Origin of the sequence: Martinezella lusitana (assembly GCF_016901135.1) — a bacterium.
GTDB lineage: Bacteria > Pseudomonadota > Alphaproteobacteria > Rhizobiales > Rhizobiaceae > Rhizobium > Rhizobium lusitanum_D.
The window spans coordinates 57,672-115,342 of the sequence record NZ_JAFEVL010000030.1 but is presented as its reverse complement, the minus strand read 5'-3'; the positions used below and the strand labels follow the sequence as shown (position 1 = coordinate 115,342).

Annotated in this window: 48 protein-coding genes (2 of these 48 cut by a window edge); 39 read left to right on the top strand and 9 right to left on the bottom strand. The window is 60.3% G+C overall.

The window, feature by feature from the left end:
• The 6 genes from JTP94_RS11725 to JTP94_RS11700 all read left to right on the top strand — a co-directional run.
• A protein-coding gene (locus JTP94_RS11725) for an ABC transporter substrate-binding protein (RefSeq protein WP_204850663.1) crosses the window boundary here: on the top strand, positions 1-1,231 show its 3' portion. It extends 317 nt beyond the left edge of the window; 1,231 of the gene's 1,548 nt are visible here — the last part of the coding sequence; its start codon lies beyond the left edge, outside the window; it ends in the stop codon at positions 1,229-1,231.
• Positions 1,232-1,235: 4 nt separating this feature from the next.
• Entirely contained in the window at positions 1,236-2,186 is a 951-nt protein-coding gene (locus JTP94_RS11720) for an ABC transporter permease (RefSeq protein WP_204850662.1), read from the top strand.
• 4 nt (positions 2,187-2,190) lie between these two features.
• Positions 2,191-2,997, top strand: coding sequence for an ABC transporter permease (locus JTP94_RS11715; RefSeq protein WP_246754838.1), 807 nt, complete (start codon positions 2,191-2,193; stop codon positions 2,995-2,997).
• Positions 2,997-4,673 (top strand): ABC transporter ATP-binding protein, encoded by a 1,677-nt coding sequence (nikE, locus tag JTP94_RS11710; RefSeq protein ID WP_204850660.1) that lies wholly within the window; start codon positions 2,997-2,999, stop codon positions 4,671-4,673. The genes JTP94_RS11715 and nikE overlap by 1 nt, the downstream gene beginning before the upstream one ends.
• A gap of 161 nt (positions 4,674-4,834) precedes the next feature.
• The gene (locus JTP94_RS11705; RefSeq protein WP_204850659.1) at positions 4,835-5,740 is read left to right on the top strand and encodes a Xaa-Pro peptidase family protein; all 906 of its coding nucleotides are present in this window, start codon (positions 4,835-4,837) and stop codon (positions 5,738-5,740) included.
• Between the two features lie 78 nt (positions 5,741-5,818).
• A complete protein-coding gene (locus JTP94_RS11700; protein ID WP_204850658.1) occupies positions 5,819-5,992 on the top strand; it encodes a hypothetical protein in 174 nt (57 codons plus the stop codon).
• A 51-nt stretch (positions 5,993-6,043) separates the two neighbouring features.
• On the opposite strand, the gene JTP94_RS11695 is transcribed toward JTP94_RS11700, so the two are convergent.
• Entirely contained in the window at positions 6,044-6,820 is a 777-nt protein-coding gene (locus JTP94_RS11695) for a LamB/YcsF family protein (protein WP_204850657.1), read from the bottom strand.
• 220 nt (positions 6,821-7,040) lie between these two features.
• On the opposite strand from JTP94_RS11695, the gene pxpB reads away from it, so the two are divergent.
• Genes pxpB through JTP94_RS11660 form a run of 7 tightly spaced genes read left to right on the top strand, consistent with a single transcriptional unit; the run spans position 7,041 to position 13,395 of the window.
• Positions 7,041-7,766: a 5-oxoprolinase subunit PxpB gene (pxpB, locus tag JTP94_RS11690; RefSeq protein ID WP_204850656.1), complete on the top strand. Its 726-nt coding sequence runs from the start codon at positions 7,041-7,043 to the stop codon at positions 7,764-7,766.
• Positions 7,763-8,734, top strand: a complete 972-nt coding sequence (locus JTP94_RS11685) for a biotin-dependent carboxyltransferase family protein (protein WP_204850655.1) — start codon at positions 7,763-7,765, stop codon at positions 8,732-8,734. Before pxpB ends, JTP94_RS11685 begins: the two co-directional genes overlap by 4 nt.
• Positions 8,731-9,375: a GntR family transcriptional regulator gene (locus JTP94_RS11680; protein ID WP_204850654.1), complete on the top strand. Its 645-nt coding sequence runs from the start codon at positions 8,731-8,733 to the stop codon at positions 9,373-9,375. Before JTP94_RS11685 ends, JTP94_RS11680 begins: the two co-directional genes overlap by 4 nt.
• Complete coding sequence (locus JTP94_RS11675) at positions 9,372-10,319, top strand: NAD(P)-dependent oxidoreductase (protein ID WP_204850653.1); 948 nt, start codon at positions 9,372-9,374, stop codon at positions 10,317-10,319. Before JTP94_RS11680 ends, JTP94_RS11675 begins: the two co-directional genes overlap by 4 nt.
• Positions 10,316-11,557 carry a Zn-dependent hydrolase gene (locus tag JTP94_RS11670; protein WP_204850652.1) on the top strand — a complete coding sequence of 414 codons (1,242 nt, stop codon included), beginning with the start codon at positions 10,316-10,318 and terminating at the stop codon, positions 11,555-11,557. The genes JTP94_RS11675 and JTP94_RS11670 overlap by 4 nt, the downstream gene beginning before the upstream one ends.
• Positions 11,558-11,565: 8 nt before the next feature.
• Positions 11,566-12,204: a GntR family transcriptional regulator gene (locus tag JTP94_RS11665; RefSeq protein ID WP_204850651.1), complete on the top strand. Its 639-nt coding sequence runs from the start codon at positions 11,566-11,568 to the stop codon at positions 12,202-12,204.
• 24 nt (positions 12,205-12,228) lie between these two features.
• The gene (locus JTP94_RS11660; RefSeq protein WP_204850650.1) at positions 12,229-13,395 is read left to right on the top strand and encodes a Xaa-Pro peptidase family protein; all 1,167 of its coding nucleotides are present in this window, start codon (positions 12,229-12,231) and stop codon (positions 13,393-13,395) included.
• 35 nt (positions 13,396-13,430) lie between these two features.
• Here JTP94_RS11660 and JTP94_RS11655 read toward each other — a convergent pair whose 3' ends face one another.
• On the bottom strand, positions 13,431-14,609 hold the full coding sequence (locus JTP94_RS11655) for a Xaa-Pro peptidase family protein (protein ID WP_204850649.1): 1,179 nt from the start codon (positions 14,607-14,609) through the stop codon (positions 13,431-13,433).
• Positions 14,610-14,977: 368 nt separating this feature from the next.
• Between JTP94_RS11655 and JTP94_RS11650 the strand changes: the two genes are divergently transcribed.
• From JTP94_RS11650 to JTP94_RS11635, 4 genes are all read left to right on the top strand, one after another.
• The gene (locus JTP94_RS11650; protein ID WP_204850648.1) at positions 14,978-15,601 is read left to right on the top strand and encodes a DUF1989 domain-containing protein; all 624 of its coding nucleotides are present in this window, start codon (positions 14,978-14,980) and stop codon (positions 15,599-15,601) included.
• Positions 15,601-16,410, top strand: a complete 810-nt coding sequence (locus JTP94_RS11645) for an amino acid ABC transporter ATP-binding protein (protein WP_210384088.1) — start codon at positions 15,601-15,603, stop codon at positions 16,408-16,410. Before JTP94_RS11650 ends, JTP94_RS11645 begins: the two co-directional genes overlap by 1 nt.
• Positions 16,407-17,066, top strand: a complete 660-nt coding sequence (locus tag JTP94_RS11640; protein ID WP_034509655.1) for an amino acid ABC transporter permease — start codon at positions 16,407-16,409, stop codon at positions 17,064-17,066. Before JTP94_RS11645 ends, JTP94_RS11640 begins: the two co-directional genes overlap by 4 nt.
• A gap of 95 nt (positions 17,067-17,161) precedes the next feature.
• Complete coding sequence (locus tag JTP94_RS11635; protein ID WP_204850647.1) at positions 17,162-17,953, top strand: transporter substrate-binding domain-containing protein; 792 nt, start codon at positions 17,162-17,164, stop codon at positions 17,951-17,953.
• Between the two features lie 44 nt (positions 17,954-17,997).
• Here the strand turns inward: JTP94_RS11635 and JTP94_RS11630 are convergent, their stop codons facing one another.
• The 3 genes from JTP94_RS11630 to JTP94_RS11620 all read right to left on the bottom strand — a co-directional run bounded on the left by JTP94_RS11630 (position 17,998) and on the right by JTP94_RS11620 (position 20,373).
• Positions 17,998-18,774, bottom strand: coding sequence for a molybdopterin-dependent oxidoreductase (locus JTP94_RS11630; RefSeq protein WP_204850646.1), 777 nt, complete (start codon positions 18,772-18,774; stop codon positions 17,998-18,000).
• Positions 18,771-19,631 carry a cytochrome b/b6 domain-containing protein gene (locus tag JTP94_RS11625; RefSeq protein ID WP_204850645.1) on the bottom strand — a complete coding sequence of 287 codons (861 nt, stop codon included), beginning with the start codon at positions 19,629-19,631 and terminating at the stop codon, positions 18,771-18,773. Before JTP94_RS11625 ends, JTP94_RS11630 begins: the two co-directional genes overlap by 4 nt.
• Before the next feature lie 130 nt (positions 19,632-19,761).
• The gene (locus JTP94_RS11620) at positions 19,762-20,373 is read right to left on the bottom strand and encodes a hypothetical protein (RefSeq protein WP_409456604.1); all 612 of its coding nucleotides are present in this window, start codon (positions 20,371-20,373) and stop codon (positions 19,762-19,764) included.
• Positions 20,374-20,639: 266 nt separating this feature from the next.
• Here JTP94_RS11620 and JTP94_RS11615 point away from each other — a divergent pair, with 266 nt between their 5' ends.
• From JTP94_RS11615 to JTP94_RS11600, 4 genes are all read left to right on the top strand, one after another.
• Entirely contained in the window at positions 20,640-21,197 is a 558-nt protein-coding gene (locus JTP94_RS11615) for a sigma-70 family RNA polymerase sigma factor (protein WP_204850643.1), read from the top strand.
• Positions 21,184-21,825, top strand: a complete 642-nt coding sequence (locus JTP94_RS11610) for an NrsF family protein (protein WP_204850642.1) — start codon at positions 21,184-21,186, stop codon at positions 21,823-21,825. The genes JTP94_RS11615 and JTP94_RS11610 overlap by 14 nt, the downstream gene beginning before the upstream one ends.
• A gap of 369 nt (positions 21,826-22,194) precedes the next feature.
• Positions 22,195-22,491 carry a YkgJ family cysteine cluster protein gene (locus tag JTP94_RS11605; protein ID WP_204850641.1) on the top strand — a complete coding sequence of 99 codons (297 nt, stop codon included), beginning with the start codon at positions 22,195-22,197 and terminating at the stop codon, positions 22,489-22,491.
• A 102-nt stretch (positions 22,492-22,593) separates the two neighbouring features.
• Positions 22,594-23,007, top strand: coding sequence for a DoxX family protein (locus JTP94_RS11600; RefSeq protein WP_204850640.1), 414 nt, complete (start codon positions 22,594-22,596; stop codon positions 23,005-23,007).
• A 247-nt stretch (positions 23,008-23,254) separates the two neighbouring features.
• On the opposite strand, the gene JTP94_RS11595 is transcribed toward JTP94_RS11600, so the two are convergent.
• Positions 23,255-23,905: a phosphoribosylanthranilate isomerase gene (locus JTP94_RS11595; protein ID WP_204850639.1), complete on the bottom strand. Its 651-nt coding sequence runs from the start codon at positions 23,903-23,905 to the stop codon at positions 23,255-23,257.
• A gap of 191 nt (positions 23,906-24,096) precedes the next feature.
• Between JTP94_RS11595 and JTP94_RS11590 the strand changes: the two genes are divergently transcribed.
• From JTP94_RS11590 to JTP94_RS11550, 10 genes are all read left to right on the top strand, one after another.
• Positions 24,097-24,879: a GntR family transcriptional regulator gene (locus JTP94_RS11590; protein ID WP_204850638.1), complete on the top strand. Its 783-nt coding sequence runs from the start codon at positions 24,097-24,099 to the stop codon at positions 24,877-24,879.
• A 34-nt stretch (positions 24,880-24,913) separates the two neighbouring features.
• A complete protein-coding gene (locus tag JTP94_RS11585) occupies positions 24,914-25,984 on the top strand; it encodes a BMP family protein (RefSeq protein WP_246754836.1) in 1,071 nt (356 codons plus the stop codon).
• A gap of 38 nt (positions 25,985-26,022) precedes the next feature.
• Entirely contained in the window at positions 26,023-27,633 is a 1,611-nt protein-coding gene (locus JTP94_RS11580) for an ABC transporter ATP-binding protein (RefSeq protein ID WP_204850636.1), read from the top strand.
• A complete protein-coding gene (locus JTP94_RS11575; protein ID WP_204850635.1) occupies positions 27,630-28,754 on the top strand; it encodes an ABC transporter permease in 1,125 nt (374 codons plus the stop codon). Before JTP94_RS11580 ends, JTP94_RS11575 begins: the two co-directional genes overlap by 4 nt.
• Positions 28,751-29,752, top strand: a complete 1,002-nt coding sequence (locus JTP94_RS11570; protein ID WP_204850634.1) for an ABC transporter permease — start codon at positions 28,751-28,753, stop codon at positions 29,750-29,752. The genes JTP94_RS11575 and JTP94_RS11570 overlap by 4 nt, the downstream gene beginning before the upstream one ends.
• A gap of 44 nt (positions 29,753-29,796) precedes the next feature.
• Complete coding sequence (locus JTP94_RS11565; protein WP_204850633.1) at positions 29,797-30,861, top strand: ADP-ribosylglycohydrolase family protein; 1,065 nt, start codon at positions 29,797-29,799, stop codon at positions 30,859-30,861.
• Positions 30,854-31,822 (top strand): carbohydrate kinase family protein, encoded by a 969-nt coding sequence (locus tag JTP94_RS11560; RefSeq protein WP_204850632.1) that lies wholly within the window; start codon positions 30,854-30,856, stop codon positions 31,820-31,822. Before JTP94_RS11565 ends, JTP94_RS11560 begins: the two co-directional genes overlap by 8 nt.
• 569 nt (positions 31,823-32,391) lie before the next feature.
• Entirely contained in the window at positions 32,392-33,324 is a 933-nt protein-coding gene (locus JTP94_RS11555; RefSeq protein WP_204850631.1) for an alpha/beta hydrolase, read from the top strand.
• Positions 33,321-33,449: a hypothetical protein gene (locus JTP94_RS35775; RefSeq protein WP_271023609.1), complete on the top strand. Its 129-nt coding sequence runs from the start codon at positions 33,321-33,323 to the stop codon at positions 33,447-33,449. Before JTP94_RS11555 ends, JTP94_RS35775 begins: the two co-directional genes overlap by 4 nt.
• Positions 33,450-33,474: 25 nt before the next feature.
• Positions 33,475-34,404: a sigma-70 family RNA polymerase sigma factor gene (locus JTP94_RS11550; protein ID WP_204850630.1), complete on the top strand. Its 930-nt coding sequence runs from the start codon at positions 33,475-33,477 to the stop codon at positions 34,402-34,404.
• Between the two features lie 188 nt (positions 34,405-34,592).
• Here the strand turns inward: JTP94_RS11550 and JTP94_RS11545 are convergent, their stop codons facing one another.
• Complete coding sequence (locus JTP94_RS11545) at positions 34,593-35,504, bottom strand: LysR family transcriptional regulator (RefSeq protein ID WP_204850629.1); 912 nt, start codon at positions 35,502-35,504, stop codon at positions 34,593-34,595.
• 140 nt (positions 35,505-35,644) lie between these two features.
• Between JTP94_RS11545 and JTP94_RS11540 the strand changes: the two genes are divergently transcribed.
• The 3 genes from JTP94_RS11540 to JTP94_RS11530 all read left to right on the top strand — a co-directional run bounded on the left by JTP94_RS11540 (position 35,645) and on the right by JTP94_RS11530 (position 37,789).
• A complete protein-coding gene (locus tag JTP94_RS11540) occupies positions 35,645-36,247 on the top strand; it encodes an NADPH-dependent FMN reductase (protein WP_204850628.1) in 603 nt (200 codons plus the stop codon).
• 88 nt (positions 36,248-36,335) lie between these two features.
• Positions 36,336-37,208, top strand: coding sequence for an NmrA/HSCARG family protein (locus tag JTP94_RS11535; RefSeq protein ID WP_204850627.1), 873 nt, complete (start codon positions 36,336-36,338; stop codon positions 37,206-37,208).
• Positions 37,209-37,258: 50 nt separating this feature from the next.
• Positions 37,259-37,789: a hypothetical protein gene (locus JTP94_RS11530; RefSeq protein WP_204850626.1), complete on the top strand. Its 531-nt coding sequence runs from the start codon at positions 37,259-37,261 to the stop codon at positions 37,787-37,789.
• 204 nt (positions 37,790-37,993) lie between these two features.
• Here the strand turns inward: JTP94_RS11530 and JTP94_RS11525 are convergent, their stop codons facing one another.
• Positions 37,994-38,836 carry a S1/P1 nuclease gene (locus JTP94_RS11525; protein ID WP_204850625.1) on the bottom strand — a complete coding sequence of 281 codons (843 nt, stop codon included), beginning with the start codon at positions 38,834-38,836 and terminating at the stop codon, positions 37,994-37,996.
• A gap of 237 nt (positions 38,837-39,073) precedes the next feature.
• On the bottom strand, positions 39,074-40,042 hold the full coding sequence (locus tag JTP94_RS11520) for a heparin lyase I family protein (protein ID WP_246754834.1): 969 nt from the start codon (positions 40,040-40,042) through the stop codon (positions 39,074-39,076).
• 923 nt (positions 40,043-40,965) lie between these two features.
• On the opposite strand from JTP94_RS11520, the gene JTP94_RS11515 reads away from it, so the two are divergent.
• From JTP94_RS11515 to JTP94_RS11495, 5 genes are all read left to right on the top strand, one after another.
• Complete coding sequence (locus JTP94_RS11515; protein ID WP_204850623.1) at positions 40,966-41,649, top strand: invasion associated locus B family protein; 684 nt, start codon at positions 40,966-40,968, stop codon at positions 41,647-41,649.
• Positions 41,650-41,669: 20 nt separating this feature from the next.
• On the top strand, positions 41,670-43,427 hold the full coding sequence (locus tag JTP94_RS11510; protein ID WP_204850622.1) for a ShlB/FhaC/HecB family hemolysin secretion/activation protein: 1,758 nt from the start codon (positions 41,670-41,672) through the stop codon (positions 43,425-43,427).
• Positions 43,428-43,530: 103 nt separating this feature from the next.
• The gene (locus JTP94_RS11505) at positions 43,531-43,914 is read left to right on the top strand and encodes a hypothetical protein (RefSeq protein ID WP_409456603.1); all 384 of its coding nucleotides are present in this window, start codon (positions 43,531-43,533) and stop codon (positions 43,912-43,914) included.
• An 87-nt stretch (positions 43,915-44,001) separates the two neighbouring features.
• Complete coding sequence (locus JTP94_RS11500; RefSeq protein WP_409456605.1) at positions 44,002-44,529, top strand: hypothetical protein; 528 nt, start codon at positions 44,002-44,004, stop codon at positions 44,527-44,529.
• A gap of 182 nt (positions 44,530-44,711) precedes the next feature.
• Positions 44,712-57,671: the 5' portion of a hemagglutinin repeat-containing protein gene (locus JTP94_RS11495; protein ID WP_204850620.1), read on the top strand. Its footprint extends 2,802 nt past the window's final position; 12,960 of the gene's 15,762 nt are visible here — the first part of the coding sequence; it begins with the start codon at positions 44,712-44,714; its stop codon lies off the right edge, out of view.

The following is a 57,671-nucleotide window of genomic DNA, read 5'->3' as shown; positions in this document are numbered from 1 at the left end:
CACCTTCCATGACGGATCTCCTTGTACGGCCGAAGATGTCGTGGCCACCTTCAAGACGATCCTTGACCCGAATATACCGGCCGCCGCCCGCTCGGTGCTCAACATGATCGACCAGATCGAAGCTGTCGATCCGACGACAGTACGGTTTACGCTGAAGAGCCCGTTCGCCGATCTGCCGATCTCAACGGCGCATGCGAATGCCCGCATTCTCTCGAAAGCGACACTGTCAGGTCCTCGCGAAAAGCTGGAAACGACCGCCAATGGTACAGGGCCATTCAAGCTTGCGACCTATGACAGCGAGCGCATGGTGCGCCTCGTCAAGAACGAGAATTATTTCATCAAGGGAAAACCCTATCTCGATGCAATCGAGATGCAGCTTTTCCCGGATCTTGCGGCCGAAAGCGCCAATCTCCTTTCCGGCAGTACCGACGTAATGCTGACCGTCCAGCAGGCGGATTTCGAACGTATTTCCCAGTCGGCCGGCATCAAGGCGCAACGCATTCCCTCCGGTCGCTTTGTCAACATCACCATGCGCCAGGACCAGAAGCCGTTCAACGACGTGCGCGTGCGTAAGGCGCTCGCTATGGCTATCGATCGGCCGACGCTTGTCGACATCGTACTTGAGGGCTTGGGACGCCCAGCTTACGACAATCTGCTCTCGCCCGAATATCAGTACGCAATCAAGACCCCGGAGATCGCCTACGATCCTGCGGCTGCAAAGAAGATGCTGGTGGAGGCAGGTTATCCGGACGGCATCAAGATCAAACTCATCGCTTCCAATCGTCCGGCGATACGCACTCAGGTGGCGATTGCGGTCAAACAGATGGCGCTGCCTGCGGGCTTCGATATCGAAGTCGAGGTCATGCCCCATGACACCTATCTCGCCAATGTCTGGATGAAGGGCAACTTCTACATGGGTTATTGGGGCATGCAGGCGACGGAGGATGCTGCCTTCAACCTGTTGCTGACGTCCAATGCATCCTACGAAGATACTGCGTGGAAGAACGTCAAATTCGACAAGCTTGTTGCCGACGCGCGCGAAACGCTCGACCCGGCCAAGCGTGGTGAACTCTACGCCCAGGCGCAGGAACTGATGTTGGCGGAGACCCCCTATATCGTTCCGATCTTCGAGGACATCCTGACCGCAAACGGCAAGGGCGTGGGAGATTGGACGATCGCGCCCCTCTCACGCTACTTCTACGCTGAGAATGTATGGCTCGATAAGGCTTGATGTCATGAGCTGGGGCTATCTGATCCGGCGCTTGATCGCCGTTGCCTTGGTGCTGGTAATCGTCACTTTCGCGGTTTTCGCAATCACCACGATTTTGCCGGGCAACGCGGCGATTATGATTCTGGGCGAATATGCCACTCCGGACGCCATTGCCGCTCTGGAGCGGCAGTTGCGGCTCGATCAACCCTGGTACATGCAATATCTGGGCTGGGTCACAGGCGTCCTTCATGGCGATTTCGGCACATCTCTCAGGCTGTCTGTGCCGGTGACACAGCTTGTCGGCGGGGCATTGCTGAATTCCGCGCTGCTGGCGGTGACCGCGCTTGTCGCGGTCACCATCACAGCAATTCCCTTGGGTGCATTGGCAGCAATCAAGCGTGGCACGATCATCGATCTTGCACTCAGCCTGTTCAGCTATCTGGGCACAGCGCTGCCCGAATTCGTGACTGGGACTTTGTTGCTCGTTTTCCTGGCTGCGCCGCGCACAGGCCCTTTTCCGGCAGGGGGCTTCGTTGCCCCCTGGGAGGACCTTGCGGGTTTTGCCGCCCACGTGGTTCTTCCGGCGGCCACACTCGGCCTTGTCCTCTTGGCGCATGTTGCGCGGCAGGTGCGTTCGGAAATGTCCGAGGTATTGTCGTCCGACTATATCCGCGCGGCGCGGCTAAAAGGATTGCGTGAGCGGCGCGTTATCCGGCGCCATGCTTTGCCAAACTCGCTCGCGCCTGCAATCGCCGTCATTTCGCTCGACATTGGCTACCTGCTCGGCGGCATCGTTGTGGTTGAGGAGATCTTCGCCTGGCCCGGCCTTGGCCGGCTATTGATCTACGCGCTAGAGAACCGCGACCTGCCGGTGATCCAGGCTGTCACCCTGTTGTTAGCAACGGTGTATGCCCTATCCAACCTGCTCGCCGACATCGTCATAGCCTTGCTCGATCCGAGGGTGCGCTATGCGTAGCTTCATGTCTTCCCCCACTGCCGCTGTCGGGACACTGTTGCTTCTCTTCACCTGCCTCGTCGCGTTGCTAGGCCCTTGGCTGGCGCCCTACGATCCGCAGGTCTTCGATCCTGTCGCTCGCCTGCAAGGACCCTCAATGGCGCATTGGCTCGGAACGGATCAGTTCGGACGTGATCTCTTGTCACGCGTCCTCAATGGCGCGCCCGCGACGGTTGCTTTCGGTGTCGGCGCAACGGTTCTCGGGGTTGGCATAGGTGCGGTCATCGGTGTTGTGGCAGGCGTCTTCGGCGGCTGGATCGACAGCACGATCATGCGCATTCTGGATGGTTTGCTTGCTGTCCCGGACCTTCTGTTCACCCTGCTGATCGTCACGACGCTGGGCGGCGGTATGGGGCATGCAATGCTGGCGGTGGCGGTGGCATTCGCGCCAGGTATGGCTCGTATTTCACGCAGCGCCGTCCTCTCCGTTCGCACCCGTGATTATGTTCGCGCCGCCGTCGCGCGGGGAGAGCCTGCCATTTACATCGTATGCTGCGAAGTCCTGCCGAACGCATTGAGTCCCATCGTGGTGGAAGCCACGATCCGCGTTTCCTTCGCGATCATGATCGGCGCGACGCTCGGCTTTCTCGGCCTTGGCGCGCAGCCACCGAGCGCGGAATGGGGCCTAATGGTCGCTGAGGCACGTCAGTTCATGTTCCGCAATCCCTGGTGCGTCGCTGTTCCCGGCCTCTCAATCGCCCTTGTTGCGCTCGGCTTTAACCTGTTCGGCGACGCCCTTCGAGATAGCCTCGACCCCAGGAGGAGCCATTGATGACGGCACCGGCCCCCATCGCAGAGGAGATAGCTTCCGGCAAGCCGAAGCCGGCACTCGCAATCCTCGACTATTCGCTTTCCTACAAGACGTCCGAAGGCTTGGTGAATGCACTCAAGAACGTAGACTTGAAGATCGAGAAAGGTGAAACTGTTGGTCTTGTCGGCGAATCTGGTTCCGGCAAATCGTCCATGGCTTGGTCGGTCATGCGCTACCTGCCGTCGAACGCCGTTGAGACGGGTGGTGCCATCCGGCTGGCCGGAGAGGAACTCCTGGATTATACGTCGTGGCAGATGGCTGATATCCGTGGCAGCCGGATGTCGATGGTGTTTCAGGATCCCTCGACATCGCTCAATCCGACCATTCGTCTCGGCGAGCAGGTCGCCGAAGTGCTGATGCGTCATCAGGGTCTGACGAAAGCGCAAGCCTGGCGGGAGGCCGAGGCGGCACTGGCTCGCACCGGTATTACGCGGCCGAAGGAGATGCTGCGCCGCTATCCCCACGAAGCGTCCGGCGGTGAAAAACAACGTGTGGTCATTGCGACCGCCTTTGCCTGTGAGCCCGAACTCATCATCTTCGATGAACCCACCACCGCGCTCGATATCCTGACGGCGCGACAGATTCTCGATCTCTTCAATCAACTTCGTGAAGAGACGCAGGTGTCTGCACTTTATATTTCCCACGATCTGGGTTTGGTGTCGCGTGTTGTGGACCGCGTTTGCGTCCTCCATAAGGGCGTCATTGTTGAAAGCGGACCCGTTGACCAGGTCTTTCGGCGCCCCGCAGCCGGTTATACCCGTCAGCTTATTGGTGCAGTTCCGAATCCGGATCGCTGGATAGGCGTTGACGCCCCGGCAAATCCGCAGGATCTGATCCGGCTTGAGAAGGTCGGCGTTCGTTACGCCAAACCCTCGTTTCTGCAGAGCCTCCTCAAGCGTGAGGAGGCGAAAGAGGCGACGCTCTGGGGCGCGAAGGACATCGATCTTACCATAGGCAGCGGTGAGTTGTTGGGGGTGGTCGGGGAAAGCGGTTCCGGCAAGTCGACGATTGCCAAAGTCCTGGCTGGCCTGCAGGATTTCGAAGGTAAGCTGCATTTCGGCGGACAGGCCCTCACAAGGAGGCGGGAAATCGACCGGCACTATCGACGCCGCGTGCAGATCGTCTTCCAGCATCCCGACGCTTCACTCAACCCACGTCAGACGATCGGCCGCATCCTTGCCCGGCCGCTGAAACTCTACGGCATTGTTCCGCGCGAGAAGATTGCCGCGCGGATCGGTGAACTGTTGGAGATGGTGCGCCTTCCGGCGGATTACGCGAGGCGCTATCCGCATCAGCTGTCCGGCGGTGAAAAACAGCGCGTTGCAATTGCGCGCGCATTTGCGGCCGAACCCGCATTGGTCATCTGCGACGAGGTGACAGCCGCACTCGATGTCTCGGTTCAGGCGACGGTGGCTGAATTGCTGGTGAAGTTGCAGAAGGACACCGGTGCGGCCTGTCTCTTCATCACGCACGATCTCAATCTGATCCGACAAATTGCCCATCGTATCGCCGTGATGCAACATGGAGTGTTGGTCGATCTCTTCGACCGTGGCGAAGCCAGATCCGAGGCGCGCCATCCCTACACGAAAGCCCTCATGGATGCCGTTCCTGTGCACGAGATGGCCGATGCGCGCTGACGTGGAGCGTATGTCGCACGCCGAGCACTGCGGATTTATCCATTTCGGGTCGTTGTCGGTAACGTTCTAAATGGCCCTTTCACCATGATCGATATGTGCGAGTTACAATGACGATGTATGTGCCTCAAGAGTTTTCTGCCCGCACACCGGGCGGCAGAGACGTGGTTCTCAAATTCGAAGCAAGCGAGTTTGCCCGCCGCCTTGCAGCCACGCGCAAGCGCATGCGCGAGCGCGGCCTGGATGCACTTGTCGTCTTCGCGCAGGAAAGCCATTATTGGCTGACGAGTTACGATACGGCTGGATATGTCTTCTTTCAGGCGGGCGTGATCCTAGCCGATGACAGTCCCACGATTCTACTCACGCGAACGCCGGATCTACGCCAGGCGACCGTCGCCTCGCTATACGACGACATTCGCATCTGGTTGAATGCCGAGGATGCCAATCCCGCGGAGGATCTGCGGTCAATCCTGGCGGAAAAGGGGTTGAAGGGTAAAAGGGTCGGCGTCGAATATGCCACCTATGGCCTGACAGGCGCCAATGCCCACTTGGTCGATGGCGCCCTTGCGGGCTTCTGCTCGGTCGAGGATGGGTCCGATATCGTTCGTCAGGGGCGCTTGGTAAAGTCTGCCGCCGAACTCGAACATGTACGTGCTGCAGGCAGACTGGCCGATGCAGCCGTCAAGGCCGCGATCGAAGCAACGCGATCCGGCATCCCCGATACCGTGCTGAGCGCCGCCGCGCTCACGGCGATGCTCTCTGGCGGGGGTGATATTCCCTCCGGTGGCCCGCTGGTCAATTCAGGACCGCGTGCGCTCTATGGACGAGGGATCGGCGGGCCACGGCTGATCGAGGCGCAAGACCAGATTCTCGTCGAGCTCGCAGGCTCGCACTGCCGCTATCACGTCTGTATCGAGCACACGTTGGTGACGGGAAGGCCCGATCCCCGTCAGCTCGATATGATGAAGGTCGCCGTCGATGCGCTTGAGCAGGTCAAGGATGCCGCGCGGGCGGGAGTTGCGCTCGGAGCGCTGGATGATATCCACCGCAAAGTACTTGATGATGCCTGATTTGCCGGCGCTCGTTACGCCGCTTGCGGCTATGCGCTGGGCTGTACCTTCAAGCCGACCTGGATGGATGTACCGCCGATGATCTATTCCGGTAACCCGCTCGTCATGACACCGGGAATGGTGTTCTTCGTGCACATCATGATCCCGGATGCGAGCACCGGCCTGGTCGCCGGCGTGGGGCAGACTTTCGCCATCGCCGATGGCGCCCCGGAAGTCTTCAGCGATTTGCCGGTGGAACTCTACTGTCGATAAGGGGTTGATGGCGGAGGTGATGAAAGCCTCGGCGGCTCGCGATGATAACCCTTATGGAACGAGCGGGCGGGCAAAGGGAGAAACTTCAACCCCTTCCGCGGCAAGGGCGTTGCGCAGCGATCGCGCCATTGCCACTGCGCCAGGAGTATCGCCGTGGACGCAGATTGTCGCCGCTTCGACCGGCAGCTTGCGGCCACCGATGGTCGGGATCTCTCCATCACGAACCATGGACAAAACCTGGTCTAGGCTTTTCTGCAGATCATGAATGACGGCGCCTTCGCGCTGCCGGGATGTCAGCATGCCGTTGTCGTCATAGGTCCGGTCGGCATAGACTTCGCATGCGATCTTCAGGCCAGCTCTTTCGGCAGCTTTCATGGTCTCAGAATAAGGAAGGGTGACGAAGACGAGAGAGGGATCAACAGCCTTGAGGGCGCGGGCGCAGACATCCGCCAGGACAGGATCTTCGGCCGCCATGTTGCCGAGCGAACCATGTGTCTTCATGTGGCTGATCGGCCAGCCGAGTGCGCTCGCCATGCCCTGGATCGCCGCGATCTGGTAGATCAGCTGCGCCTCGATATCCTCGGGACGTTCGCCGGAGATGCGGCGACGGCCGAAACCGTAAAGATCCATGAAGGAGGGATGTGCGCCGATCGAAACACCCGAAGCCTTGGCGGCGAGAATTGTGTCGCGCATGACCACCGGATCGCCGGCATGGAAGCCGCAGGCAATATTGGCGGTCGTAATCAGTTCGAGCATCGCCTTGTCGTCGCCGATCGTATAGGCGCCGAAGCCTTCTCCCATGTCGCAGTTCAAATCAATCGTTGCCATGCAGGTTGCTCCCAGTCGACTATTCCGGCCCGATACGGCAGCGTATTTCGTTGCCGTTCTGTTGCATTGCACGAACTTTGTTCATATCATCCGCCTGTAGTTGACATACAGTTGGTATACTGAAATAGCAAGTCCGATGAATTTGGAAAACGCACCGATTTTGACGAGCAGTGCTCTGTTTCCGGTTTGCCAGATTGACGGAAGGAGGGGTGTCGGCGCAATGGCCGAAATGTTCCCACGCATTCATGCTTGCGGCGACAGCATGCTGTCTGTCGAGCTCGCCGATCATATCGACGAGGCAGTCAACAGGCGCGTCATCGCGCTCTTCGATGATCTGAGCCGGAATCCCGTCGCCGGCATCGAAGAAATGGGTCCGACCTATCGTTCGCTCAGCGTCATATACGATCCGGCGATCATCCGTGGGGAAAACCTTATCGATGTGCTGCAAAAGCGACTGCAGGCTTTGTCCGTGACAGATGTATCCTCGCGCTGCTTCAGCGTGCCCGTCGTCTACGGTGGCGCCGTCGGGATCGACCTCGACGAGCTTGCTCGCATGAAGGATATGACGACGGTCGAACTCGTCAATCTGCACGCCAGCGCCGAATATCGTGTTTACATGATCGGCTTTGCACCCGGTTTTGCCTATCTCGGCGGCCTTCCAGACGCCTTGCATACGCCGCGGCTGGCCGCGCCGCGCCAGCGGATCGAGGCAGGTGCCATCGGTATAGGCGGCAAACAGGCCAGCATCAATTCAGTGCCGGGGCCGAGCGGTTGGCGCTTTATCGGCCGCACGCCAGTCAGGCTTTTTGATCCTCATCGAACACCGCCTTTTCTTCTCAAGGCCGGAGATCGCATCCACTTTCGTCCCATTGGTGAGGCCGAGGCGGTGCACCTCGATGCAATGGTCGCCGCTGGCCAGACTGTTCTGGAGCCGGAGGAGAGATGAAGCATTTGCGGATTCTTCAAGCCGGGCCGATGTTGACGGTTCAGGATCTCGGCCGCAAGGGATTGCTGCATGCTGGCGTCTCCGGCTCCGGTCCGATGGATGCGCCATCCTTTCGCATCGCCAATGCATTGGTGGGTAACACGCAGGACATGGCAGCTCTTGAGTTTGCGAGTGCCGGAGGCACGTTCGAGGTCGCCGAGCCGGTTCGTTTTGCCGTTACCGGCGGCGACGTGGATATCCGGATCGATGGCTCTGCGATGCACCCATGGGAGAGCCACAATCTCTTTCCCGGGTCTATCCTCCATATCGGCGGCCTGCGATCGGCCGTATGGGGATACCTCGCCTTTTCCGGCGGCATCGATACGCCCTTGATCTTGGGTTCTCGCGCCACGCATTTACGCACCGGCCTCGGTGGCCATGAGGGACGCTGCCTGCGGGCTGGCGATCTTTTGCCGATCGGCTCCTTGGATGCCATGCCGCTTCTTGCTCTTACAAAGCCGTGGCGCAGGTCCAATCGCCCCATCAATGTAGTGGCGGGACCGCAGGGTGATTATTTCGACGCGCTCACCTGGCGCAGATTCCTCGGTAGCTCATTCGTCGTGTCCTCCAGTCGCGATCGCATGGCGCAGATGCTGGATGGGCCGGCGATTGCTGCATGCCGAGGTCACGATATCGTCTCGGACGGCACTACGCTCGGATCGATCCAGGTCCCAAGCTCCGGCAGGCTGATCGTTCTGATGGCCGAACGCCAGACGACCGGCGGCTATCCGAAAATAGCGACTGTCGCCTCCGTCGACGTGCCGCGGCTGGCGCAGACGCCAAGCGGATTGGCGATCCGCTTTCGCTTGATTTCCCAAGCCGCGGCAGAGGCGCTGCTTGTCGCAGAGCGACAGGCTCTGCAGGACGTGATTGTGAGTCTTTCCGAAAAGACCACGCCAATGAGCGTCGCACAAGAGGTAGCGCTATGACACAACCGCTTGCCAAACAGGCCTACACCAAGATCATCGAAATGATCCTGTCGGGCGCGCTTATGCCGGGGGATGCCTTGCAGGAAGCCAAGCTGGGCGGGGCACTAGACATGTCGCGTACGCCCGTTCGCGAAGCGATAAAGCGCATCGAGGCCGAAGGACTGGCGATGCAGGATGGACGCTTCCTCAAGGTGCGACAGCTTTCGGGTGAGGAGGTAGAGGAAATCTTCTTCCTGCGCCAGGTGCTCGAAGCCCATTCCGCTCGCGTAGCCACAGGACTTGCCGCCGGTCAACTGGACGAGATGGCCTCGCGCGTCCGCCGTCTGCAGCTGGAGGGGCCGGGAGACGGGGATGAACAGCGTGGTGTCGACGACGATTTTCATCGCATGCTGGCTGCGGCAACGGGCAGCAGGATGATCATCGCAACCATCGACGATCTCCGCCGCCGCACCTGCATGTTCGACCACACGCAGGTTCCGGATCGCTTTCTCAAGGGGTGCGCCGAACACCTCGAGATTATCGCCGCGCTGCGGGCCGGCGACGGCGAAACGGCTGGCCGGCTGATGGCCATGCATGTCGCGAATGCGCGCGACGCCATTCTGGCGCGCTTGAAACCGTCCGACGAAGGGTCCGATCGATGAAATGTCTGATTGTCCAACCGGTTCATGCCGACGGCATTGTGTTGCTCAGGGAGGCAGGCATCGAGCCGGTATTTTGCTCGTCTGCGGACATGGCAACGGTCGCCCGAATGATCCCCGGTTGTGAAGCGGTGATCACCAGGGATGCCGGCCTTTCCGCTGCCGCGATCAATGCTGCCGATGCGTTGCGCGTTGTCGTCGTGCACGGTGCCGGTCACGATGCGGTCGATAAGGAAGCGGCAAGCGAACGCGGCGTGCTTGTCTGCAATACGCCGGGTGCCAATGCGCGTTCCGTGTCGGAGCTTGCTCTCGGCCTTGCACTGGCGGTCGCGCGGCGTATCCCGGCTGCAGACCGTAGCGAACGAGCAGGCATGAGGGGTTTTCGCGAGATGGAGACCTTCACGGAATTGTCCGGCAAGACGACTCTCATTGTCGGTTGGGGCGCAACCGGCGCAGGGCTCGGCCACATGCTGAGGGCCGCGTTCGATGCACGCGTTCTGGTATATTCGCCTCGCACAGCCGACGTGGGGGGCTTCGAACGGGTGGAAAAACTCGAAGATGGCCTGGCACAGGCGGATCTGGTCTCGCTGCACACCCCATTGCGGCCGGAGACGCGCGGACTGATCGATGCAAGAGCGCTCTCGCACATCAAGCCTGGCGCCATTCTCGTCAATACCGCAAGAGCGGGCCTCGTGGATGAAACGGCGCTTGCCGAGGCCATCGCCTCCCGGCGGGTCGCCGGGGCTGGACTTGATGTCTATTCCCACGAAGCGACATCAGGCCTCCTTGGCCAGTCGAACCGGGTGATCTTTACGCCGCATCTCGGTGGTGCAACGCTTGAGGCCCTGCGTCGCGTGGCCATTGGCTCGGCTCGCAATGTGCTGATGGCCCTTTCCGGTGAACGCCCGGCGACGGCGCTCAACGATCCGGTGCGGACTGACGCATGAGCCGCATTATTGAAGATACCATCGATCGGCTGCTCGATCGCATCAACGCCATTTCGGAGCCGGGGCCGGGCTTTACGCGTCCATCCTACAGTGCGCTGGAAACCGCTGCCCATCGCGTCATCGCTGAGGAGGCGGAAGCCCTCGGCCTGAAGGTGAAGCGGGACGCTGCGGGCAATCTCTTCGCCCGGCTGCCGGGCAGGGACCGCACGGCCACTCCTCTCTATATTGGCTCGCATCTCGACACCGTGCCGATGGGCGGCGCCTATGACGGGCCGGCCGGCGTTGCCGGCGCCATGGCTCTTGCCGCCGCCTTCGTAGATAGCGGCATGGCGCCGCCCGTCGATCTGGTGGTGACCGTGACGCGCGCCGAAGAGAGCGTATGGTTCCCGGTTTCCTATATCGGCTCTCGCGCTGCACTTGGGCGGCTTTCGGCCGAAGACATGAAGGCGGTCCGGTTCGATACCGGCCGGGCGTTGGCCGATCATATGCGCGAAGAGGGTGGCGATCCGGAGGCTGTCGTCTCCGGGCCGGGGCTCGCACCCGCACGCTTCGTGGAGCTGCATATCGAGCAAGGACCCGTTCTCCATGAGGCAGGCGAGGCCTTCGCCATCGTCGACGGGGTGCGTGGCGGGTTGCGCTATCGCGTCGCCCGCATCAACGGTGTCTGGGCTCATTCCGGTGGTGCGCCGCGTGCCGCGCGTTCCGATGCCGTTTTTGCCTTCGCGGATCTGGTGGTCGCGATGGATCAAAGATGGGGTGCGATATTGGAGGAAAAGCACGACCTTGCCGTGACGGTCGGCCGCGTCGATGCGGCCAGTTCCGAACATGCCTTTGCCAAGGTGCCTGGCCGGCTCGATTTCTGTCTCGATCTGCGCAGCGATGACCCAGCCGTTCTTGAACGGATGGATCGGCTGGTGAAGGCTGAAATTGCGTTGATCGAGCAAGCGCGCGGCGTTTCCTTCGAGCTTGGCGTTCAATCACGCAGCCAGCCAACGAGGCTTTCGGTGCAACTCGGCGACGAGATATACGAAGGTGCCCGCCGGCTTGGCTTTTCGCCACGCAGGATGCTGTCTGGCGGCGGCCATGATGCAGCCGCCTTCGCCCAGGCGGGCTGGGAGTCGGTCATGGTGTTTCTGCGCAACTGGGATGGCAGTCACAATCCCAAGGAAGGCATGGAACCTGCCGATCTTGCCGCTGCAGTTCGGGTGCTGCATGCGGCTTGGATGAAGAACGGGTAGGAGAGTCTATGAGCGAGAAGGAAACATTGGCCCAGCAGGCCTATCGCGATGTCAAGCAACGTATCCTCGCAGGCGCTTTCCCTGCAGGCGATGTCCTGACTGAAAGAGCCCTTGCCCAGGAATCCGGCATTTCGCGCACGCCGCTGCGTGCAGCCATATCCCGGCTCGAAAAGGAAGGTGTCGTTTCGCGGCTCACCAATGGAGCATTGATGGTGCGGCCCGTCACGGTGGAGCAGCTTCTCGAAATCGTTCAGATACGGCGCTTGCTCGAAGGCGCAGCAGCAGCCAGGGCTGCCGGGCGATCCATGACGCCGGCACTGGAGCAGTCCCGCGAGACGATGCGCGCCTATGCGCGGGGAGGCGACGTGGCATTCGATCAGTTCTGGCTCGATGACGACGTCTTTCATCTGGCCGTCGCGGAAGCTGCCGGTCTCAGCCTGCTTCCGGCCATGATCACGGAAATGCGCGGCATCGCCCGGCGTTGTACGATCACCCGTACCCATGACCGCTTCGACCAGCAGGCGCGTGAGCACCTCGCCGTTATCGACGCCATCGAAGCGCAGGATGGCGAGCGTGCCTGCGCCGCCATGCAAACCCATTTCGACAGCGTCCGTAGCCGATTTTTGGGCTGGCTCGATCGACACTGATGATGGAGATTGTGATCGCATCAAATGCATGAATTCGCAGAACTGCGCGGCCGCGAAGCTGCTTTCGCCGAAACGGAATTCGCCGAAAGGCAGTCGCGGGCCCGTGCCGCCATACGGGCGGCCGGTCATGAGGCACTCGTCGTTACCGGACCGGAAAACATCTACTGGCTGACCGGTCGGCAGACGGCTGGCTATTTCGCATTCCAGGCGCTGGTCTTGCCTGTCGAGGGCAACCCCTGCCTCCTCGTGCGGGAACTGGAACTGGTCGGATCGGTCGTCAACACATGGCTGCTGGATATCCGCACCTACCAGGACGGCGAAGATCCGGCCGCGGCATTGGCAGGACTTCTGAAGACACTGGGCATCTCCCATCCAGCCATTGAACTGGGGGGCTGGTTCGTGTCGCCGCTCATGGCCAACCGGATTGCCCGAGAAATTGGTCACGGCGACTTGATAGACGGCTCTGCGCTTCTGCCTCCGCTCAGAATAGTGAAGTCGAAAGTGGAACTGGACGCGATCAGGACTGCGGCGGGCTATGCTCAAGCGGGCCTTACTGCTGGGATTGCCGCTTGCGACGCCGGCGTGGACGAGAACGCGGTTGCGGCCGCCATGCTGGCTGCCGCAACTGAAGCCGGATCGGAAGCCATGGCGATGGAGCCTTTGGTTTCTTCAGGGCCGCGCAGCGGTCTGCCGCATATGACATGGCGCCGACGAAAGCTGATGGCGGGCGATCCTGTCTTTCTTGAGCTGGCGGGAAGCCACGCCCGTTATCACGCCGGCTTGATGCGCACGGTCTGGATCGGTCATCCGCCCGATGAGGCACGTCGGATGATGGACTGCGCGCTTGCCGCCCTCGAGGCTGCCCTGGCGGCGATCCGATCCGGCGTGCCCTGCAGCGTACCGCACGAGGCGGCACAGAGGGTGATCGACGCGAAAGGCTATCATGCTGCTTTTCGCAAGCGCATCGGATATTCGATGGGGGTCGCCTTCGCGCCCGACTGGGGCGAAGGTGGAATTCTCAGTCTCTTCAGCGGCGTATCGCAATTGATCGAGCCGGGCATGGTCTTCCATCTGCCTGCCACTTTGCGAAGCTTTGGTGTCTGGACCGTCGGAGCTTCCGAAACCGTGATCGTTACCGAAACCGGGGTCGAGCCGCTCTCAACGTTGCCGCGGGACCTTGTCGTTCGATAGCGGGGCGGGGTCCAGCTAAGCTTCAGGCGTAAATGCTACCACCAGAAGCTTGGCGATTTGGTGAGGAGTTCGTTGCTGTCTTCGCCGATGATGATGATGTCCTCGAAGAAGGCCGCGCCGACACCCTCAAGCGAGAGAAAGGCTTCCACGCCGAACACCATATTCTTCTCGACGAGGTCCTGCGGTAACGACATGCTGGTGGAGATGCGCGGCAGTTCGAATCCGAGCCCGATACTATGGCCGAAGAAGGGGAAGTTCTTCATGATCGGCGAGACGGCGCCGCCGAAAGCTGCCGTCATGCGATCGCCCTCCGCTGCCACGTCGAGAAGCCTCGCACCCGGCCGCATCATGTCGGACAGTGCGTGCACGATGCCAGCGACGGCCTCGATCAGCCGGCACTGGTCGTCATTGGGTCTGCCACGAACGCCCGTGCGGCCGGGATCGAGATAATACCCCTGATAGAAGGCTGCGTGGAGTGTACCGGTGACGATGTCGCCCGGTTGCGGCGTATCGGCACTGTAACCGGTCAGCGGAAAGCGCTGATCGAAACCGAGCGTATCGCCGTGATTGCAGCCGATCATTTGGAGGCGACCGCCCAGGCGCACCACCTCGCGGGCCGCCTCGGCGGCGGCGTCTCGTTCGGATAGTCCGCTTGTCAGTCCTTCCATGAGCCGGTTTAGCCCGATAGTCGCAGTCTCGCCGGCGATCCGGAAACAGTCGAGTTCGCGGGGACTCTTGATGCGTCTGACGCTGCGGACGAGATCATCTGCCTCGATCCATTCCACCTGCGAGGCCCCATCGACGAGCTGGCTGTAATATTTGACCGGGATGAAATTCGTCCCGACCAGCGCAACACGGCCCGTGATGCCCCGCTCGACCATTGCCTTGGCAATGCTGGCAAAGGGATGGTTTGAGGAGCGCACGTCGGTGATGGAGACGAGATTGCTGCGCACTTCCGGTTCGTCGATGTGCAGCTGCGGCGCTTTGCCTTGTTGCAGAATGACGCCGGAAAAAGAGCGTGCCGACCAGATCAGCGAATCCATGCCGCCGCTGATTGCATAGTGATTGGACAGATAGAGGATGTCGCCGCAATTGTCCGTCGTCCCGCCGCCACGCCCGAAAATCACGGCCGTCTCGAAGCCACGCGCCTTCATCTCTGCGAAAACACGCGTCCAGCGCGCCTCGTATTCATCAAGCGGAAAATATCTGGCCACGGCATGGTTCCTTTGGCGGGGAAGCGTCTTTTGACACTGATCGGTTTGAAGGCACGAAGCTCTTTAAATTTCGGTACACCAACTGTATTCAGCGGTCAACGGATGCCGTTAAGGCTCGTGTGGGTGCCGTGGTCCATCGGATGTGCTCGGCCATCCCTCTTGGCCTTTAATGACTATCTTTTGCGCAATGAGGCTGATTTTTTACGCATAACGCTAATCATTTTTGCAGTAAATCGTTGAAAAATAACCTTGAATTCCATTGGTATACCGAATAGGTTGAATTTGAAAATCAGTGGTCGGGCGAACCAACCACAAGAAGCCTCCAGCTCTGATGAGGCCTGTGCCCGTCGAAATGCGAGTTTTGCATCATGACCGAATGTTCTGAAATCGTCCCGGCCAGTCATGGGGGCGCCTTTACGATGCACACCGGCCAATTCGCCGTGATCACCAATATTCATGGTAACCAGGTCGTCGACACCTGGGCCATATCGGCCGATGATCCGAGCGATGTCATGTCGATGGACCATACCCGGTCGGTCAACAGTAACATCTTCTTCAAGCAGGGCATGTCGGCCGTAGGCACCAGCCGCCTCAAGATGCTGACGCTGGTCGAAGACAGTGCGGCGCTGGCGCATGACACGCTTCTCTGCCCCTGCAATCCCGCTCTCTATCATGAACTCGGTTGCGACGGGGGACATCGCAGTTGCTCGGGCAATTTTCACGAGGCGCTTGCCGAGAAAGGCATCGTCCCGTCGTTCACCCCGGCATCGCTCAATCTTTTCATGAATGTGCCCGTCCGGGGCGATGGCGCCGTCGAGCGCCTGCCTCCTGCATCGCGGCCAGGTGACCGGATCGTGCTGCGCGCCGATATGGATCTCGTTCTGGTGCTCTCCGCATGCCCGCAGGACGTCACCATCATCAACGGGATCGCTCGCACGCCGAAGGATGTTGCGGTTGATATCCTCTGCCAATTGCCGGCGGGGGGCGAATGATGCCGGAGCCGATTCTGACCCTGCGCGATATCCGAAAGAGTTTCGGGGACAATGAGGTGTTGAAGGGAATTTCGTTGACCGTCACGGCGGGCGAGGTCGTCTCGATCATCGGCGCAAGTGGTTCGGGCAAGAGTACCTTCCTGCGCTCCATCAATGCGTTGGAAATGCCGCAATCCGGCTTCATGGATTTCGACGAGCTTTCGTTCGACTTCCGCCGCGAGTCCCGTCAGTTCCCGACGCCGGCACAATTGCAGGCGCTGCGGCGACGGGTGGGCATGGTGTTTCAGAGCTACAATCTCTGGCCACACATGACGGTTCTGGAAAATGTCATCCATGCGCCGGTCAAACTCCTGAAGATGCCGCGCTCGCAGGCGATCGAGGAGGCCGAAGCGCTGCTGTCGCGCATCGGGCTTTATGAAAAGCGGCACAGCTATCCCTCCCGACTATCCGGCGGCCAGCAGCAACGCGTCGCCATCGTCCGTGCTCTGGCGATGAAGCCCCGACTGATGCTGTTTGACGAGGTGACATCGGCGCTTGACCCGGAACTGGTTCACGAGGTGTTGGTATTGATGGCCTCGCTCGCGGCGGAGGGCATGACCATGCTTCTCGTCACACACGAGATTGCCTTTGCCCGAGACGTTTCTTCCCGCGTTCTCTTCTTCGACAAAGGCGTCGTTGCCGAATCCGGGGCGCCCGACATCCTGCGCAATCCGCAAAGCGAGCGGTTGCGACAGTTCCTGCATCGGATTCTGCATGATCAATTTGGCTCCCTTGGCATGGATGCATCCAACAGGGAGGTGCTTTCATGAACGAAGCTTTTTTTGAAGAAATCAAGCTTTATGGGCCGGGTTTTGTCGAGGCCGCCTGGACTGTGCTCTGGCTGACGGTAGCAACCATCATCTTCAGTTGGATCTGTGGTCTCGCGGCAGCCCTGGCGCATGGATCGAAATGGCGCGCCGCGCGCATGGCATCGGCTTTCTATGTCTGGTTCGTTCGCGGAACGCCGACCCTCATCCAGGTTTTCATCATCTATTTCGGATTGCCGGCCTTTGGCATCAAGCTTTCTCCCTTTGTCGCCGGCGTCCTGTCACTCGGGATCAACAGTGGCGCTTATGTCGCGGAGATCATTCGTGGCGGCCTTTCGGCCATTCCGCGCGGGCAGACGGAGTCGGCGCTCGCGCTCGGCTTCAGCCCGGCAGAGACCATGCGCAGCATCGTCCTGCCGCAGGTTTTTCGCATCATCCTGCCAGCCATCACCAACGAGTCGATTTCGACGTTGAAGAATACCTCACTGCTCTCGACGATCACGGTGGTGGAACTGACCCTTTATGCGCAGACGCTGATTGCCGCGACGTTCCGCCCGTTCGAATTCTACATCACAGTTGCGATCATCTATCTCGTCCTGACTACCATTCTCACTCAGCTTTCAAGCTGGCTGGAGCGGCACTATGCAGCCCAGAGCTAAATAGCAACGGTCCGTGGCCATGCGCACCCGGAAGATTTATGCGCCGTGAGGCGAAGACGATACCTCAACTAGATCAATAAAAGGGAACAATGAGCATGAAATTCAAATTGTTTGCATTCGCTGCCACGATGCTTGCTGCTGCCGTCTTCGGTAAGATGCCGGCTTCGGCCACCGGTCTTGAGCTGCTGGAACCCGGCAAGCTGCAGGTCGCGACCGAAGGCACATTTGCACCTTTTAGCATGCGTGCTCCCGACGGCTCGCTGGACGGCTTAGAAATCCGCGTGATGAAGGAAGTGGCCAAGCGTCTGGGTCTCACCTACACACCTGTTCTTATCAAATGGGATTCGCTACTCGTCGGCTTGCAGGCCGATCAGTATGACGTCATCAGTGCATCTATGGACATCACACCGGAGCGTCAGAAGAAGGTAACCTTCGCCAACGGCTGGCTGGAATCGGGTGGTCGCATCATCGTTCCCAAGGGCTCACCGATCAAGAGTGCTGCCGATCTGAAAGGTAAGACAGTCGGAGCGCTCGTCTCTTCCACTTTTGCCAAGATCGCCGAAGAAAAGGGAGCCTCCGTCAAGGGCTATAAGGCTGAAGCCGATGCCATGCAGGATCTCGTCAACGGAAATATCGATGCGACGATTACAGATTCGATCGCTGGAGCCTATGCGATCAAGAACGCACATATGGCCCTCGAGATGACGGATGACTACGTCAGCCATATCCAGAAGGGTTTCGCTATTAAGAAGGGCAAGCCAGAGCTCGTGAAGGCTATCAACAAGGCTCTTGCGGATATGGTGGCCGACGGCACTTATGCAAAGCTGACCACGGATTTGGTTGGCTTCGATCCGGCGCCGAAAGACCCCATCAAATCGGTCGAGTAGGCAGGAGGCCGATGCACTAGTGGGCAGGCTTTGGCATGTTGGCGTCAGATGCCGGCATACCATTCATAACCACGATCCTCCCAGAATCCGCCATTACCGCCCCAGAGGTCGTTGAACCGGTCGCGTATCTCGATGCGCATGACGTATTTGGCATGCTTATAGCCAAGATGGCGCTCGACGCGCAGGCGTAAAGGCGCGCCGTGTTCGACTGCCAGATCCTTGCCGTTCAGCGAATAGGCAAGGATCGATTGCGGGTGGAAGGCATCGATCAGGTCGATACTCTCATAATAGCGGCCGCTGCCGTCGAGCGTCTGCTCGAGTTCGTCGGCACAGTAGAAGACGGCGTAACGCGCACCTGGTTTCAAGCCGGCACTCTGCAGGATCAGCCCAAGCGGCACGCCCTGCCACTTGCCGATGGCGCTCCAGCCTTCGACGCAGTCGTGGCGCGTGATCTGCGTACGGGAGGGCAGCTTCTTCAGGTCCGCCAGTGATAATTCCATCGGCTTGTTGACCAGGCCGTCGATCTTGAGCCGCCAGTCGACAAAGTTCGTCTGTGCCATTTGGACGTATTCGGCACTGCCGGGTTGGGTCGAGCCGTTGGGGTGGAAGCTTGGCGATATATCGGCCTCCGTATACTCCGGCGCAAGCGCCTGCGGCGAGACGATCAATCGCTGGGTGCCCATGGTCAGACGCTCGGCCATGGCCAGAACCTGCTGGACGTTCTGGTTCTGCACGACGTCATCGCAGCCCGTTAGACCAATGGCACCAAGGCCGGCTGCGGAGCCTATGAGAAAGCGGCGACGGGTAAAGATCGAATTCATCGCTTTGTCTCCTCGTTGGTGATGGCATAGCGGCCGGTCACCATCGAACGCATGTTGTTCCAGAGGCCGGAGAGGATGACCATCGCCACATGGACAATGACGAACAGCACCAGGCTCCAGGCGGTGATGAAATGGATGCCGCGGGCCGATTGGCGGCCGCCGAAGATGTCGAGGAGGAAAGGATAACCGGCATCCATCGCTGGCGACATTGTCAGTCCAGAGCCAATCATCAGCGGCAACAGGATAAAAATGACAATGAGATAGGTCAGCTTCTGCAATGCGTTGTAGCGCCGCGCCTTTTCACCTTTCGGAAAGCGCAAGCGAGCATGGTCCTTGATCTCGTGCCAGATGTTGCGCGGCGCAATATCTTTGGCCGTCGGTACCAGATCGCGGCGGAAATGGCCGCCGATCAGGCCGTAGAGTACATAGAGAAGACCGTTTATGACGAAGAGCCAAGCAAAGAAAAAGTGCCAGCGACGGCCGGTTGCCAGATCCTGAAAGCTCGGAATTGTCGCCCAAGCAGGAAAGGCGCGCGGTGTCATCTCGCCGTCAACCATGGAGGCGCCAAGAATGCCGGTCGTCGTAATCGACAGGCTGCCTATGCGCAGTCGGCCGACAACATGGTCGCCGTCTTGGTCGCTTGCAATCTCGAACCAGGACGGGTCTTCGACCGCGCCGTAGTTACCCCAATGCAGTTGCGGATCGGCGTTGAAGATCTGCATGCCGCTCATCAGCAACAAGGTCAGACAGAGGACGTTGATCCAGTGGGTGATCCGGGTCAGGATCGAATGCCGGCGGATGAAGATTTTTGCCGGGCGCGGCGGCGGCGCGGTGTCGATCTGCTCTATACTGGCCATGTTCGTTAACCCCGATGATGCCGACTAGAGGCGGCTCGTTCGATTAGGATCGATCGGCGCGATTGTCTCTCACGCAGTTTACCCGACCGCTGTTTGCGGTCGGGCAGTATAATAGCCTTTGTGAAGCAGATCACATCGGCGGAACGACGCCGTTGATGCCCACCACAACGCGGTCGGATTCGACCATGTTATCGCCCGTCGTCGTGCCGTTGATGATGACGCCGGCGCCCGGTTTGATATCGTCCTTGGTGGCTTTGCCAAAGGTTACGACCGGCGTGCCCGGCGGGATCGAAATCTTCTTCTCTCCACCCTTGTAGGTGAGTGTCAGGGTTGGACCGTTGACCGACGTCACGGCGCTGGCAACCGTCGCATTGGTCATCGAGCTCTTCGGCTTCAGATCCCAGCCATAGTCGCCTTCGCCGGTGCCTTTCATGGCGGCCGGGAAGATCAGCACTTCAAGTGCGCCATTGACGCCGCTCTCTGTCGGCATCGAGGCGATGCCGACGAAATCGCCAGGCTTGATGTCTGTGACGGCAGCATTGACGATGCCGTTTACGGCCCAGCCGGACTTTAACATGATCGTGACGTCCTTGCCTTCGCGCGACTTGACCATCAGCGTATCGCCGCTGAGGCTTTCCACAACGCCGCGAACACGGGCCTTGTCGGTAGCGTGTGCGGACACTGTGGTCAGTGTGCCAAAGGCAAGCGCCACGCCGATGATCTTCATTTTCGATAGCGACATTCTGCTCTCCATATCTTCCATCATTTGGTATGTGATCCCCGCCCGGCCATCAGGGCACAGTGCGTGGGAGCGATCGCTTTGGAGAAGCCGACCAGCTTGCAATGGCGTCCGACTGACGAAAGCAGCTTGATCTTCAATTCCGTTCCCTCATTCGGGGCTCGTTCGATTGTGTTGCAGCGATCACGCTGATGTGATCACGATAGAGTCGATAAAAAATCGACCGAGCGTGTAACAAGTCGCCTCAGGCAGCGAATGACGGGTCGTGAATGACTAAATCCGTATCGGAACAGGTCCTGAAGGGTTTGATGCTTCTGTCGCTTGACGGCGATGAAGCTGCATATAGGCGTTTGCTCTCTATTCTTCGGGATCTACTTCTAACGTTTTTCCAGAGGAGGCTTGGGCCCAACGCCCGAGGGGACGCCGAAGATCTGGTGCAGGAGGTGCTTTTGGCGGTTCATAGCCGGCGGATTACCTACGATCGTGAAAGGCCGTTTACCGCGTGGTTCTTCAGAATCGCGAAATACAAGCTGATCGACCACTTCAGGGCAAACGGCAGGAAGAACGACGTCGAAGTTGCATTGCAGGACGAGGCTGCAGCCGAGTTTCGAGAGGAAGCGCTGTTTGCTCATCTCGATGTCGATCGGCTCCTCGATCAGTTGCCAGTCAAGCAGCGAGAGCTCCTAAGGCAGGTAAAGATCGCCGGAAAGACGGCTGCTGAAGCAGCAACCGATACGGGGCAGTCGGAAGTAATGGTTCGTGTCAGCATTCACCGAGGGATGCGCGCGATCGGACGCAAGCTGGGTTTTGCCAATGACGAAGATTGATGATCTCATAGAGACTCTGGTCAGTGACCTTACCCCCGTACGCCGTCACGCGCTGCGGATGCGGCTTGCCTCCGCTGTAGCTGTCGGTGTAATCGGCGCGACTGTTGCCCTACTCGCATCGCTCGCCTTTCGTCCGCATCTGCACCATGTGACGGTGGCTGCCTTTTGGGTCAAGTTTCTATATTCGGCGGGGTTGATGGGCGCGACGATCATTGCACTTGATCGCATTGCTCGCCCTGACGGCTTGATCGGCGATATGATCCGGGTTTCGGTGGCAGCGTTTACCGTCATTGCGCTATTGGCGGTCGCCCAGCTCGCCCTGTCGCCAGCGTCATCTTATCCGGGTTTGATTTTCGGATATTCGGCGCTTTTTTGCCCGTTTCTGATCTTTGCATTCGGTCTTCCCGCATTCTTTGCCAACATGTGGTTTTTGCGTCGCGCTGCCCCCCTCAATCCGGGGCTTGCCGGTTTTGTCGCTGGCGCGTGCGCTGGCGCGATCGGTGGGTGGGTGTACTCGTTGGCATGTGTCGAAAACGGCATCCCTTTTATCGCAATCTGGTACACCCTTGGCATTCTGCTGAGCGGGCTATTGGGAATCGTTGCCGGCAAACTCAGTCTGCGCTGGTAAGAGCTTAATCAAAGTAGCAATCGAAAGTGGAGATGCTGCTGGCCTGTATATCAATCCGATTTACATGTTGATCTCCATTGCTTTGGCAATCGGAGCGGTTTCCCTTGCGATCCTGAGGGTTAGGCACGCGCCGGGGTCGTGATCTTGGTTGAGCGTGAATCAGCGTCGAGGATTGGTTCAGACTCAATCTCGGTGAAGTTGAAGCGAGTGTTGTTCGCCAGACGTATGACATCCGAGCCTATCAATCTGGAAAAATTGCAGGGCCCACGGTTCGAATTGGTTCAAGGCGAAGAAGTCTCGTAAACACGATCTGATGCCGATTGCGATATAAAAGCTGGCATTGCCGGATCGTTGCGGTAAAACACGCCAATGACCTTCGCTATTGACTTTGACTGTCAAGCCTGCGGCGCTTGCTGCTCGTTTTCGCCCACTTGGCCAAGATTTTCCACAGAGACGGAAGCTGAGCTCGACGCTTTACCGACGCGTTTTGTCTCGGAGGATCAAGGAGGAATGCTGTGTCACGGCGCGCGTTGTTCTGCTTTGGCCGGCCGCGTTGGTTCGAGCACATCATGCTTGGTTTATGATCTTCGGCCAGATGTTTGTCGCGCTTGCGTTCCGGGAGATGGAGCGTGCCTGGAGGCCCGCTCGTCTTTTGGGCTCGACTAGCGGAGGCGATCGCTCCGGCAAAATAAATCTTCCCAGCCCTGTCGGAATCCCCTTCTGTTGGCCGTCCTTGGAGCATCAACCGCTTCAACCCGGAGGAACATCGTGGAAAGCGCTCAATCGGCGTGGCAGACCGCCGCCATTCTCATCGCCCGCCTGATCTTCGCCGCCGTCTTTCTGATGGCAGTCTCGTTCAAGTTCATGGATATGGGCGCGACCGCCAGCTACATCGCCGCCGCCGGCTTCCCGTTTCCGCTGTTGCTGGCCTGGTGCGCGGCGATCCTCGAAGTGCTGCTGGTCATTGCCTTTCTGACCGGCGTATTCTTCACACCGGCGGCCATCGTTGCAGCCGTTTATGTCATCTTCCTCGGATTCTCATTCCACGGCCCGTCGCACTGGGCCGGCAACCAGGCCGAATTCGGCTTCTTCGTCGACCACTTTACGTTCGTAGCCGGTCTGTTCTTCGCCGCTGTGCATGGACCGGGGAGCGTGCTTGCCGTCAGAATGGGCCGGCCGTGAGCGGACGGATCTCGTGATCAATCCGGAAGTCATTGCCAAAAGGCGAAAGGCTCTCAGCCGCATAGGGGCGGCGGAATGAGCGTTGACCATCGGCACGAATGCCAGGTCCTGACTGTCGCTCGAACTGGTTGACGACGCCGTGGCTCCAATCAGCTTTGACAGATGTGATCTCAGGCCGTCGGTTCCAACCCCATCAAGGTAGCGCTTGTTTCGGGTTCCAGAATTGACGTTTTGGCTTCGCGCCAGGCTATCCATAGACCGCCCTGCAGACAGCCTCGCATTTGTCGAGGTCGAGCCAGCCATTCGTGCGGATGCCCGATTCCATATCGATCCAATAGAGGTCGCCGGTGGATGCGCCGATAGCAGCGATGATGGCGGCGACATTTTCGGACCGGATGCCGCCGGAGTAGCCGCAAAACGGTCCGTTTTTGGGAAGCGTCGGCCATGCCTTTGGCGCAGCTCCGGTGCCGAAAGACGTATCAAACAGCCAGTCCAGGCGAGTTTCATCCGGAAAGGCCTCCTTGCATTGAAGCATGGTTCGCACGCCCAACCGCCGACCGAAGCGCCAGGTATTGTCAACCTGCGCTGGCGAACTGCCGGAGAAGCTGTGATTGACCTGAATGCGTTGAAAGCCGGTGAGGTCGAGCGATACGGTGTCGGGTGCATTGGCGATCTTCGATGCCTCGCCCCCGCAGACATGGGCGGCGAGCCGCAGGCTGCCTGCGGTCAGAAAGGCTTTGCGTGCTTCCGCATCCGGAAACAGGGGTTTTTCCTCCTGCGCATCATCGACAAGCATGCCCCATTCGATCGGATAGCGCGCCGAAAGGCTCTGCAAATCGCCGATGAGTCTTGTGTCGTCCAATCCGGTGAAAGCGATAAAGGCTGGGGCCTGAGCCATGGATGTTCCTCGATTTATTGCTCATGCGAGCATGTGCTCGTGCAAGCAAGTTTTTCCTGATCATATTGGTACGTACCAGACATGTCAATTTGGTTGCAACTGGCTATGGAAAGGCGGTGTCATGATTTTTTATTGACATACTGGTACGTACCATATAGTCATAGCCAATGGTCACTTCGGAAGTGGATGCGATGGCTGACTTGTTGGACGAAGCAGGCGATGTTGAACTGACGGGACCGGCTGCGACCCCGTCAGACGCGCCGCTTTACCGGCAATTGGCTGCGAAGCTGAGGGCGGAAATCGAGAGCGGCTCCCGAGGGCCGAACGAGCTTTTACCTTCGGAGCGTGATATCGCGGTTCACTATGCAATGAGCCGCGACACAGTGCGCAAGGCCGTCCGGCTTCTGGAAGAGCAGGGGCTACTCTATAGCGAGCACGGCCGGGGAACATTCGTCGCGCCGTCGTCGGTCAGGGAAATGTCGCGATTTCTCGACAGCTTCTCGCAAGATACCGAAAAGCGCGGTGGTGTTGCCGGTCAGGTGATCATCTTCGTCGAGCAGGCGCCGGCCAACCTCGCGATTGCGGGTGTTCTCAAGATAGAGCCGCGGCAGGCGATCACGCGCGTAAAGCGCATTCGCACCATCGATAGGGCTCCGGTCGGCATTCACGATGCCTATCTGGCGCTTCCGCCGGGCGCCACCTTTACGGCGGAAGATCTGGTTCGGGCGGGCTCGCTATACAAGCTGCTTGGCAATCGTTTTGGTCTAAACGCGGCGGAGGGCCTCGAAAGTCTGAGTTCGGTTGCGGCCAATGCCGAGGATGCGAGCCAGCTTGGCGTAGCCATCGGCGCGCCCCTGCTCTTGTGCGAGCGCATCACGCTTTCCGAGCGCAGGCAGCCGATGGAATATTGCGAGATGAAATACGTGTCGAGTTATCGCTACACGACACGCGTCAACAAATTCAGTCAAAAATAAAAATAGAGCAACCTCAGAGGGTTACATTATGGGAATGATCAGATTGGGCGCCGCTCTGCGGCGCGTGCGTGCTATTGCTTTGTCTGGCGGCATGGTCCTTGCGGCGATGACGGCGGGTCATGCGGAGGACCTTAACCGCCCACCGCAAAACATCGTCTACTTTGTCAACGGCACGCTCGGCGACAAGTCCTTCTTCGACTCGGCCGAGCGCGGGATCCAGCGCGTCAAGAAGGAGCTGTCGGTTTCGACCCAGACCGTTGAAGGCGGCGTCGATCCGACCCGTTGGGAAAGCGCGATTATCGACCTCGCCGAAGGTGGTGACTACGATACGATCGTGCTCGGTACCTATACGATGGTGCCCATGGTCGAGAAAATCGCGCCGCAGTTTCCCGATATCCGCTTCATCCTCTTTGACGGCGCGGTGGACTATTCAAAATGCAAATGCGGCAACGTCTACTCCATCCTCTTCCGGCAGAACGAAGGCGCCTATTTGGCTGGTGTCCTTTCCGCGCGTCTGACGCAGGCGGGAGTTGCCGATATCGCCGCCGGCAGCCCATTGGGCACCGTCGGCGCCATGCAGATCCCCGTTATCGATGACTTCCTGGTCGGCTACGAGGCCGGAGCCAAATCCGTTCTGCCTGATGTCAAGGTGTTGAAGCAATACGCCAATTCCTTCAGCGATCCGGCTACCGGCAAGGAAATCGCCAAGGCGCAGTTCGGCCAGGGGGCCAGCATCGTCTTCCAGGTCGCCGGTGCGACCGGACAAGGTGTCATCGAAGCGGCGGCCGAAGCCGGACGCTACGCCATCGGTGTCGATTCCGATCAGGCCCTGATCTACGAAACCTCCCGTCCGGATACTGCCAAGCGCATCGTCACATCCGTCATGAAGAATGTCGACAATTCGGTCGTCCGCTCGATCACGTTGATGAAGGACGGCAAGCTGCCGCTGGGTACGGCGGAATCGCTTGGCCTGAAGGAGGGCGCGATCGGTCTGGCAGACAACAAGTTCACTCAAGCTATCGTTCCGTCGGCTGTCATGAGCGAGGTCGACAAGGTCAAGGCTGATATCATTGCCGGCAAGGTGAAGGTTCCGACCGCCTTCTGACCGGGTGTGGTCTCATCTCTTGCGAGGAGCTTCTTTCGATGGAGCATCACCCTTCTGGCGCCAACAGAATGGCGCCAGCCATAGAGCTGCGCAATGTCAGCAAGCGCTATGGCAACGGCACCTTGGCGAATGAGGACGTTTCGCTGACGATCGAGCACGGAGAAATCCATGCGATCTGCGGCGAAAACGGTGCTGGCAAGTCGACGATCATGAAAATGATTTATGGCCTGATCCAACCGAGCGTCGGCACAATCCTGGTCGATGGCATCGAGCGTCATTTCACCCATCCAAGCCAGGCAATCGCCGCTGGTATCGGCATGGTGGCGCAACATTTGAACCTCATCCCCTCTTTCACCATTGCGGAAAATGTCGTGCTCGGTCAGGAACCCGTCGGGCGAGGCGGGCTCCTTGACCGTGACACGGCCACCGCTGCGGTCCGGCAATTGGCGAAGTCCTTCGGGCTCGATGTCGATCCGGCTGCACGGGTGGGGGATGTTTCCATTGGGATGCAGCAGCGCACCGAGATCCTGAAGACCCTTTATCGCGGCGCGCGGATCTTGCTGATGGACGAACCGACCGCCGTTCTTACACCACAGGAGACGGACGAGCTTTTTGTGGCGATCCGCCGGCTGGTTGCGTCGGGCGTCACGGTCGTCGTCATTACCCATAAGCTTGCCGAGGTGAAGGCGATTTCCGACCGGCTGACGGTGCTGCGCGATGGCCGCGTGACCGGGCATGCCGATACCGCCAACATTGATCACAGGACCATTGCCGAAATGATGGTCGGCCGGCCGCTGGCGCCGCAGGTCGTCAAGCGTGTAGACACAAGCGATCGGCAGCCGCGCGTGCGGGTGCGTCAGCTTGGTTATGTCAACGCGCAGGGCAGCGTGCGCCTGTCCGATATCAACTTCGATGTCGCGGCCGGCGAGATTCTCGGCATTGCCGGGGTCGAAGGCAATGGGCAGAATTCGCTGGCGCGTGTACTGAGCGGGCTGGCTGCGCCGCATGCGGGAGCGGGCGACCTCGATGGCGCGACCTTTACCAGCCGGGGCGTTCGGGCCGCGCGCAAATCCGGTGTGGCGACAGTTCCCGAGGATCGTTTGACCGAGGGTGTCGCGGTCAATCTCGACATCGAGAAGAACATCGTTGCGACCACCTATTACGAACCGTCCTTCTCCTCCTTCGGCTGCTTGAAGACCGGTGCAATCGGCAAGTGGGCTAAGGGTCTGATTAAGCAATTCGAGATCAAGACAGCCTCAGCCAAGACGCCGGTCGGCGCGCTTTCCGGCGGCAATATGCAAAAGGTGGTCATGGCGCGCGAAATATCGGGCGAGCCGAAGTTCCTCATCGCCGCGCAGCCGACGCGCGGCGTCGATGTCGGTGCGGCCGGCTCACTGCGGGACGAACTGGTGGCGCTGCGCGACCGCGGCGCGGCCGTGCTGTTGATCTCAGCCGACCTGGAGGAGGTCTTAAGCCTTTCCGACCGGATTGCCGTACTCTTCAAGGGTGAGATCGTCGCACATTTTCGTGCCGACACAGCCGACCAGCGCGAGATCGGCCTTTATATGACCGGGCTGAAGCGCCAGCCGCAGGCGGCAGCGACGCTCGACGCCGTCTTCGCCGCCGGTCCACAGGAGGCAATCGCATGAGTGCATCGCCAAGCTCTGCCTCTGGCATCGGCGCCCAGATCGTGCGCCTCATCTTCGTTCTCGCCGCCGCCCTCGGCTGTGGCTTCGTGCTGACGGCTTTGGTCAGCGCCGAACCGTTAAAAGCCTATGGCGCACTGCTGACAGGCGCCTGGCCGGATTTCGGCTGGAACAGCGCGGGACAGTTTTCGGTTCGCCGGATGACCCGGCTGGGCTCGTTGCTCGAAGACGCAACCACCTTGACGCTGCTCGGCCTTGCCGTCGCCATTCCCTTTCGCGCCCGGCAGTTCTCGATGGGTGCGGATGGTCAACTTTTTCTCGGAGCGATTGCTGCCGCTGCCGTTAGCCTGATGCTCGGTGGCCCGGCGATCATTGTCATTCCCGCGGCCTGCCTGGCGGCAATGACAACCGGCTTCCTCTGGGGCCTGCTGCCGGGCGTGCTGAAAGCCCGCTTCGGCGCCAGCGAGATCGTCACCACCTTGATGCTGAATGTCATTGCCGTTCAGTTCTATCGCCTGGTCATCACCTATTGGCTTCGCGATCCCTCCGCTGGATTCATCACCACCCCGCCATTGCCCGCCGCCTCTGTGCTGACAGCGCTGCTTACCCGTACCAACGTGACGGTCATGGGCTTCGTGGCCATCCTGGCCGCCGTGGCCGCATGGTTCCTGATCAAGCGGACGACCGCCGGCTATGAAATCTCCCTTGTCGGCGCGAACCCGCGATTTGCCGAACAAGTTGGTATCCCCGTGAAACGCGCCACGGCGCTCTCCATGGCATTTGGCGGTATCTTCGCGGGCCTTGCCGGCTTCCATACATCGAATGCGCTTCTGAAAGCCTTGCCAGTCGATCTCTCGCCGGGCCTCGGCTTCGAGGGCATCGTCGTAGCTCTGCTTGCCCGCAACAATCCGCTCGTCATCCCGATCGTGGCGATCCTCTATGCCTATCTCCGGGTCGGGGCGCAGGTGATGGAGCGCAACTCCGACGTCACCCGCGAGATGGTCATGATTATCCAGGCCTTCATCATCCTGTTCGTCATTGCCGAACGTTTCGGCCCGGCCCTGCTGACGGGCTGGCTGCGGGCGCGATCATCGGCGAGGGCCGGAAAGGAGGCGCGCGCATGAGCACCGAACTCATCCTGTGGGGTACATTCCTCGGAACGCTACTTGCTGCCATATTGCGGGCCTCCGCCCCGATCATCCTGTCCGCCTTCGGCGGCCTGATTTCCGACCTTGCCGGCAGCATCAACATCGCGCTCGAAGGCATCATGCTGGTCGCCGCCTTCTTTGGCGTCATCGCCTCAGCCTACTCGGCAATCTGGTTTCCCGGTGCTCCGCACTGGCTGCACCCGTGGATGGGTTGCCTCGCCGGGCTGACCGCCGGTGTCATAATTGCTGGGTTGCTCGCGGTATTTCACCTCGAGCTTGGCGCCGACATCATCGTCGCCGGCGTCGGCATCAATATCCTGGCCTCGGGGCTTACGGTCTTCCTGCTCGTCTCGATCACCGGCGACAAAGGGTCCACCGCGACCTTGACCAGCTACGCCTTGCCGTCGCTGCATATTCACTTCGTCGACACTATCCCGATCATCGGGACGATCCTGAACGGCGACGGCTTTGCTGGCCACAACATTGTCGTCTACGCAGCACTTCTCGCCACGCCGTTCTTGTCGCTATTGCTCTATCGCACCCGTTTCGGGCTGAGACTTCGTGCCGTCGGGGAGAATCCGGATGCGGCCCTTGCCGCCGGCATCTCGGTCAAGCGCGTGCAATATGCGGCGCTGTTGCTCAGCGGACTGCTGGCCAGCCTTGGCGGCGTCTTCCTGAGCATGGGCTATCTCACCCTGTTTCAGGCCGACATGACCGGCGGCCGGGGCTTCCTGGCGCTTGCTGCCGTGTTTCTCGGCGGCCGCCGGCCGCTCGGCACGTTGATCGCCGCCGTCGTCTTCGGCGCGTCGACCGTGTTTGCTGCGCAGCTCGGGAGCTACAATGTTCCGAGCCAGATTGTCTTCATGATCCCGCCGGCACTGACCATCCTCGCCTTGGTGTTCTTCAACATCCAGCAGAAGCGCCGGATAGCCAGACGGATCACGCGGGCTGCGAGTGCTTTGCGCCCCGCCTGATGCCGAGAGCTTTCACAAAATAAACGATAAGAAACGGACCAGGGATGACAACAAACAAGTATTACGATCCGATCCTCGCCTCCCTTGCGCTCGCCGGCATCGGCGATGCGCTCGGCGCGCCGACGGAGCTTTGGGGAATAGACGAGATTTTCGCGCGTTACGATGGCCTCGCTGATCGGTTCGAGGAGCCGACGCCGGATACGTTCGCGGGCGCCAACAGTGGTAAACGCGGTGAGGTCACGGACGATGCCAGCCAGATGTATTATCTCGCCCGCGCCTTGGTGAAGGCGGGCGGCCGTCTCGATCAAGCAGGCTGGATCGCCTGCCTGCTTGACTGGGCCGAGACATCGCCAAAGGCCGGCTTCATGGGCCCGACCACAGCGGCGATTGTCGCCGCCTTGCAGGCAGGGGAAGGCCTTGATCGCGTCGGCGTCGTCGGTACATCCAAGCGTAAGCTGACGACCATGGGCAACACCAATGGCGCCGCCATGCGCGTTGCGCCTGCCGGTCTTGTGCATCCCGGCAACATCGCCGCAGCTTGCGAACAGGCGCTGGTGACCTGCCTGCCGTCTCACGATACCGACGTTGCCATTGCGTCCGCCTGCGCAATTGCCGCCGGCGCGGCCATGGCCCTTGTGGAACGCGACATCGATGCCGTCGTCCAAGCGTGCCGCAAAGGTGGCCTGATCGGCGCGCGGTTGGCGGTCGAGCATGCGCGCGTGCCGCCCGGGCCGCGTTTTTCAACCCGGCTAGATATGGCGCTGGAGATTGCAACACGCGCGACGGACGACCGTCAGTTCCTTTATGATCTCGATGCAGCCATCGGCGCGTCGATGCTCGCATGCGAATCCGTACCGGCCGCGATCGCCATCTTCGCTTATGCCAAGGGCGATCCGCTGCGCACCGTGGCGCTGGCGGCAAGTGTGGGCAACGACACCGACACCGTCGCCACCATGGCCGGTGCGATGGCGGGCGCCATGGCCGGTACGGCAAAACTGCCGCAAACGTTTTACCGCGAATTCGTCGCGGTCAATGATGCGGAGTTCCATTTACAAAATCTCGCGGCCGGACTGGCCGATATCGCCTTGGAGAATAGCAGCGATGGCTGACAGCAGCACCGAACTCGCGATCTTCTTCAGGGAAAACGCGGACCGCACTTTCGATGTGCTCGCCTATGGCGATCCGAACATCGACTATGTCTTTGAGACCGTGCGGGTGCCCCTGGCCGACGAAAAGCTCCTTGGCCGCCGTCTTGGCACATTTGCCGGGGGTACCGCCGCCAATGTCGCCTGCGCTGCAAGCCGCCTGGGTGTTCGCGTTGCGGGCTATGGACGTGTGGGCGGTGATGCCGAGGGTCAACTGCTGCTGACAGCCAACGGAGAGGCCGGCGTGTCGAATGCATTCCTGCGCGTCGTCGAACAGCCGACGGCAGCGGCAACGATCATTATCGACGCTTCCGGCGAAAAGGCGCTCGTCTATGCGCCGATGCCGGGCGAGCCGATGGACGAGGCGGTATTGTCGGCTGCACTTCGGCAAAGCCGGTTGCTTTACGCCATGCCCTATGACCTCACCGAGTTCCGGCAGATCACGGCCCTGGCACATGCTGCCGGCGTTGCGGTCGCCATCGATATCGAGGCAGCCGTCGCGCCGACCCGCGAGCGCCTCGATGCCCTGCTGGAATGCTCTGATATCGTCTTCATGAATGAAGGCGGCTTTCGCGCCACGTCCGACGCGGACATCTCAGTTGAAACCATTCGTCCGCTTCTGGACAGGGGTCCGCAATTGATCGTCGTCACCATGGGCGCCGCAGGCGCTATCGCCTGCAGCCGCACCGCATGGGCCGAACACCCTGCTTTTCCGGTCAGGATGGTCGACGCGACGGGCGCTGGCGACTGTTTCAACGGCGCTTTCCTGGCCGCTTGCTTTAAAGACCGTACGCTTGAAGACAGCCTCGCTTTTGCCTGCGCGGCGGCAAGCATCGCCGTGTCGGCAGTCGGCGCGCGAACCGCCTTACCGACGACGGAAAACGTCGAGAGTTTGATTTCGGGTCAACCAGTTGGGAGAGCATGAGGTATTGATGATGTAGACGCCCGCGACGGCGCCGATGTGTGGCAAAGTGGGATTGGTTGAACCTACATTGGAGCTGGGCGTCATAAGCGAAGTTCGTACGATTGGTTTGGATCTGGCGAAGACTGTATTTCGGTGATTTCACATTGTTTGTGGCTTAGCGGTCCTTGGATAATTCATTGAGGTATGAACATGCCCGCCGTCAGCTGTAAGAACCATCTTTTCCCACCGCAGATCATTGCCCGTGTGTGGTTCGGCGTTGACGGATGACCTCGTGGTCACCGCGATTTAGTCCCTTGAAGTTATTGGTGAACTTTAGAGTCGAGTGTGGTCACGATCGGCGCCGATCGTGACCACACTCTCTAGCTCGATAATTATATTATAACAGATAGTTGTGCTCGTTCCTGGCGGGGTCGTTCTTCAAGGCCTGTTTACACCCAGGTCCGAGGTAACTGCCACCGTTGAGGCGTTGCATCTGCCGGCAACGTATCCTTTCGCTGGATTCGTCCGTCTTAGCTGTTGAAGGGCGGTCATCCTCGACATCGCCCTCCTAAACGGATTGGAGCGTGGCAATGGAGAGCAAGCAGAGTTTGGCGAACAAGATATACTTCGAAACGCTCGCGGAGGCTTGGCGCAGCGGTAAAGAATTGCCGCCGGAAGTCTCCGAGTGGTCTGTTTTGACGGCAGAACCGGGCGGCGTCGATTACGTCGAGACGAACCTTAGCGACAAGACCGCGCTGTGGGTTCAGCCAAAACTGGCGGACAAAGATCGGGTCATGCTTTACGTGCACGGCGGTGGCTATATTGGAGGATCGATCTGGACCCATCGCAAGATGGTCGGGCACCTCGCCAAGGCGATTGGCTGTCACGCTTTGATCGCCACTTACGACTATGCGTTTCAGAGTAAGTTCCCGCGTCAAATCGAGCAGGCCGCGACCGCGTTCGAGTGGCTGGCCGAGCAGGGTATCGAGCCGAAGCACACTATAGGTGCAGGCGATTCCGCTGGCGCAGGCCTGATCATTGCGGCCGCGATGAAACTCCGAGATGCGGGACGTCCGCTGTCGGCCGCGATCCTCAGTATCTCTGGCTGGCATGATCTGTCGGCGAGCGGGCTCTCTTACGAAGCTAACCGCGAGAAGGACGCCTTCTTTCAGAAGGCGACCGTGGATATGCTGGCATCGCAAGTACTCGGAGGGGCCGATGCCCGTCATCCATTCGCCAGCCCAATCTTTGCCGATCTCAAGGGCTTGCCGCCGATCTATCTGCAGGCGGGCGAAGACGAAACCCTGCTCGACGACAGCCGAGCGCTCGCCGACCGTGCGAAGGCCGCCGGCGTCGAGGTGCGCTTAGAGGTATTTCCGGGGATGCTGCACTCGTTCCAGATGATGGCTGGCCGTGCTCCCGAAGCCGACGACGCGATAGAGCGGTTTGCACAATGGGTCCGCCCCAAGATCGGTCTGACCGGAACCGCGGCAACACGCGGTGAAAGTCAGGAGGTCGCATGACTCGCAAATTGAAAGTGGGCAAGCGTGCATTTGAAGACGCTGACCATGAGCTCTTCCGTGTGAAGCTCGTCGATAGACATCGCTTCAAGAATGGTGTCATGGTCCTCACCCATGTTCCTCAATGACGCTAGTAGGTGGTAGGTGAAGAACATGCCTGAGCGACCGATCGGCCTATTCGACGCGCGGTATCGAGCCTTCCTCGAGACGGTGTCAGGCGTCCGCGCCCAACTGCATCGCTACTGCGCCCGTATGACCGGCTCACGGCTCGACGGTGAGGATATCATGCAGGAGACGCTGTTCGAGGCCTACACGAAGATCGAGACCCTCGATGATGCCCGCAGGCTAAAACCCTGGTTATTTCGCATCGCTCACAATCGCTGCATCGACTTTCTGAGGCGGCGCGATGCGCGCGAGCGTGCGGAGAGCGCCTATTCGGACGACATCGGCGTCGTCGCTGCAGCGCCGGCGACGACCGATGCACATCGTGCCATCGAACGGCTGGTTGGCCACCTGCCGCCCAAGGAGCGCGCCTGCGTCCTCCTAAAGGATGTGTTCGACTATTCGCTGGAAGAGACCGCAGAACTCGTGGACTCGACGGTTGGCGGCGTCAAATCCGCGCTCTCCCGTGCACGGGCGAAGCTCGCCGACTTGCCCGCTGAACCTACCGGCGAACCGAGCCGTCCGCTTGATCCCGACACCGCGCAGCTTTTGCAGCGCTATGTTGACCTCTTCAACCGCCATGACTGGGATGGCGTGCGGGGCCTCACCAGCGCCGATGCTCGGTTGCGGGTCGCCGATTGCTTCGACGGCCTGCTCAGAAGCTCTCCCTATTTCGCCGAATACGAGCGAAACCCAGAGACGTGGACCATGGAGTTCGGGGCGATCGACGGAGAGCCTGTCCTGCTCGTGCTCTTCCTGCGAGGCGACCAGTGGGAGGTCGCGTGGCCGGTTCGTGTCCATGTCGCCGGCCGCGTCATCGACCGCATCGAAGACTATTATGCCTGCCCGTGGGTCATAGGAAACGCCTCGGAGTCCGATTTGAAACTCATGACTGGGCCAATCGCCTTGCGAGGAGCATGACGAAGGCGGCGTAGAGGAAGGTCTCGAACAGGCGCTCGCGGCTATGCCGCCGCCGGATGGCCGAGGTCCACATCTGATCTTCCAAGCGGACTTGGAAAACCGCTTGGAATCACATCGAAACCCAGCCATCCACCCCAAATTCGAGTTTCAAGACAGAGTCTTAGCGAGGTTCGTAACCTATTGATTTATCAAGTGTCTACTTGTGCGCTGATTATTTCGGCACGTATCCTGCCGACAACGGAATCGATGAAAGCCGAAACGGCCAATGGCAGGTGAGCCCGGTTGGGGTAGACGACGCTCATGCCGAGATTGCGACGCATGTATTGGGGCAACACCGGCACCAGTCGGCCAGCCGCGAAATCGGCCGTCCCCAATATCGGTGTTAACGCGATGCCGAGGCCTGCTATCGCCGCCTTTCGGATCGCTTGCGCGGTATTCGCCATCACGCGGCCGGTGACCGTCACGTCCTCCTCGGTGCCGTCGGGACCTTGGAGACGCCAGGTCGCATAGTCCCGGGCTTGTGGCACAAACAGACAGTCATGGCGGGTCAGATCCTGCAATGTGGCTGGCGTTCCGCGCGCGGCGAGGTAGGAGGGGCTGGCGACAAGTCCGATCGAGCTGGTTTGGATCTTGCACATAACATAGTTCGGCCCATGCGTTGCGTTCCCTCGGAAGGCGACATCGATGCCCTCTTCGATGAGATCGACGGTAGCGTCGCTTAGGACGAACTCGATGCGCACTTGCGGGTGGGAGGTCAGGAATTCGGCCACCCATTCCATCCTGTAGAAATCGAAGAAGTCGGCGGGCATCGTCACACGTATCAGCCCCTTGGGTACCCGTGCGCCAGCAATCAGATCCTCTCCCGCTTGTTGCAGTCCGTCCACGGCCGCGGCGCTGTTGCTGTAGAGTTCATGCCCGGCATCGGTGAGTTTCAGCTTCCGGGTCGATCGATGCATCAGCCGGGCGCTGAGTTGCTCTTCCAATTCCTGAATGCGCCGGCTGACCGTATTGGCGGGGATCCCCAGACGACGTCCGGCCTCCGCGAAACTGCCGAAGCGAACAACCTGTACGAACAGGCCGATGTCATTCAGGTCGAGCATCGTCGATATTCCTTCCAAAAATGGGGGAGTTAAATCCGATATCTCCATCTAGTCAATCAAATGTGCTGAGGCCACTTTTAGGAACAGCGGGAATTGCACTCGGTCCCGCCGGTTCGATCAAAGTGAAGGAAGCAACCCACATGTCCAAGAACCCACATATCGGCATCGTCATCGGCTCGACGCGAGAGGGCCGCTTCAGCGAGCGGGCGGCCGCATGGTTCCACAAGATTGCGGCTCCGCGCACCGATCTCAGCGTCGAACTCGTCGACCTGCGCGATTACCCGATGCCATTCTTCGATGAGCCGGCTTCGCCGGCCTGGATGCCACCGAAGGATCATATTGCAGAGCGCTGGGCGGCGAAGCTGGCCGAGCTTGACGGGTTTGTCTTCGTCACACCCGAATACAATCACGGATACAGCGCAGTGCTGAAGAACGCACTGGATTATGCCTTTCAGCAGTTCAACCGCAAGCCGGCCGCCTTTGTCGGATACGGCGGCGTCGGCGCTGCACGCGCCATCGAGCAACTGCGCATGGTTGCCGTCGAACTTCAGATGGCGCCGATCCCCAAGTCTGTGAACGTCGGCATGACCGAGTTCCTTGGCATCTTGCAGCAGGGCAAGGATTTTGCGGATTTTCCACATCTCGAACAGGCGGCAGTCGCTTTGCTGGATGACCTGTCCTGGTGGAGCCGCACGCTGCAAACCGGGCGCCAAGCTGCGTCCGCACAGGCGTCCATTGACTGATCGTTTTGGGGCCGCCGCTCGGCCCAAAAAGGGCTCATGCCAAGCGGCGGCGGCTCGCCAAAACGGGTCGAATGAAAGGAGATTGGTCATGAGTCAAAAGCTTGCGGTCGTCGTCACGGGAGCCACGGGCCAACAAGGTGGCGCGGTGGTGAAGAATCTGCTCGGGCGCGGTCACGAAGTTCGCGCCATCACGCGCAATATTGATTCCGCGAAGGCGAGGGCGCTTGCATATGCGGGCGCCACGCTTGTCCGCGCGTCACTCGAAGACACCGCCGCGCTCACGAAGGCGCTCGAAGGAGCGACCTCCCTCTTTGCGATGACGACGCCATTCGAAGGAGGTCCGCAAGCCAAGACGCGACAAGGTATCTTCGCCGCGGACGCAGCCAAGGCTGCAGGCGTACACCTGGTCTTCAACTCGGTCGGCTCCGCCAATCGACAGACAGGCGTCCCGCACTTCGACAGCAAGTACGAGGTCGAAAAACACATCGCCAAGATTGGCGTGCGCGCCACGGTCCCGGCGCCGGTCTATTTCATGGAGAACCTCTATTTCGGCAAGGAGCAGCTCGCGAAGGGCATCTACGCCACGCCGCTCCCGCCGACGAAGCAGCTCGCGCAGGTCGCCGTCGCGGACATCGGGGCCGTCGCCGTTCGCCTCCTCGAGGCCCCAGGCCGCTTCTCAGGCAAGCGATTCGACCTCGGGGGCGACGAACTCACGGGCAACGACGTTGTGGCCATCCTTTCGCGCGTCACCGGTCGCCCGTTCACCTATTTCCGGGTCCCGTTGGACGTCATTCGCCAACGCATGGGTGAAGACGGCGCCAAGATGTACGAATGGTTCGACCATATCGGCTTCACGTTCGATCGCGCAGCGCTGCGTCGTGAATTCCCCGACGTCTCCTTTCACGACTTCGAGTCGTGGGCGAAGTCGCAGGATTGGAACACGCTTCTCCAAGGCACCTAGGACGACCATACGTCCGCCAAATTCCCCAACCCATGAATGAGGTTATACCAATGAGCCGGATCCCAACCCACACAGTCGAGGACGCCCCTGCCGCATCGCAGCCGCTCCTGCAAAAGATCGTCCAGTCCATCCCGATGGGGCGCCCCGCGAACCTGCATGCCCAGATGGCGCATTCTCCGGCGGTCCTGACGGCGTACACATCGCTACGCGCCGTGCTTGCCGAGCACACCACCTTCGACCCGAAGGTGGGTGCGGCCCTGACTCTCGCGGCTGCGGCCGGGGTCGGTAACAACTATATGACCCGTATCGCCAGTCGGCTCGCTCAGATGAATGGCTGGACCGAAGAGCAGGTCACTGCCTTAACGACGGGCACCTCGACAAACGACGCCAAAATCGATGTGCTGGCCGGCCTGGTCAGGGAAGCGGCTGCCAATTCGGGAAACGTTACCGACGCCACCTGGAAAGCAGCTCAGCTCGCCGGCTGGAACGATGAGCAACTGGCTGACGCGTTTGCTTATCTGGGAGCCACGGTATTCACGGCATACTTCCTCAACTACGCACAAACCGACTTGGATCTCTGAGCGCATCAAGTGGTCTGCGGAAGGTCATTCCTTCGACCTGCTGGGCAAAGGCTGAATGAAACATCCCATCGCCATTTAGGATGATATTGCATCGGTATGGAGGTGACGATGGAAAAGCCCGCATCCAACGGCACCACGAGACTCGGATATTGGCTGTTTGACCCAGATAGGCTGACAACCGTGTAGATATCTTCTTCCGGCAAGCTACTTTGACAGCCTGGCGTTCAGAAGTCCTGCCAGACGAAGACCACCTGTCGCGAGTTGCTTGTCGAGGATATCGCGTACCGCGGTTTGATATTGCGGCCCGACATGGATATTGCCATCTGGGCCTTGCGGCGGTGTCAGGCTATAGACCGTTTTAGCCATCATGTGACATTCGTTTATCCATTCGGTTGCGAAGTTCGCATCAGTCGGCGGCGCTGCGATGCCGGGGACTACGCTGTCTTCGAGTCGCTGGACATATGATCCCCAGCTCCATTCGGCCGCGCCGATCAGATAGTCGTCCCAGACGGCATGCAGCTTTACCGTCCCGACGGGCAGGGCGCTGTGGTCGGGTGCGGTGAATTCCATCACGACAGGAGTGGTATTGCCGCCGCCGTCGCCGTTCTTTTCGCCGCAGTGAAGTGGCTGTGTGGAATCCCCGACGAGATGGATGAGCAGAAGGAGATCTCTGCGGCGAACGGAGGCGTCACGGGCCTTGTCCGCGACTGAAACCGCAAGATCATTGAGTGCAGACACCAGGCATCCGGTGTGAGGGCAGTCATCTGATGAATATTGGTCTTTCGTGATGTCGATATCGACGAAGTGCCACGGCTTAGTAGCCTTTCCCTCCGGCGTATTTTTGTAGTCGTCAGCCCAGCTTGCAATTGACGCCATCGACTCCGATCCAAGCAGATCTTGAACTGCAGATGCCGTGGATGAGCTCAGATGCCGCATCACGATTTCCGCGATGATTGAGTGCCCGCGATCACCCCAGGCGAAGGCATCGCCGGCGCTGAGCAGGGCTAACACCGATATCGTAATCGTTGAAGGCAGGGATTTTTTCATGCGAAACATCCTCTTCTGGAATACGAGATTGGTGTATGTCGAGGTTGGTCATAAGTGCTGCGATCCTGGCTTTGGATGGAACGAACCAGTCTGGTGTCGATCCAACATCGCAACCAGCCAATTGCGCCTGTTGTAGACTACGCACGGTACCTTGCTCGTCGGCAACACCGCTCCTAGCCGAGGTGCATGCCGGGGCCGTTTCCATGCAAGCCTTGGCTGGAAGGCCTCGGTGCGAACTCAATGGGCGGAGCAGAGCGGTGCGAGGCCATCTTTGCTGGATGCCTGCGAGAATTCGTCAAACTGAAAGCTGAAGGTTCCGGGAATACGAAGGCGGTAGGTTCCGAATTTGAAATACGGACCTTCCAATGCGAGGGGCGTGTCCTTCTTGAGCGTGGCGCCGAGATTGCCCCGGACGGAGACGATCTTTTGGCCGTCAGCCCAGATATCGATCTCTCCTTTTCCTTTTGGGCCGTATTCGTTGTCAGTACGCCCCGGCTTGATACGATACATCATGTCGACCCAGCCTTTGCTTGGATCCGGCAGCGCTCTGTTCGCTTCGGGTATTATTTCGATGTTTGCATTGCCAAAGTACTTTTCCGGCTCGGCTACGAAGGAAAGAGCGCTGAACTGGGAGACCAGGGAGCTATCGTTCAAGCCGAGCGTCTCTGAAAGCTTTTTACCTTCAGCAGGATTGCTATTCGGACGAAGGGTCTTCAGTAGGTCCTCCGTGAAGAACTCATCCGTAAGACCGGGCTGTGTTTTTGCCAAAAGGTCCAGTGACTGCAAGGATTTTACCGCGCTGACCGCACGTTCGTCGTGAGGATCGAGTTTTGCCAGGAGATTCTGGGCCGCGACGAGGCGGTCGGGATCACCTTCCGCCTTTGCGACGACGCGTCGGATTTCGTTATCCTGGACCGTGATATGGAAGACGCCGTTGTCAAAGCGCTGCGCGATCATCGGACTGTGATCACCGGGCCCCTTCCATTGCCCTATGACGGATCGTGCGCTCCCACTGGGCGGCACGTCCCCCTTTATGCGGAAGCTGAATGCATACCAGGTCTCGTCTCCGAACGACGGCCAAGATGCCTTTGCCGTTCGCAGCTCGGCACGCTGGCAATCGTCCTCACATTTGATCCCGTTGTCTCCGTCGCGCGTGATGATCTCGATAGCCGAGAAGCCACATCTGCCCGGCGCTATGAAGCCCATCTGCTCCGGGAATATCTCCTGGGTCGTCCACTTCGACGTGTTCAGGGGCCCTGAATCGAAACTATCCTGGAGATCCTTCGCGGATGAGCCGCCAGCCAAGAAAGCAAATGAAAGGCATAGTATCCGCCTGCGCACCAAGCTCTCCCCGTATTTGAACGAATGCGCTGAATTAGAACTCTATCAGATGCCCGGGAAAGTTGAAGTGACATATCGTAATTTCTTGATTAGGTATTTGTCAGTCAAATGGCCTGACACCAGCCTTTTCAGGCGAAGCGGATGCTTGCTGCTCCGGCAGAGCGATCCGACTTCGCGTCACTGGAGCCGGCTTGTGGTGAGAATTGAGTTGGCTATGTCTAGACTACGGGTGTCCGCGGTTCGCATCCATCGCACGTGGCCTATTGTTCCCAGATTCGAAGCCCATCAAGGCGAGCATTTTGCAGCCGTGCCTCTACATGATCGAAAGGCGTGGCACGGATGACGCCGGCCCGATTCCGTTAGGGAGAAAAATCCGAACCCGCGACGAGCATCGATATCATCGATCCATTCCTTTCGAGGAATACGGAAGAGGACCGGGTTCTGCTCCCTGAGCGCGCGCGTGGGGGGATGGCAGGGGTAAGGCCATCCGGGCACAACAAAGGGCGAAAAAATTCTTGGTATGGTTGAGGATACGTGAATTGAATTACACGACTATCACGATCAACAACCGCAAATGTTGCAAAATAAACACGCCTCCCTAAAAACGAGCGCGAGCTATTATCATGTGCGCACTACTTATCGCTGTATCGATTGGAAGTCTGCTATTGAGCTGATCAAGCCGATGATCGGCCGCGCCTTTTCGGGCGCCTTTTCATGAATTTGATGATCTGTCGATGAGCAGGGGCCGCCTTGCTCAATCCAATGATTTTGACTTTGGGAAGGTTTGCATGGCGTCTGCAGCTTTGAGTTACATGTTTTCGATCCAGAACCTAGCGTCCGCGATACTCATGTCATCTGTCTTATATGCTTCTTCCGGCATGGCTCAAGAACAGCCGGGGGCAGGGGTGGTAGCGCCGACGAATGCGGGCACCCAGCCGAATTCCGCCGGGGCGGCAAACGGACAACAACAGCCGGCACCACAAGCCCGCGTGCAGAAGTTCGAGGACTGGTACTATCGCTGCGTCGACGGCAAGGCGGCCGATGGTTCGGCGATAACGAATTGCGAAGTGGCGCAAATCGCGACGGTGAAGCAGGGCGAGCAGGACGTCAACATTTTGACCTTGGCGATCGCCAAAGCGCCTGCGACACCCGCTCCCACACAGAAAAGCGGTAAGGCGGCGGCAAATGATCTCGTGCTGACGGCGCTCGTGCCGCTCAACATGTATCTGCCCTCGGGCTTGAGCATCGACGCGGGGGACAAGCCTGTCGTTCAGCTTGCCTATCGCAACTGCAACCAGGCCGGCTGCTGGTCGCAGCAGAAGCTGGATGCAAAGATGGTCGCGGCACTTACCAAGGCGACAGAAGGCACCGGTCACGTGCAGATGATGAATGGCCAGAAGGTCAACATCAAATTCTCACTTAAAGGTCTGTCGGCGGCGCTGGATGCGCTGCAGAAGTCTGCCTCCAACTAACGCGGCGGCAGGTTAAGCTCATGATGTCGGCATGGCGATCGGCTATCGCCCGAGGTGGTCCCAGCTCCACAGTGTTTTGCGTCACGCTGCTGGCGGCGGTCTTGGCTGCGTCGATGGCATCAGCCCAATCGCCAAACGACGATTTCGCACGCCGTCAGGCACAGCAGGCCGAGCAGCAGCGCCTCGAGGCCTTGGGCAGGATGACCCCGAAATCCTCTCCGGCCGAAGCCGCGCAGCCGGCTGCCGGGGGTGGCCAGAAGGCCGGCTCCTGCTTTGCGATCACGCATGTCGAAGTGGAAGGGGTCAAGCAGTTCAAGACCGCCATGATCGGCAAGATCACAGCGCCCTACACGAACCGTTGCGTCGGTGTCGGCGAGATCAACACGCTGTTGCGAGACTTGACCCACCTCTATCTCGACAAAGGCTTCGTGACCTCGCGCGTTTACGTGCCGGCCCAGGATATCGCCAGGACGAAGACATTGCGGCTGGTCGCTGTCGAAGGCACGCTGTCCGACATCTATGTCAACGGTAAACCGGCCCCCGGCTCCGGCATGCTCGCTACCGCCTTTCCAGGCATGAAAGGCGAGGTCGCCAATCTGCGCGACATCGAACAGGGCCTCGACCAGATCAATCGCCTGAGCTCCAACAGAGCAAAGACCGCAATGCTGCCGGGTCAGGCCAACGGTACATCCATCCTCAACGTCGAGAACAAGCCGGATCATCCCTGGCACCTCTCTTTCGGCAACAGCAATCTCGGTCAGGAGCAGACGGGCTATTCCAGGACGTCGACCTCCGTCGGTTATGACAATCTCTTTGGCCTCAACGATCAGTGGAACTTTGGCTACGAGCGCACCGGCCCGGATTATCCCTGGCGGAATGATGGTCAGGGCAGGAGCAACAGCTATAGCGGCAATGTCAGCCTTCCCTATGGCTACTGGACATTGTCGCTGAACGGCTCCTGGTATGGCTATGACAGTTCGGTTCCAGGGAATTTCGGAACGCTGCAAACATCCGGCAACAGCAAGCAGGTCGGCATTGGTGCCGACCGCGTGATCTTCCGCGACAAGGATTCGATCACCACCCTCAATAGCGGCCTGACCTACAAGGAAACCAACAACTTCCTGCTCGGCAACAAGATCGAGGTCGGCAGCCGCAAATATACGACCGGCGATCTCGGCATTTCGCATTCGCGCCGCATGTTGGGAGGGCTTTGGGTCTTCGACCTCTCCTACAGTCAGGGGCTCGATCTCTTTGATGCCGTCGCGCCCGGCGATACTGGGGCGGGGGATGCCGATCCTCGCTTCTCGAAGTTCAGCGGCACGATCACCATGACGCGGCCGCTTCAGATTGCTGACCAGCGCTTCGAGGTCAATTCGATCGTGACCGGACAATATTCCCCCGACAATCTGTTCGGGGCTGAACAGATCTCGCTTGGCGGCTATTCAACTGTCCGCGGCACGCGCGAGACCATGCTCTACGGCAACAACGGCTTCTTCGTCCGCAACGATCTCGCCTGGCGCACGCAGCCCTTCACTGAGAATGCCGCACTTGCCAAGATGTTCGGCGAGTTCCGTCCCTATGTCGGTCTCGACTACGGGCGGGTCGCCTCGCAGGCGCGCTATCGCATCGATGGCGGCGACATGTTCGGCTGGACTGTCGGCGCCAAGCTCGCCGGCGGCCATGTCAATTTCGATATCGGCTATTCGGACATATTGGGCGGCACGGTTGAGAAAAAGAATGGGGGACTGCTCTTCGTCAGCTCCTCCTTACGTTGGTGATTATAAATTTAAGAGGAAAATCATGGATTTGTTCATTCGGAAAGATAACAAGGCGGCCTCTACGATATTGCGCCCTGTAGCTGCACTTGTTTGTTGTGCAATCATGCTTTCGAGCTGTGGCGGGCGTGAGGCGCATCCGATCGCATCAACTAGTGCCGGCGACAGCGGGATCGATTGCAGCGGCATATCCCGCGAGTTCGCAGCCAATGAACGACAGATCCTTGCAACCGTCAAGGAGCGTTCACAAGCTCAAGGCAAAAACGTCATTCTAGGCGCCACCGGCGTTCTCCTCTTCTGGCCGGCTCTATTCTTCATGGATCCCAAATCCCCAGAGAAGGTCGAGATCGACGCCCTGCGCAATCGCAACCAGGTGCTGACGGACCTTGCCCGCTCGCGAAAGTGCCCGGCACCCAAGTCGCAATTGGATGAGATCTACAAAAGGCTCGACGGTGGCGTGAAGACGGCACCGGCCAAGAGAGACGGTTGAGGCGGCATGATGATGTACATGCGTTTGATGTCCGATATCGATGACTTTAAGGGGCGGTTGAAGCGATGCGTGTCTTGCATCATCAGCATGCTTCTCGTGACGATGCTTGCCTCTTGCGTCACCGCCGATCCGCGGCTGATTGCCGCCCTGCAACAGAGCTCGGTGCGCGAAATCCGCATCGAGACGGCGCCCGACGTGAAGATGACAGGCCTTTTCACAGAAGGTAAACCCGACCCGCAACTCTCCACAGTCGTCAGGGTGCTGAAAGGGAGCATGGAGAAGGAACTGGTCGGCCTACCCGGAGGTCCGACGCGAGCGCGGCTGGTCGTCACTCTGCATGTGGTCGATTTGGCCACCAAGGCGGGACGTATTCTCATTCACAGCGACAGCAACATTGCAGGAACGGTCAGGCTGGAAGACGTCAAGACTGGTCGCCTCATCGCAGAAACGTCCGCCGTAGCCGGTAATGGCGGCATGCGCGGCGAGGGGCTTGGCATAGTCGTGGCCATGGCTGTCAACGCAGCTTCGGCTGCGGGACCCGACGATATTCTGGCGCAACGGCTATCGACTGCATTCACGCAGCAGGTCAAGCAGTGGTTGCTGACGAAGAAGTAGCGCTGAGAGCGTCTGCCGCGGCGGGCTTCGTCTGCGGCAAACGACATAATTTGTTCGGAATGCATTTACCTCGAACACACGCCGAAGTTGACTTTTGTCTGAGGACCATGGTCTCGCTCTCGGCTACTTACCACAACTGCGGCGAGATTTGCTTGCCGCGCAAACAGCAGTGAAGGCGTGTAATGAGTAGGAAGGTCATGCTGCGTGGATCGGCGGTCACAACTGGGGGTACCGAAAGGACAAACAGTTTCCTGCCGCAGCTCGCGAGCCTTGTACACAAGTTGCTTGCCGTTACCCTCAGCACGCTTCTCTTTCTGCAGCCGGCGATTGCCAACGCCCAGTCCGTCTCTGCGGCTGGATCGGCACCATCAGCCAATCAGCCGAGCGTCGGTGCAGCGCCGAACGGCGTGCCGCTGATCGATATCGTCACGCCGAACGCGGCGGGTCTTTCGCACAACAAATACGACAATTTCAATGTCGGCACTCCGGGCCTCATCCTCAACAACTTCAATGGCGAGGTCGGCACGTCGAATCTTGGCGGCGTTACCCCCGGTAATCCCAACCTCAACCACTCCAGTCCCGCCTCCGTCATCCTCAACGAGGTCACCAGCGGCAATCGCTCGGCGCTGAACGGTCCCACCGAAGTCTTCGGTGGTAGAGCCGATGTGGTGATCGCTAACCCGAATGGAATCACCTGCAACGGCTGCGGTTTCATTAATACGCCGCATGCCACCTTGACGACCGGTGTGCCCAATATCGGCGGCGACGGAAGCCTGACGGGCTTCACCGTCAATAGCGGCGATGTCACCTTCGAGGGAGCCGGCGGCAATTTTGCAGCTGCTCCCGGCGCCGTCGATCTGTTCGACGTCGTCTCGCGCAACATCCATGTGAATGCTCCCGTTTACGGCAAGACGCTGCGGCTGACGGGCGGCGCCAGCAAATATGATTACGCCACTGGCGAGGCGACGGCGCTGACAGCAACGTCAGGCACGCCGGAATACGCCATCGACGGCTCAGCCCTTGGCGCGATGCAGGCGGACCGCATCAAGATCGTCGTCACCGAGAAAGGCGCCGGCGTCAACATGAGCGGCGACATGGCCGCCAATGCCGGTGAACTGTCACTGTCATCAGACGGCAAGATCTCGATCGGCAATGCCTCGGGTAGGGATGGTGTCACTGTCACCTCGAAGCAGAAGATCTCAGCCGCCAAGGTAACCTCGAAGCAGAAGGTGACGGTCCAGGCAGACCAGGGCGTCACGCTGCAGTCGGTGGCGGCCGATAGCGATATCGTGCTGTCGAGCGGCACGGACCTCTTGAGCGTGGCCAACGATACCAACAGCGCTGCCAGCGTGCAGCTGACGTCCGCCGGCGGTATCTCCGCCGGCAACGTGATCGCCGGCAGCGCCGCCTCGCTTTCGACCTCGGCCGGCAATGTCAGCCTGACGGGCGCTGCCAGTAGCAATGGCGCGCTGTCGATCACCGCGGCATCCGGTGCGATCTCGGCTGCCTCGCTATTGAGTTATGGCAATATTGGCCTAAACGCCGGCCTCGACATCGCCGTCTCCGGCAATGTGTTTGCGCAGGACAAGATGGCAGCCACCGGCCGTTCGATCTCGACCGGCATGATCGCCTCCGGGCTCGATATCGCCGCAACGCAGGCGGCAGCGAACGGCAAGACCGTGCTGGCCAACGCTGCAGACCTGCAATTGACGGCCAATGGCGGTGCGATTAGCACGGCCGGTCTGTTGTCGTCAGGCAATGTGACGGTCAACGCCGCCTCGCTCTCCGCCGACAGCTTGACGGCTCATGGCGGCGTCGACATCAATGCCGCGGCCGGTACGACAACCGCAAGCGGTCGCGTCGATGTCGCCGGCCAGTTTCTCGCCTCTGGTGACGTGTCCATCAATGGCCAAGGCATTCAGGCAACGACAATCGCCTCCGGCGTCGACTTCGCTGCCACCGATGCCGCTAACGGCATTCTCGTTCTCGATCCGTCCGGCACACTCGATTTGAAGGCTGGTACCGGCAGCATCGTTGTCGGCACGCTGCTGTCGGGCAGCAATTTCAACGCCCAGGCGGCCCTCCTGCAGGCAAATAACGTTACAAGCCACGGCGATATGAGCCTCGATGGCGGCGTCAATGTCGCCAATCAGTTGCTGAGTGCCGGCGACGTCACCATCAAGGGCAACGCCAATGGTGTGAACGTCGATCTTCTCGCCTCCGGCGTCGACTTTGCCGCGACCAAGGCTGCCGGCGGCAATATCGTGCTGACGCAGAGCGGCGATCTGACCGTCAACGACGGCACCGGCGCCGTCCAGGCAGGAACCATCCTTGCGGCCGGCACTATCGATACCACGGGCCAGACGATCACCGCCGATGCGATCACGGGCCATAAAGCAATCACGCTGTCCGGTGCGACCACTATCAGCGGTCAGATCCTCGGCGCCGGCAATGTCAGTGTCTCCGGCCCGAGTATCGCGGCCGACGCCATCGTCTCCGGAGTCGATATCGCCGCCACCGATGCGGCTGGTGGCAGGATCGTGCTTGGTCCGGCCGGGGCCGGCAATCTGACACTCTCCGCCTCGGGCTTGCTCAGCGCCGGCACGCTGTTGTCTTCAGGCGATTTGAATGCCAGTGCCGCAACCATCACGGCAGGCAATATCTCGGCTCATGACGACATGACGCTTGGTGGCGTCATTAGCGTTACGAACCAGATTCTCGGCGCTGGCAACGTCTCTATCACCGGTCAGAGCCTGTCAGTGCAAACCCTCGTTGCCGGCATCGACTTTGACGCCACGGACGCCGCCGGTGGCAATATCGTGCTCACATCCAGCGGCGACCTGACGGTTGCGGTCAACGGCGGCATCGCGGCTTCGACTATTCAAGCCGCCGGTGCCATCGATGTGAGTGGCACCGCTATCACTGCGGATACTGTCACCGGCCACAACGACATTACCATTTCCGGCGCAACCAGCACGACGACCGGAAGCGGTCGCGTGGATGTCACCGATCAAATCCTCGGTGCCGGCGACGTCAGCATCTCCGGGCCAAGCATCAAGGCCGGCGCCATTATTTCCGGTGTCAACTTCACGGCGACGGCTGCATCTGGCGGCGGCATCGTGCTCGCCAGCAGCGGCGATCTGACGCTTACCTCGGCCGGCAATATCGATGTCGGCACGCTGCTGTCAGCCGGGGATCTCCGTGCCTCCGGTTCGACTATCACCGCTGACAATGTCACGGCTCATGGCGACATGACACTCGGCGGCGTGATCAGCGTCACAGATCAGATCCTCGGGTCTGGTAATGTATCGATCACCGGCCAAAGCCTAGCGGCTCAGACGCTTGTCGCAGGCATTGATTTCGGTGCCACCAATGCCGCCGGCGGCAGTATCGTGCTTGGCCAATCCGGCGATCTGACAGTTTCGGTCAATGGCGCCGTGACGGCGCCAACTATACAGGCAGCCGGATACCTCGATGCGAGCGGTGGCACCATCACTGCGGATGCCGTTACCGGCCATAAGGACATCACGCTTTCCGGCGCTATCGGTACGACGGCCGGGAGCGGGCGCGTGGATGTCAACGGTCAAGTCCTTGGCGGCGGCGACATCAACATATCCGGCTCCAGCATCACCGCCGGCGCCATCGTTTCCGGTGTCGACTTCGCCGCGACGGCTGCTTCTGGCGGTGGCATCGTGCTCGCCAGTAGTGGCGATCTAAGCCTTACCTCGACTGGGGTCATCAATGCCGGCATGCTACTCTCTGCCGGCGATCTCAGTGCCAGCGGCACTACCATCACGGCTGATAATATCTCCGCCCATGGCGATATGACGCTTGGGGGCGCGATCAGCGTCACAGGTCAGATTCTCGGCGCCGGCAACGTATCGATCACCGGCCAGGGTGTCTCAGCGCAGACCCTCGTTGCCGGCATCGACTTTGACGCAACGGATACCGCCGGCGGCAATATCGTGCTGTCGCCGAGCGGCGATCTGACAATCTCGGTCAACGGCGCGGTGGCGGCCTCAACCATGCAGGTGGCGGGCAGTCTCAATGCGAGCGGGGCGGCCATCGCGGCCGATACCGTTACCGGCCACGGGGACATCACCCTTTCCGGCGCGACCGGCACGATGACAGGAAGCGGTCGCGTGGACGTTAGTGGTCAAGTCCTCGGCGGCAGCAACATCAGCATCTCCGGTTCCAGCATCAGGGCTGGCGCCGTTGTTTCCGGCGTCGACTTCGCCGGAATGGCTGCTGCTGCCGGCGGCATCGTCCAGACGACAAGCGGCGACCTAACGCTTGCCTCGACTGGGATCGTTAACGTCCGAACACTCCAATCGGCAAGCGCGCTTTCGGCGACGGGCACCACCGTCACCGCCGATGCTGTCACGGCTCATGGCGACATGACCCTCGGGGGCGCGATCAGCGTCGGCGGCCAGATTCTCGGCGCCGGCAACGTTCTGATCACGGGCCAGAGCCTGTCAGCGCAGACCCTTGTCGCCGGCCTCGACTTCGATGCCACCGACGCTGCCGGTGGCAATATCGTCCTCGGCCAAGCTGGCGACCTGACGGTTTCTGTCGGCGGCGGCATTGCGGCCTCGACGATACAGGCAGCCGGCGTCATCGATGCAACCGGCGCCACTGTCAGCGCCGACGCGATCACCGGTCACCAAGACATCACGCTTTCCGGCGCGCCCGGCACGACGACCGGAAGCGGTCGCGTGGACGTTAGTGGTCAGGTCCTTGGTGGGGGTGATGTCAGCATCTCCGGTTCCAGCACCCAAGTCAGTACCATCGTCTCTGGCGTCGATTTCGTCGGCACGGCTGCCGCCAATGGCAACATCGTGCTCGCCGCGGGCGGAGACCTGAATCTTTCCTCGAGTGGATCTATTGACGCCGGCACGTTGCTTTCGGCTGGTATTCTTCGTGCCAGCGGCTCGACCGTTACGGCGGACAGCCTTACGGCTCATGGCGACATCACGCTCGGTGGCGCAATCAGCGTCACAGATCAGATCCTCGGATCTGGCAATGTATCGATCACCGGCCAGAGCCTGAAGGCCCAGACTCTTATCGCCGGCATTGATTTCGACGCCACCAATGCCGCCGGCGGCAATATCGTGCTTGGCCAAACCGGTGATTTGACCGTGTCGGTCAATGGCGCCGTAGCAGCTCCAACCATGCAGGCAGCGGGCGTGATCGATGTCAGCGGCACGTCTGTGTCCGCAGGCTCGATCACCGGTCATAAGGATATCACCCTTTCCGGCGCAACCGCCATAGATGGTCAGGTCCTTGGAGGCGGCAGCGTCAGTATCTCCGGCTCCGCCATCAAGGCCGGCGCCATCGTCTCCGGTGTCGATTTCGCTACGACGGCTGCTTCTGGCGGCGGCATCGTGCTCGCCGGCAGCGGCGATCTCAACCTAACCTCGTCCGGCAATATCAATGCCGGCACACTGCTCTCCGCCGGCGATCTCAGTGCCGATGGTTCGACCGTGACCGCGGGCAGCCTTACGGTTCATGGCGACATCACGCTCGGCGGCGTCATCAACGTTACAGACCAGATCCTCGGGTCTGGCAACGTATCGATCACCGGTCAGAGCCTGAAGGCCCAGACTCTTATCGCCGGCATCGACTTCGGTGCCACCACTGCCTCCGGCGGCAATATCGTTCTTGGCCAGACCGGCGATCTGACAGTCTCGGTCAATGGTGCCGTTGTGGCATCGACCATGCAGGCGGCGGGCGTCATCGATGTCAGCGGCACGTCTGTCACCGCAGACTCGATCACCGGCCACAGGAATATCACCCTTTCCGGGATGGCAGCCGGTGGTGTGGATGTTACCAATCAAATCCTTGGTGGCGGCGACATCAGTGTCTCCGGATCAAGCATCAAGGCCGGGACGGTCGTCTCCGGTGTCGATTTCGCCGGGACATCCGCTGCTAACGGTAACATCGTCCAGACAGCAAGCGGCGATATTTCGTTGACGTCATCGGGTAGTATCAGCGCTGGCACGCTGTTATCGGCCGGCGATCTCAGTGCCGCCGGCTCGACCATCGGCGCTGATGTCGCGACAGCCCATGGGAATATCACGCTCGATGGCGCGACCAGCATTGGTGGCCAGATTCTTGGCGCCGGCAATGTGCTGATCACGGGTCAAAGCCTGTCCGCCCAGACCGTCGTCTCCGGCATCGACTTCGAGGCCACCACTGCGTCCGGTGGCGATATCGTGCTTGGTCAGACCGGCGATTTGACGGTGTCAGTCAACGGCGCCGTTGCGGCGTCGACCATACAGGCAGCTGGCGCCATCGACGCAAGCGGCGCAACCATTACTGCGGATGCCGTCACCGGTCACAAGGATATCACTCTTTCCGGCATAACCGGCAACACGACCGGAAGCGGTCGTGTGGATATCAATGGTCAGCTTCTTGGCGGGGGCGATGTCAGCATCACCGGCTCCGGCATCGCCGCCGGCGCCATCGTTTCCGGTGTCGATTTCGCCGGAACGGCTGTCGCCGGCGGCAATATCGTGCTCGCTGCCAGCGGCGATCTGACGTTTGCCTCCGCCGGCAATGTCAGCGCCGGCACGCTGTTGTCGGCCGGTAATCTCAGTGCCGCCGGCGCGACCATCGTCGCCGATGCCGTCACGGCGCACGGCGCTGTCACGCTCGATGGCGCGACCACTGTTAATGGCCAAATTCTCGCCGCCGGCAATGTGCTGATCAGCGGGCAGAGCCTCACCGCCCAGACCGTGGTCGCGGGCATCGACTTCGATGCCACCAATGCGGCTAGTGGCGATATCCTGCTTGGCGGGACCGGCGACCTCACGGTCGCAGTCAGCGGTAACGCCAAGGCATCGACGATCCTTGCTGCCGGTACTGTCGACGCCAGTGCCAATACGATCAGCGCCGATGCCGTCACGGCTCGTGGCGATATCACGCTTTCCGGTACGACCAGCACGACGACCGGAAGCGGTCGCGTGGATGTGAATGGTCAGATTCTCGGTGCAAATGACGTTAGCATCTCCGGGTCGAGCATCACGGCCGGCGCCATCGTCTCCGGCGTCGATTTCGCCAGAACGGCTGCGGCCGGCGGTAATATCATCCAGACATCAAGCGGAGACGTCCGGTTAAGCTCCGCCGGAAACATCACACTCGGCACGCTTCTGTCGGCCGGCGATCTTACCGCCGAAGGCGCCAATTTCACGGCGGGCAGCTTGACCGCCCATGGCGACATCGACCTGAAGGCCAGCGGCACGACGACCGCAAGCGGTCGCGTGGATGTTAGCGGCCAGGTGCTGTCGGCCGGCGACCTCGCCGTCAACGGCAATAGCCTCAGCGCCGGCCTCCTCGTTTCCGGCGTCGATTTTGCGGCAACCGAGGTGAGCGGCGGCAATATCGTGCTCGCGCAGTCCGGCGCCATGGACCTTACCGTCTCTGGTAACGCCGTCGCCGGTACGATCCTGTCGGCGGGCGATTTCACGGCGAAAGCGGCAGATCTCACGGCCGATAGCATCACCAGTCACGGCAAAGTCGGCATTCTCGGCGACGTCGATGTGACGAACCAGATTCTCGCGGCTGGCAATCTTACGCTCAATGGCGGCAGCATCACCGCGCCCGTCCTGATCTCCGGTATCGATTTTGCTGCCACCAATGCGGCCGGCGGCAATATCGTGCTGGGCCAGACCGGCGCCATGAGCCTCACCGCGACAGGCAATATCGTTTCTCAGACGATGCTTTCGGCCGGCGATGTTGCGATAGAGGCGGCCGATCTTTCGGCTGACAGCCTGACCGGACACGGCAATGTTGGCATTGTCGGCAACGTCGATGTGAGCAATCAGGTCCTTGCGGCCGGTAACCTCACCATCAACGGCGCTAGCATCAGCGCGCCGATCCTGATCTCCGGCATCGACTTTGCCGCCACCAATGCCTCCGGTGGCAATATCGTGCTCGCATCGTCCGCGACGATTGCAGGCAATCGCGCTGGCGATATGAGCCTTACCGCCACCGCAGGCATTGCGACATCGACCATGCTGGCGGCCGGCGTGGTCGACGCCAACGCCACCACGATCACTGCCAACGCTGTTACCGGGCATGACAACATCACGTTTGCAGGCGGCAGTAGCGTCAACGTCACAGGCCAGCTGCTTGGAGCGAGCAACGTCTCGCTCTCCGGCCAAACCGTCCAAGTGGGTCAAGCCATTACCGGCGTCGACTTTGCTGCCACCGCGCAATCGTCGAATGGTGCCATCGTTCTCGGATCTGGTGGCAACCTCGACATCAATGCGGGAAGTGCCACGGCGGGCACGCTGATCGTGGCAGGCGGCCTCGATGTGGCGGCGAGCGCCTTTACGGGCGGCAACATCACAAGCCACGGCGCAGTCTCGATCGGTTCGTCCAGCAGTCCTGGCGCGGTTGCGATCAACGGCCAGCTCCTCGGCGCAAGCGACGTCTCGGTCACCGGATCGGGCATCAGCGGCAATGTCATCGTCGCCGGCGTCGATTTTGCCGCAACCAGCCAATCGGCAACCGGCAATATCGTCCTCGGCCAGGCCGCGACGATTGCAGGCAATCGCGCTGGCGACCTCACCTTGAAGGCCACGTCTGGCAACGCAACCGTCAACAGCCTGATGGCGGCCGGCAGCATCACGGTCAATGCGGCAAACAATGTCAGCGCTAACGCCGTCGCCCATGGCGACCTGACGATCGCCGCCGGCAACGCCATCACGCTCACTGGCCAGTCGCTCGGCGCAGACAATGTCAATCTCGCTGCTCGGTCGATCACCGTCGATACGCTGGTGTCCGGCGTCGATTTTGCCGCCACCAATGCGTCGTCCAACGGCAGCCTCATGCTGCAGCGCTCGGGCACCATGACGCTTGCCGCTTCGAACGGCAGCATCAATGCCAACTCGCTGCTGTCGGGCGGCAATCTTTCCGCCACCGCCACGCAAAATATCGGCTATTCCAGCCTGCAGAGCCTTGGCAACGCCGCGCTCACGGCGCCTGGCACCATCGCCTATACCAGCACCACCCGCGTCGGCGGTAGTCTAACGCTTAACACTGGTGCGCTGGATCTTTCCGGCGCCAGGGGCAGCCGCATCGTCGGCGGCGGCACGCTGATCGTCAACGCGTCCTCAGCCAACCTCTCAGGCAGCAATCTCGTCTTCGGCGGCCTGGCGCTCAATCTTTCCGGCAGCGCCGATCTCACCAATGCGCAAGTCAGCACGGTCACCAATGCCGGCGGCTCCGGCGATATCTCCATCTCTGCCGGTGGTTTGACGACAAACGCCAATACCGAGCTGCTTGCCGCTCGCGACCTGACGCTTACCCTGCCGTCGCTCGGCAATACCGGGCAATTTGCTGCCGGCAACAACATCACCTTCAACATTGCCGGCGACCTCGCTAATACCCCGAGCGGCCTCGTCTTTGCCGGCAACAACGCCAACCTCTTCGTCGGCGGCACGCTCACCAACAACCAGGGCGCCATTCTGTCCGGCAACGGCCTTGTCATTGCGGGGCCTGGTGGCGGCCAGCGCAATGGCGCCGTCGTCAACATCGCCGGTCTCCTTCAGTCCGGCGGCAACATGTCGATCCTGACCAACGGACTGACCAACACCACGACCTCCGGACCGGCGATTCAGCGCAATGTGCAGGTCTCCAACACCATCCTCAGTGCCTACGACCTTATCACTAGGACCTATGAGTGCCAGACACGCTGCGGCACCGGCTCGGGGCAGCACGAGCCAACATATGGTTGGACCCAGACAATCGACCAACTGGTCAGCCAGATCGTCTCGGAGGATCAGCTGATCAGCGGTGCCGGTCCCTCCGCTAAGATCCGCGCCGGCGGCGCCCTCACAATCAATGCCACCAATCTGACGAATGCCTACAGCTCGATCAAATCCGACAGCGATATGGTGCTCACCGTCGCGGGCACGCTCACCAATGATGGCGCGACGCTGAACCGCACGACGCAGACGGTCTGCGACAGTGCCACGCCCTGCCAATATTATCCGGATGTCATCTCCTCTGATACCACCGAGGGCGGGCCAGATTGCAGCGGTCCCAACCGTCCCTGCATCGGTAGCAACGACCCGACACTCACCTATTCGGACAACCCCAACGGTAATCGTGACGCTTCGAGGGACCTCGCCGCCGGCACGACGGTGACGGTGCAAGCGATCGGCGCCATCTCGGGCGTCATCCAGGCACGTGGAGCGCTTGCCATTAATGGTGGCGGCGCTGTCAACAACGTCGCGTCCAATGGTTCGATCGCCGGTCAGGTGGCAATCGACGCGCCCGCCACGCAGAGCAATCCGCTGGGCGCCTTGAACAGCATGACGGCCGGTGGCGCCTTGTTCAACGTCAACGCCGCGCTTGCGGGCGTCGCCTCCAATGGCGGCGCAACCGTTGGCAGCGGTCCGTCGATTGCAGCCAGCGGCCCGACGATCGGTTCCGGACCGGCAATCAGCGGCAACAACCTGATGGCCAGCGATGGCGCCTCGATCAGCGGCGGCAGTTTGACGGCAAATGGCAGCGCTTCGATGACCGGCAACGGGGTGACCGCTGCTACCGGTACCTCGATTAGCGGCAGCAGCCTGACGGCAGCTGGTAGTGCCTCGGTGACTGGCAACAACCTCACGGCGGTTGGCAATGCTTCGGTCAGCGGCAATGGCCTGACAGCAGCCGGCGGCACGTCGATCAGCGGTACCGGCGTGACGGCTGCCAACGGTCCTTCGATCGGTTCGAACAATCTGACGGCTGGCGTCGCCTCGGCCAATCCCAACAGCCTGATGGGCAAGCTCACCGCTGCCATCGGCAACAGCGGCAATCTTGCCCAGGTGCTGCAGGTGAACGGCGCGCAGCTTGCCGCGCTCGCCAAGCCGCAATCAGGCGGCGTCGGCGGCACGGCGCCGGGTCAGGTTTTCCTGTTCGAGACGCGGGCGGCCTTCCTCGACGTATCGAAATTCTACGGCTCGGGATACTTCATCGACCGGATCGGCTATACGCCCGAGACCCAGGTTCCCTTCCTGGGGGACGCCTATTTCGACAACCAGCTCGTCGACGAGCAGATGCGGCAACTGGTCGGCGACGGCCTCGGTGCCGGTTCCTTCATCCCCGGCGACAATGCCACCGACCAGATGAAGACGCTGCTCGACAATGGCGTGGCTTACGCCGAGGCAAATGGTCTTGCGCTCGGCCAGGCGCTCAGCCCGGAACAGGCCGCGTCGCTGACCCAGTCCATGGTGATCTACCAGACCGAGATCGTCGACGGCGCACCGGTGCTCGTCCCGGTCGTCTATCTCTCGGCCGCCGACCGGGCGAAGACCACCTCCGCCGCCGCCATGTCAGGCAACACGGTCAGCATCGACGCAGGCTCCGTCGACAATTCCGGCGCCATCGCCGCGGCCGACGGCATGACCATCAACGCCACCAACATCAAAGCGAACGGCGGCGCGTTCCTTTCCGGCGGCGATATGAATCTCAACGCCACCAGCGGTATCACGCTCGCCGCGCAGACCATGAACATCGGCGGTCAGACGGTGGTCGCCGCCAATGGCGGCATAACAGCCGGTGGCAATCTGAAGGTCGATGCCGGCGCCGGCAGCTTGACGCTTGCCGGCACCAAGGTGACGAGCGGCGGCTCCGCGCAACTTTCCGGCCAGACCGTGACGATCGGCGCCGTCAAGCAGGACAATGGCGGCGTCCAAACGCTGGTTGGCACCACGGTGACGACGGGCGGTAATCTGAGCATTGCCGGCACGAGTGGCGTCAACATCATCGCAAGTTCCGCCAAGGTCGGCGGCGACCTGTCCGTCCTCTCCTCGAACGGCGCGGTCAACATCATCTCCGCCGGTGTGGAGAACACCGTTGTCAGCAAGGATCGGCTAAGCCTTGCTCAAGGCGGCACCGTCACCACGACCACCAGCCTGACGCAACAGGGATCATCGCTCATCGCCGGTGGCGCCATGCTGGTGTCTGGCAATCAGGGCGTGCTGATCGGCGGCTCGTCGCTCGACGCCAAGGGCAATCTCGGCATCGTCTCGCAGAACGGCAATATCGCGATCACGGCGTCTCAGGACCAGACGACGAGCCAGTCGAAGACGATCGCCGGCGCTGCCAACGACTACAAGGGCGGCCAATCGTCCTCGACCTCGGTGACCAGCAGCGGCTCGTCGATCACCTCGGAGAACGGTAGCGTCACAGTTGAGGCCGACGGCGGCAATATCAGTGTCATCGGCTCGGATCTTGCCGCCAAGGGCGGCTCCGCCAACCTCATCGCCAAGGGCGATGTCACCATAGGTGAGGCAACCGACACTGCCTCGTCTTCCAGCCAATCCGGTTCGAAGAAGGCCACCGAAGCAACGACCACGGCAGACGGCTCGTCGATTTCGGGCCAGACCGGGGTAAATATCGCCTCTACCGGTGGCAATGTCACCATCTCGGCATCGCAAGTCGCCGCCGGCGACGCCACCCATACGGCTGACGCCAATATCCAGGCCGCCGGCAACATCGTCATCGCTTCCGGCCAGGATACGGACGAGACCACGTCCGACAGCAAGTCGAGCGGCTTCCTGTCTTCCTCGAAGACCCACACACATACCTATGACGAAGACACCGTCGGCTCCTCCATCTCCGCCTCCGGCAACATCACCGCCAATGCCGGCGGCGAGACCGTCGTCTCCGGCTCGGATATGGCTGCGGGCGGCAATCTCAGCCTCTCCGGTTCGACCGTTACCGTCATGGGAGCGGAGGAAGAGCACGAGAGCGACAAGCAGACCAAAAAGTCTGGCATCGGCGTCGGCTCCGGCGGCGGGTTTATCTCGATCTATGGATCGAAGGATTCGAAGAGCAGCCAGAGTGAGACCGACAATATCGGCTCGACGCTCTCGTCAGGCGGCACGACGACGATTACGTCCACACAAGGCGACGTCAACATCTTCGGCTCGTCATCGCATTCTGGTGACGGCACGGTGATTTCCTCGGCGCGCGACGTCAACATCGCGCCGGGTGCGGAAGATCAATCCTCGTCCAGCGAGACCAAGCGTTCCGGCTTCGGCATCAACTTCTCCTCCGGCAGCGGCAGCGTGTCGATCGGCATCGGCGTCGGTACTTCGGAAGAGAAGCGTTCGAAGGACGCCAACATCAATGCGGTG

What these genes read in the sequence shown, in the direction of transcription:
- JTP94_RS11665 (WP_204850651.1), top strand. Translation starts at nt 11,566, where the DNA reads ATGAGCGAGAAGGAAACATTGGCCCAGCAGGCCTATCGCGATGTCAAG.
- JTP94_RS11595 (WP_204850639.1), bottom strand. Translation starts at nt 23,905, where the DNA reads ATGGCTCAGGCCCCAGCCTTTATCGCTTTCACCGGATTGGACGACACA.
- JTP94_RS11540 (WP_204850628.1), top strand. Translation starts at nt 35,645, where the DNA reads ATGTCCAAGAACCCACATATCGGCATCGTCATCGGCTCGACGCGAGAG.
- JTP94_RS11550 (WP_204850630.1), top strand. Translation starts at nt 33,475, where the DNA reads ATGCCTGAGCGACCGATCGGCCTATTCGACGCGCGGTATCGAGCCTTC.
- JTP94_RS11660 (WP_204850650.1), top strand. Translation starts at nt 12,229, where the DNA reads ATGCATGAATTCGCAGAACTGCGCGGCCGCGAAGCTGCTTTCGCCGAA.
- JTP94_RS11580 (WP_204850636.1), top strand. Translation starts at nt 26,023, where the DNA reads ATGGAGCATCACCCTTCTGGCGCCAACAGAATGGCGCCAGCCATAGAG.
- JTP94_RS11615 (WP_204850643.1), top strand. Translation starts at nt 20,640, where the DNA reads ATGACTAAATCCGTATCGGAACAGGTCCTGAAGGGTTTGATGCTTCTG.
- JTP94_RS11575 (WP_204850635.1), top strand. Translation starts at nt 27,630, where the DNA reads ATGAGTGCATCGCCAAGCTCTGCCTCTGGCATCGGCGCCCAGATCGTG.
- JTP94_RS11585 (WP_246754836.1), top strand. Translation starts at nt 24,914, where the DNA reads ATGATCAGATTGGGCGCCGCTCTGCGGCGCGTGCGTGCTATTGCTTTG.
- JTP94_RS11675 (WP_204850653.1), top strand. Translation starts at nt 9,372, where the DNA reads ATGAAATGTCTGATTGTCCAACCGGTTCATGCCGACGGCATTGTGTTG.
- JTP94_RS11535 (WP_204850627.1), top strand. Translation starts at nt 36,336, where the DNA reads ATGAGTCAAAAGCTTGCGGTCGTCGTCACGGGAGCCACGGGCCAACAA.
- JTP94_RS35775 (WP_271023609.1), top strand. Translation starts at nt 33,321, where the DNA reads ATGACTCGCAAATTGAAAGTGGGCAAGCGTGCATTTGAAGACGCTGAC.
- JTP94_RS11530 (WP_204850626.1), top strand. Translation starts at nt 37,259, where the DNA reads ATGAGCCGGATCCCAACCCACACAGTCGAGGACGCCCCTGCCGCATCG.
- JTP94_RS11640 (WP_034509655.1), top strand. Translation starts at nt 16,407, where the DNA reads ATGAACGAAGCTTTTTTTGAAGAAATCAAGCTTTATGGGCCGGGTTTT.
- JTP94_RS11555 (WP_204850631.1), top strand. Translation starts at nt 32,392, where the DNA reads ATGGAGAGCAAGCAGAGTTTGGCGAACAAGATATACTTCGAAACGCTC.
- JTP94_RS11620 (WP_409456604.1), bottom strand. Translation starts at nt 20,373, where the DNA reads ATGTCGCTATCGAAAATGAAGATCATCGGCGTGGCGCTTGCCTTTGGC.
- JTP94_RS11610 (WP_204850642.1), top strand. Translation starts at nt 21,184, where the DNA reads ATGACGAAGATTGATGATCTCATAGAGACTCTGGTCAGTGACCTTACC.
- JTP94_RS11500 (WP_409456605.1), top strand. Translation starts at nt 44,002, where the DNA reads ATGCTTCTCGTGACGATGCTTGCCTCTTGCGTCACCGCCGATCCGCGG.
- JTP94_RS11625 (WP_204850645.1), bottom strand. Translation starts at nt 19,631, where the DNA reads ATGGCCAGTATAGAGCAGATCGACACCGCGCCGCCGCCGCGCCCGGCA.
- JTP94_RS11510 (WP_204850622.1), top strand. Translation starts at nt 41,670, where the DNA reads ATGATGTCGGCATGGCGATCGGCTATCGCCCGAGGTGGTCCCAGCTCC.
- JTP94_RS11590 (WP_204850638.1), top strand. Translation starts at nt 24,097, where the DNA reads ATGGCTGACTTGTTGGACGAAGCAGGCGATGTTGAACTGACGGGACCG.
- JTP94_RS11635 (WP_204850647.1), top strand. Translation starts at nt 17,162, where the DNA reads ATGAAATTCAAATTGTTTGCATTCGCTGCCACGATGCTTGCTGCTGCC.
- JTP94_RS11685 (WP_204850655.1), top strand. Translation starts at nt 7,763, where the DNA reads ATGAAGCATTTGCGGATTCTTCAAGCCGGGCCGATGTTGACGGTTCAG.
- JTP94_RS11650 (WP_204850648.1), top strand. Translation starts at nt 14,978, where the DNA reads ATGACCGAATGTTCTGAAATCGTCCCGGCCAGTCATGGGGGCGCCTTT.
- JTP94_RS11560 (WP_204850632.1), top strand. Translation starts at nt 30,854, where the DNA reads ATGGCTGACAGCAGCACCGAACTCGCGATCTTCTTCAGGGAAAACGCG.
- JTP94_RS11695 (WP_204850657.1), bottom strand. Translation starts at nt 6,820, where the DNA reads ATGGCAACGATTGATTTGAACTGCGACATGGGAGAAGGCTTCGGCGCC.
- JTP94_RS11645 (WP_210384088.1), top strand. Translation starts at nt 15,601, where the DNA reads ATGCCGGAGCCGATTCTGACCCTGCGCGATATCCGAAAGAGTTTCGGG.
- JTP94_RS11525 (WP_204850625.1), bottom strand. Translation starts at nt 38,836, where the DNA reads ATGAAAAAATCCCTGCCTTCAACGATTACGATATCGGTGTTAGCCCTG.
- JTP94_RS11505 (WP_409456603.1), top strand. Translation starts at nt 43,531, where the DNA reads ATGCTTTCGAGCTGTGGCGGGCGTGAGGCGCATCCGATCGCATCAACT.
- pxpB (WP_204850656.1), top strand. Translation starts at nt 7,041, where the DNA reads ATGGCCGAAATGTTCCCACGCATTCATGCTTGCGGCGACAGCATGCTG.
- JTP94_RS11545 (WP_204850629.1), bottom strand. Translation starts at nt 35,504, where the DNA reads ATGCTCGACCTGAATGACATCGGCCTGTTCGTACAGGTTGTTCGCTTC.
- JTP94_RS11605 (WP_204850641.1), top strand. Translation starts at nt 22,195, where the DNA reads ATGACCTTCGCTATTGACTTTGACTGTCAAGCCTGCGGCGCTTGCTGC.
- nikE (WP_204850660.1), top strand. Translation starts at nt 2,997, where the DNA reads ATGACGGCACCGGCCCCCATCGCAGAGGAGATAGCTTCCGGCAAGCCG.
- JTP94_RS11720 (WP_204850662.1), top strand. Translation starts at nt 1,236, where the DNA reads ATGAGCTGGGGCTATCTGATCCGGCGCTTGATCGCCGTTGCCTTGGTG.
- JTP94_RS11515 (WP_204850623.1), top strand. Translation starts at nt 40,966, where the DNA reads ATGGCGTCTGCAGCTTTGAGTTACATGTTTTCGATCCAGAACCTAGCG.
- JTP94_RS11570 (WP_204850634.1), top strand. Translation starts at nt 28,751, where the DNA reads ATGAGCACCGAACTCATCCTGTGGGGTACATTCCTCGGAACGCTACTT.
- JTP94_RS11565 (WP_204850633.1), top strand. Translation starts at nt 29,797, where the DNA reads ATGACAACAAACAAGTATTACGATCCGATCCTCGCCTCCCTTGCGCTC.
- JTP94_RS11670 (WP_204850652.1), top strand. Translation starts at nt 10,316, where the DNA reads ATGAGCCGCATTATTGAAGATACCATCGATCGGCTGCTCGATCGCATC.
- JTP94_RS11700 (WP_204850658.1), top strand. Translation starts at nt 5,819, where the DNA reads ATGATCTATTCCGGTAACCCGCTCGTCATGACACCGGGAATGGTGTTC.
- JTP94_RS11630 (WP_204850646.1), bottom strand. Translation starts at nt 18,774, where the DNA reads ATGAATTCGATCTTTACCCGTCGCCGCTTTCTCATAGGCTCCGCAGCC.
- JTP94_RS11680 (WP_204850654.1), top strand. Translation starts at nt 8,731, where the DNA reads ATGACACAACCGCTTGCCAAACAGGCCTACACCAAGATCATCGAAATG.
- JTP94_RS11520 (WP_246754834.1), bottom strand. Translation starts at nt 40,042, where the DNA reads ATGGGCTTCATAGCGCCGGGCAGATGTGGCTTCTCGGCTATCGAGATC.
- JTP94_RS11715 (WP_246754838.1), top strand. Translation starts at nt 2,191, where the DNA reads ATGTCTTCCCCCACTGCCGCTGTCGGGACACTGTTGCTTCTCTTCACC.